The sequence below is a fragment of the Paenibacillus pseudetheri genome, from assembly GCF_924513355.1.
Lineage (GTDB): Bacteria > Bacillota > Bacilli > Paenibacillales > Paenibacillaceae > Paenibacillus_AQ > Paenibacillus_AQ pseudetheri.
The window spans coordinates 1-57,671 of sequence record NZ_CAKMAB010000030.1 but is presented as its reverse complement, the minus strand read 5'-3'; the positions used below and the strand labels follow the sequence as shown (position 1 = coordinate 57,671).

47 protein-coding genes, 1 tRNA gene and 4 pseudogenes (1 of these 52 running past the window's edge) are annotated in these 57,671 nt (G+C 41.6%); 14 read left to right on the top strand and 38 right to left on the bottom strand.

Annotated elements, in window-relative coordinates:
• From L1028_RS21975 to L1028_RS21965, 3 genes are all read right to left on the bottom strand, one after another.
• A protein-coding gene (locus L1028_RS21975) for an MATE family efflux transporter (RefSeq protein ID WP_234539682.1) crosses the window boundary here: on the bottom strand, positions 1-586 show its start. It extends 809 nt beyond the left edge of the window; only the first 586 of its 1,395 coding nucleotides appear in the window; it begins with the start codon at positions 584-586; its stop codon lies off the left edge, out of view.
• Positions 587-714: 128 nt separating this feature from the next.
• Positions 715-798 (bottom strand) — tRNA-Leu (locus L1028_RS21970).
• 138 nt (positions 799-936) lie between these two features.
• The gene (locus L1028_RS21965; RefSeq protein ID WP_234539679.1) at positions 937-5,229 is read right to left on the bottom strand and encodes a bifunctional 2',3'-cyclic-nucleotide 2'-phosphodiesterase/3'-nucleotidase; all 4,293 of its coding nucleotides are present in this window, start codon (positions 5,227-5,229) and stop codon (positions 937-939) included.
• Positions 5,230-5,900: 671 nt separating this feature from the next.
• Between L1028_RS21965 and L1028_RS21960 the strand changes: the two genes are divergently transcribed.
• Entirely contained in the window at positions 5,901-6,314 is a 414-nt protein-coding gene (locus L1028_RS21960; RefSeq protein ID WP_234539676.1) for an LSm family protein, read from the top strand.
• Positions 6,315-6,437: 123 nt separating this feature from the next.
• On the opposite strand, the gene L1028_RS21955 is transcribed toward L1028_RS21960, so the two are convergent.
• From L1028_RS21955 to L1028_RS21850, 24 genes are all read right to left on the bottom strand, one after another.
• Entirely contained in the window at positions 6,438-7,619 is a 1,182-nt protein-coding gene (locus tag L1028_RS21955) for a beta-ketoacyl-[acyl-carrier-protein] synthase family protein (RefSeq protein ID WP_234539674.1), read from the bottom strand.
• 20 nt (positions 7,620-7,639) lie between these two features.
• The gene (gene fabZ / locus L1028_RS21950) at positions 7,640-8,065 is read right to left on the bottom strand and encodes a 3-hydroxyacyl-ACP dehydratase FabZ (RefSeq protein ID WP_234539672.1); all 426 of its coding nucleotides are present in this window, start codon (positions 8,063-8,065) and stop codon (positions 7,640-7,642) included.
• Positions 8,037-8,663 (bottom strand): 4'-phosphopantetheinyl transferase superfamily protein, encoded by a 627-nt coding sequence (locus L1028_RS21945; RefSeq protein WP_234539668.1) that lies wholly within the window; start codon positions 8,661-8,663, stop codon positions 8,037-8,039. The genes fabZ and L1028_RS21945 overlap by 29 nt, the downstream gene beginning before the upstream one ends.
• Before the next feature lie 302 nt (positions 8,664-8,965).
• Positions 8,966-9,088 carry a hypothetical protein gene (locus tag L1028_RS31365; RefSeq protein ID WP_279306902.1) on the bottom strand — a complete coding sequence of 41 codons (123 nt, stop codon included), beginning with the start codon at positions 9,086-9,088 and terminating at the stop codon, positions 8,966-8,968.
• 39 nt (positions 9,089-9,127) lie between these two features.
• Positions 9,128-9,250 (bottom strand): hypothetical protein, encoded by a 123-nt coding sequence (locus L1028_RS31360; protein WP_279306901.1) that lies wholly within the window; start codon positions 9,248-9,250, stop codon positions 9,128-9,130.
• A gap of 31 nt (positions 9,251-9,281) precedes the next feature.
• Complete coding sequence (locus tag L1028_RS21940) at positions 9,282-10,364, bottom strand: hypothetical protein (protein WP_234539665.1); 1,083 nt, start codon at positions 10,362-10,364, stop codon at positions 9,282-9,284.
• A gap of 27 nt (positions 10,365-10,391) precedes the next feature.
• The gene (locus tag L1028_RS21935; protein ID WP_234539662.1) at positions 10,392-11,765 is read right to left on the bottom strand and encodes an aminotransferase family protein; all 1,374 of its coding nucleotides are present in this window, start codon (positions 11,763-11,765) and stop codon (positions 10,392-10,394) included.
• 5 nt (positions 11,766-11,770) lie between these two features.
• Entirely contained in the window at positions 11,771-12,508 is a 738-nt protein-coding gene (locus tag L1028_RS21930) for an SDR family NAD(P)-dependent oxidoreductase (protein ID WP_234539659.1), read from the bottom strand.
• Positions 12,505-13,239 carry a 3-oxoacyl-ACP reductase FabG gene (fabG, locus tag L1028_RS21925; protein ID WP_234539656.1) on the bottom strand — a complete coding sequence of 245 codons (735 nt, stop codon included), beginning with the start codon at positions 13,237-13,239 and terminating at the stop codon, positions 12,505-12,507. Before fabG ends, L1028_RS21930 begins: the two co-directional genes overlap by 4 nt.
• A 9-nt stretch (positions 13,240-13,248) precedes the next feature.
• Entirely contained in the window at positions 13,249-14,289 is a 1,041-nt protein-coding gene (locus L1028_RS21920; RefSeq protein ID WP_234539651.1) for a beta-ketoacyl synthase N-terminal-like domain-containing protein, read from the bottom strand.
• Between the two features lie 11 nt (positions 14,290-14,300).
• Positions 14,301-14,714, bottom strand: coding sequence for an acyl-CoA thioesterase (locus L1028_RS21915; RefSeq protein WP_234539648.1), 414 nt, complete (start codon positions 14,712-14,714; stop codon positions 14,301-14,303).
• Between the two features lie 13 nt (positions 14,715-14,727).
• Positions 14,728-15,003 (bottom strand): phosphopantetheine-binding protein, encoded by a 276-nt coding sequence (locus L1028_RS21910; protein WP_094877748.1) that lies wholly within the window; start codon positions 15,001-15,003, stop codon positions 14,728-14,730.
• A complete protein-coding gene (locus L1028_RS21905) occupies positions 14,975-15,697 on the bottom strand; it encodes an ABC transporter ATP-binding protein (protein ID WP_234539645.1) in 723 nt (240 codons plus the stop codon). Before L1028_RS21905 ends, L1028_RS21910 begins: the two co-directional genes overlap by 29 nt.
• Positions 15,698-15,708: 11 nt before the next feature.
• On the bottom strand, positions 15,709-17,640 hold the full coding sequence (locus L1028_RS21900) for an ABC transporter permease (protein WP_234539642.1): 1,932 nt from the start codon (positions 17,638-17,640) through the stop codon (positions 15,709-15,711).
• Between the two features lie 52 nt (positions 17,641-17,692).
• Positions 17,693-18,886 carry a M50 family metallopeptidase gene (locus L1028_RS21895; RefSeq protein WP_234539638.1) on the bottom strand — a complete coding sequence of 398 codons (1,194 nt, stop codon included), beginning with the start codon at positions 18,884-18,886 and terminating at the stop codon, positions 17,693-17,695.
• On the bottom strand, positions 18,883-20,241 hold the full coding sequence (locus L1028_RS21890) for a radical SAM/SPASM domain-containing protein (protein ID WP_234539634.1): 1,359 nt from the start codon (positions 20,239-20,241) through the stop codon (positions 18,883-18,885). Before L1028_RS21890 ends, L1028_RS21895 begins: the two co-directional genes overlap by 4 nt.
• Before the next feature lie 300 nt (positions 20,242-20,541).
• On the bottom strand, positions 20,542-21,453 hold the full coding sequence (locus tag L1028_RS21885; RefSeq protein WP_234539630.1) for a polysaccharide deacetylase family protein: 912 nt from the start codon (positions 21,451-21,453) through the stop codon (positions 20,542-20,544).
• A complete protein-coding gene (locus tag L1028_RS21880) occupies positions 21,425-22,747 on the bottom strand; it encodes an MFS transporter (RefSeq protein ID WP_234539626.1) in 1,323 nt (440 codons plus the stop codon). The genes L1028_RS21885 and L1028_RS21880 overlap by 29 nt, the downstream gene beginning before the upstream one ends.
• A gap of 189 nt (positions 22,748-22,936) precedes the next feature.
• Complete coding sequence (dcuC, locus tag L1028_RS21875) at positions 22,937-24,352, bottom strand: C4-dicarboxylate transporter DcuC (RefSeq protein WP_234539621.1); 1,416 nt, start codon at positions 24,350-24,352, stop codon at positions 22,937-22,939.
• Between the two features lie 32 nt (positions 24,353-24,384).
• Positions 24,385-25,305 (bottom strand): ribonucleoside hydrolase RihC, encoded by a 921-nt coding sequence (gene rihC, locus L1028_RS21870; RefSeq protein WP_234539616.1) that lies wholly within the window; start codon positions 25,303-25,305, stop codon positions 24,385-24,387.
• Between the two features lies 1 nt (position 25,306).
• The gene (locus L1028_RS21865; protein WP_234539613.1) at positions 25,307-25,753 is read right to left on the bottom strand and encodes a GNAT family N-acetyltransferase; all 447 of its coding nucleotides are present in this window, start codon (positions 25,751-25,753) and stop codon (positions 25,307-25,309) included.
• A 25-nt stretch (positions 25,754-25,778) separates the two neighbouring features.
• Positions 25,779-25,916 (bottom strand): hypothetical protein, encoded by a 138-nt coding sequence (locus L1028_RS21860; RefSeq protein WP_234539610.1) that lies wholly within the window; start codon positions 25,914-25,916, stop codon positions 25,779-25,781.
• A gap of 330 nt (positions 25,917-26,246) precedes the next feature.
• Positions 26,247-28,628 (bottom strand): phosphoketolase family protein, encoded by a 2,382-nt coding sequence (locus tag L1028_RS21855; protein WP_234539608.1) that lies wholly within the window; start codon positions 28,626-28,628, stop codon positions 26,247-26,249.
• A 223-nt stretch (positions 28,629-28,851) separates the two neighbouring features.
• On the bottom strand, positions 28,852-29,040 hold the full coding sequence (locus L1028_RS21850) for a hypothetical protein (RefSeq protein WP_042184077.1): 189 nt from the start codon (positions 29,038-29,040) through the stop codon (positions 28,852-28,854).
• A 302-nt stretch (positions 29,041-29,342) separates the two neighbouring features.
• Between L1028_RS21850 and guaD the strand changes: the two genes are divergently transcribed.
• The 4 genes from guaD (at position 29,343) to L1028_RS21830 (ending at position 33,463) form a co-directional block, all read left to right on the top strand.
• Complete coding sequence (guaD, locus tag L1028_RS21845) at positions 29,343-30,707, top strand: guanine deaminase (protein WP_234539604.1); 1,365 nt, start codon at positions 29,343-29,345, stop codon at positions 30,705-30,707.
• Positions 30,708-30,745: 38 nt separating this feature from the next.
• Complete coding sequence (locus tag L1028_RS21840) at positions 30,746-32,098, top strand: uracil-xanthine permease family protein (RefSeq protein WP_234539601.1); 1,353 nt, start codon at positions 30,746-30,748, stop codon at positions 32,096-32,098.
• A gap of 277 nt (positions 32,099-32,375) precedes the next feature.
• Entirely contained in the window at positions 32,376-32,858 is a 483-nt protein-coding gene (locus L1028_RS21835; RefSeq protein ID WP_234539598.1) for an RNA polymerase sigma factor, read from the top strand.
• A complete protein-coding gene (locus tag L1028_RS21830) occupies positions 32,855-33,463 on the top strand; it encodes a zf-HC2 domain-containing protein (protein WP_234539596.1) in 609 nt (202 codons plus the stop codon). Before L1028_RS21835 ends, L1028_RS21830 begins: the two co-directional genes overlap by 4 nt.
• A gap of 82 nt (positions 33,464-33,545) precedes the next feature.
• Here L1028_RS21830 and L1028_RS21825 read toward each other — a convergent pair whose 3' ends face one another.
• Together L1028_RS21825 and L1028_RS21820 are read right to left on the bottom strand one after the other, a co-directional pair.
• Positions 33,546-34,202 carry a 2OG-Fe(II) oxygenase gene (locus L1028_RS21825; protein WP_423803075.1) on the bottom strand — a complete coding sequence of 219 codons (657 nt, stop codon included), beginning with the start codon at positions 34,200-34,202 and terminating at the stop codon, positions 33,546-33,548.
• Positions 34,203-34,450: 248 nt separating this feature from the next.
• A complete protein-coding gene (locus L1028_RS21820) occupies positions 34,451-35,839 on the bottom strand; it encodes an MFS transporter (protein ID WP_234539592.1) in 1,389 nt (462 codons plus the stop codon).
• Between the two features lie 247 nt (positions 35,840-36,086).
• Here L1028_RS21820 and L1028_RS21815 point away from each other — a divergent pair, with 247 nt between their 5' ends.
• Together L1028_RS21815 and L1028_RS21810 are read left to right on the top strand one after the other, a co-directional pair.
• Positions 36,087-36,557, top strand: coding sequence for a MarR family winged helix-turn-helix transcriptional regulator (locus tag L1028_RS21815; protein ID WP_234539590.1), 471 nt, complete (start codon positions 36,087-36,089; stop codon positions 36,555-36,557).
• A 166-nt stretch (positions 36,558-36,723) separates the two neighbouring features.
• Positions 36,724-36,997 (top strand): annotated as a pseudogene (locus L1028_RS21810) (hypothetical protein); the annotation flags it as partial.
• Here L1028_RS21810 and L1028_RS21805 read toward each other — a convergent pair.
• Together L1028_RS21805 and L1028_RS21800 are read right to left on the bottom strand one after the other, a co-directional pair.
• Positions 36,984-37,304 carry a pectate lyase family protein gene (locus L1028_RS21805; RefSeq protein WP_423803074.1) on the bottom strand — a complete coding sequence of 107 codons (321 nt, stop codon included), beginning with the start codon at positions 37,302-37,304 and terminating at the stop codon, positions 36,984-36,986. The pseudogene L1028_RS21810 and the gene L1028_RS21805 overlap by 14 nt on opposite strands.
• Positions 37,305-37,407: 103 nt before the next feature.
• A complete protein-coding gene (locus L1028_RS21800) occupies positions 37,408-38,769 on the bottom strand; it encodes an erythromycin esterase family protein (protein WP_234539587.1) in 1,362 nt (453 codons plus the stop codon).
• A gap of 474 nt (positions 38,770-39,243) precedes the next feature.
• On the opposite strand from L1028_RS21800, the gene L1028_RS21795 reads away from it, so the two are divergent.
• Positions 39,244-39,822, top strand: a complete 579-nt coding sequence (locus L1028_RS21795; RefSeq protein WP_234539731.1) for a sensor domain-containing protein — start codon at positions 39,244-39,246, stop codon at positions 39,820-39,822.
• 119 nt (positions 39,823-39,941) lie between these two features.
• Positions 39,942-41,735 (top strand): helix-turn-helix transcriptional regulator, encoded by a 1,794-nt coding sequence (locus L1028_RS21790; RefSeq protein WP_234539585.1) that lies wholly within the window; start codon positions 39,942-39,944, stop codon positions 41,733-41,735.
• Between the two features lie 411 nt (positions 41,736-42,146).
• Here L1028_RS21790 and L1028_RS21785 read toward each other — a convergent pair.
• Positions 42,147-42,510 (bottom strand): annotated as a pseudogene (locus L1028_RS21785) (LytR/AlgR family response regulator transcription factor); the annotation flags it as partial.
• 182 nt (positions 42,511-42,692) lie between these two features.
• Between L1028_RS21785 and L1028_RS21780 the strand changes: the two are divergent.
• Entirely contained in the window at positions 42,693-42,869 is a 177-nt protein-coding gene (locus L1028_RS21780) for a hypothetical protein (protein WP_234539580.1), read from the top strand.
• A 149-nt stretch (positions 42,870-43,018) separates the two neighbouring features.
• Here the strand turns inward: L1028_RS21780 and L1028_RS21775 are convergent, their stop codons facing one another.
• Positions 43,019-44,272 carry a mechanosensitive ion channel family protein gene (locus L1028_RS21775; RefSeq protein ID WP_234539728.1) on the bottom strand — a complete coding sequence of 418 codons (1,254 nt, stop codon included), beginning with the start codon at positions 44,270-44,272 and terminating at the stop codon, positions 43,019-43,021.
• A gap of 51 nt (positions 44,273-44,323) precedes the next feature.
• Positions 44,324-45,187: a LysR family transcriptional regulator gene (locus L1028_RS21770; RefSeq protein ID WP_234539577.1), complete on the bottom strand. Its 864-nt coding sequence runs from the start codon at positions 45,185-45,187 to the stop codon at positions 44,324-44,326.
• Between the two features lie 128 nt (positions 45,188-45,315).
• Between L1028_RS21770 and L1028_RS21765 the strand changes: the two genes are divergently transcribed.
• Positions 45,316-46,305, top strand: a complete 990-nt coding sequence (locus L1028_RS21765) for a zinc-binding dehydrogenase (RefSeq protein WP_234539573.1) — start codon at positions 45,316-45,318, stop codon at positions 46,303-46,305.
• Positions 46,306-46,443: 138 nt separating this feature from the next.
• Here L1028_RS21765 and L1028_RS21760 read toward each other — a convergent pair whose 3' ends face one another.
• Positions 46,444-47,760, bottom strand: coding sequence for a BaiN/RdsA family NAD(P)/FAD-dependent oxidoreductase (locus L1028_RS21760; RefSeq protein WP_234539571.1), 1,317 nt, complete (start codon positions 47,758-47,760; stop codon positions 46,444-46,446).
• Positions 47,761-47,790: 30 nt separating this feature from the next.
• The gene (locus L1028_RS21755; RefSeq protein ID WP_234539567.1) at positions 47,791-49,110 is read right to left on the bottom strand and encodes an aminoacetone oxidase family FAD-binding enzyme; all 1,320 of its coding nucleotides are present in this window, start codon (positions 49,108-49,110) and stop codon (positions 47,791-47,793) included.
• Positions 49,111-49,576: 466 nt separating this feature from the next.
• On the opposite strand from L1028_RS21755, the gene L1028_RS21750 reads away from it, so the two are divergent.
• A complete protein-coding gene (locus tag L1028_RS21750; RefSeq protein WP_234539563.1) occupies positions 49,577-51,271 on the top strand; it encodes a methyl-accepting chemotaxis protein in 1,695 nt (564 codons plus the stop codon).
• Between the two features lie 895 nt (positions 51,272-52,166).
• Here the strand turns inward: L1028_RS21750 and L1028_RS21745 are convergent.
• A complete protein-coding gene (locus tag L1028_RS21745; RefSeq protein ID WP_234539562.1) occupies positions 52,167-54,251 on the bottom strand; it encodes a methyl-accepting chemotaxis protein in 2,085 nt (694 codons plus the stop codon).
• Positions 54,252-54,438: 187 nt separating this feature from the next.
• On the opposite strand from L1028_RS21745, the gene L1028_RS21740 reads away from it, so the two are divergent.
• Positions 54,439-56,061, top strand: a complete 1,623-nt coding sequence (locus L1028_RS21740) for an amidase family protein (protein WP_234539559.1) — start codon at positions 54,439-54,441, stop codon at positions 56,059-56,061.
• A gap of 176 nt (positions 56,062-56,237) precedes the next feature.
• Positions 56,238-56,563, top strand: a pseudogene (locus L1028_RS21735) (HTH domain-containing protein); the annotation flags it as partial.
• Positions 56,564-57,392: 829 nt separating this feature from the next.
• Here the strand turns inward: L1028_RS21735 and L1028_RS21730 are convergent.
• Positions 57,393-57,671 (bottom strand): annotated as a pseudogene (locus tag L1028_RS21730) (group II intron maturase-specific domain-containing protein); the annotation flags it as partial.

Below are 57,671 nucleotides of genomic sequence, written 5' to 3'. Positions count from 1 at the left end.
TCAAGAGGACGTAAACTAAATTCATAATGAGCGATAGCGCAAGCGAGGCTCTCGTCCTTCCGATTCCCCGAAGAGCACCACACACTGCCTCTACCACAGCTATTCCAAGATAGGAGATACAGCTCCCAATCAAATAGATTCGGGCGTTGTGCATTACCTCTGGCGAAGCCGCTCCAAATAGTAAGTTCAACAGCGGATTATGAAAAAGAATACCAAACATACCAACAACAAAAGCCATAAGGGAAACCGATGAAGTGGCGCCTGCGGTAGCTTTTGATACCATAAGACTATTGCCGCTTCCTTTATACTGCGCTACTACAACCGTACCACCTGTTGATACCGCGATAAACACACTAATGAGAAAAAGATTAAGGGAATCAATCATGTTCACCGCACTGATAGCCGCCACACCGGACGAACTGATCATAGCCGTATTCACTAGATTTAGCCCCACTATAAAGGCCTGATCTACAAGAATAGGGATAAATAAAGCAATCATATGGCGATAATCTAACGAGTCTCCTGACAAATATTTTTCAAGAAACCGCACACTTCGTTTCGTATTGACATTTACATTAGGTTCCATCTTCGCTTCACTTCTTTTACATTAGAGTTATCCCAATTTGAAAATATCCTTATAAATAGAAAAAGGCTCTTCAGGTTGAAGAGCAATTCAAAAGTACAGCTAATTTATAATTTATATGCACTTAGGTATGCGGTCGAGAGGACTCGAACCTCCACGGGGATTAACCCACACGGACCTGAACCGTGCGCGTCTGCCAATTCCGCCACGACCGCACAAAATATAAAAGAATCATGCAGTGCAGAACTAAACTATCATATATTAGCGCAAAGGGCAATACCTAATGTAAAAAGAAAAAGTGTACCGAGTCCCTATTAGAGATCATCGATACACTTTTTAGAAGAACTATCCTATTATGAAGCTTTCTCAAGCATACGGTAGATAATGACTGCCGCTTGAGCACGGTTAGCTATGCCCTTAGGTGCAAATTTGCCACCCTCAACGCCGTTAACGATTCCCAATTGGGTCAGTTGCGCTATAGCATCCTGTGCATATGGAGCAATACTGGACTTGTCCGCAAACTTGCCCAGCGCTGCATTCTTATCAACAGGCTGTAGCTTGCCCTTCAATGCATTAGCAATCATAATAGCCATCTCTTCACGGGTCACTTCACGACCCGGTTCGAACTTACCATTTCCAGAGCCTTGTACAAGTCCGGCCTTCACCGCAGCAGCGATAGAATCCGTGTACCAGACTCCTTGTTTAACATCGCTGAACGTACTCGATGTACCCGAACCCGTCAGGTTCAGCGCACGAACCAGCATAGTAATAAATTCTGCACGTGTCACTGTTTTGGTTGGTGCAAAATTATTTGCATCCAAACCTTTTATAATACCCTTGGCAGCCAAAGCTTGAATAGCCTCTTGCGCCCAAGCTACCTTACCCAGATCTTTGAAGTTTGCTGCTGGAGCAGTAGTTGGCGCTGGAGTTGCTGTTGGTGCTGGTGTTGCTGTTGGTTTCACGGTTGGAGTAGGTGTTGGAGTTACAACATTAGGACCTCCATCGCCACTGCCCGATCCCGTATCAGCCTTCTCTTTGTTCGTAATACGACCTTCAATGACCGCCTTGATCTCTTTGCGATCAAACGTCTTCACAATGTAATCGTAGAATACATCCAAATCAATCGGACCAGCCAATGAATTCTTACCTTCAGTCAGAACCTTGTAGTTATCCCCACCCGCAGCCATAAAGTTATTCACGACTGCCGTATATTCCTGCTTAGGATTAATTGGTGTTCCGTTAGTCAGCGTAAGATTGGCAACGCGATCCTCTACTGGAAGATACATATTCGCTGTATATTTCAGTCCAGAAATTTGTAGTGTTTTGATATCTGGTGATTTGTCGGCTTTCACGCCCCATTGCTGCTGAAGCAACTTTTTGATCTGATCTCCAGTTAGTGTCAGCTTCACAAGCGTGTTACCGAACGGCTGAACTTTAGCCAAATCGCCAAAGGTTACATCACCCTTCGGAAGATCCGCACGGATACCACCCGGATTCATAAAGGCAAAATCAGCAGCCTTTGCGCCATCGCCGAAATCAGCAGTACGCATAGCGTCAGCAATCAGGTTGCCAAGCGCAGCTTCTTTGGTGTAAGCATCTGTACGAGTAACAGTTCCGTCTGTTGTACCCACTGGTTGGGTCAGTTCTGGATGCTTCTCAAGGTAAGTATTAACCAGTGCCACACTTTCCGGATCCGGTATTACACCGTCATGGAGGGTGGAGGTTACAACAGCAGACTTGTCCTTCACATCACCTGTTTTAGGATCAATGATCAGCTTGATATCTTCAAATGCTGTACCATAAGAGTATGCTTGTACAATCAGCTTACCATTTACCGTTCCGTTTGCCAGTGCATGGTTATCACCAGCAACGATAACGTCAACAGGGGAGTTCGCAGGAAGCGCATTAGCTAGATCAGCTGCTTCACCTGTAGTTTTGCCATCTTTAGTTGTGGCAGGATCATGCGCAAGCACGATGATCGTTTCAACACCCTTAGATTGAAGCTCTTTAGCATATTTTTCAACAGCCGCTACTTCCTCCTCAGGAGTGAGGAAATATACGCCGGCTGTGCCGGAAGGCGAAACTTTGCCTGGTGTAGCCTTCGTTACAAGGCCAATAAAGCCGATCTTCACACCGCCTACTTCTTTAATTACATAAGGCTTAATAATCGGGTCGCCAGTTTTGGCATTCACCGCATTGGCATTAACATAATCAAAATTCGTACCCTTGTGGGTAACATTGCTGTCTTTAGGGTCCACACCGCCATAAAGTTGCGTCATTAGTGCATCGACACCTTGGTCAAATTCATGGTTACCCAGGGAACCCACATCAAATCCCATCATGTTCATCCACTCAATCGTCGGTTCATCGCGTTCAAGCGAGGATACAGGAGCAGATGCACCTACGGAATCTCCGTTGTGGAAGAGTAGAGCATTGTCATATTTAGCCCGTGCTTCCTTCAGATAAGTCGCAAGAATAGCAGCTGTTCCCACATTCTTGTTGCTTACTATAGAAACTGTATCCAGTTGGCCGTGGAAATCATTGATTCCCAGAAGGTGAACTTCTACATCCTTAACTGGGAGAGCCAGTTTATAAATACTAAATCCCTTAATATCTTTTGCACCAGTGTCCTTAATGTTGGATGGCACAACTTTTGCCGCTTCTGGTGATGAAGTAAAGGTGATATTCACATCATCCGAAATAGGAGCCAAAGACCAGTTCCCATCCGCAGAAGGATCAATGGTACCTACTTCTCTGATGTAATCCATGAGGATCTGGCGATTCTCATCCTGTGAATCGACTACCATCTCTGAACCTTTCACACCCGGGAAGTTCCCACCACCACTTGCGCGGTAATTGTTAGTCACAACAATAAAATCTTGGTTTGGATCCAAAGTTTTACCTTTATACGTAATTTGCTTCACACGACTCGATGAAGCATCGTTAATTGTTCCGGTAGGGGTATATTTTGCAGGTTTAGTTACATCAATTGTGTATTTAATGCCATCAATGACATCGAAGTTATAAACCGCAAAATCTCCATTGAGCAAACTTTGTGAAGCTACACTTTTCACATCGATTGTATTAAATGCGCCCGCACTCATTTCAACCCATTCCTTAACAACAGAGCCTTTGACTTTAATAGCTTTCAGCGTGTTGTCATACAGGTACAAGTCACTCGCACTGCGAATAGTCAGCGGACCTTTCTCAATACTCGTATACTCAGAAGGACCGTTACGTCCAGCCTTGAAAGGAGCACCTACGCTAAGAATCGGAAGACTTTTATACTGTGGTAGATTGGTTTCAATATACTTCTCCACATACCACTTCTGGGCATTGGTAACAATTTGCACGGTTGGATCGTCCTGAACCATTGCAAAATAACTGTTCATCGGAGCGGTAGTAACGCCTAGCTCTTGGCCTGTATAGTCAATAGTAGCCTGGTGGTCTGCCGCAACAGCAGCATCAATAGCAGGATCCGGTATAGCATTGGCTATGGAGCGGGTCGAGGCTTTAGAGTTCTTTTTATCTACTTCCCATTTGCCGCCTACTTCTACCAAATTAAGATCAATTAGACCCAGATAACCTCCACCATAACCTGCTTGCACGGCAGGAGTACCATTAATATGCCCATAAACATTATCAACAACGGATTGAGCATTATTATATGGTAGCTTTGTTATTGGATCTTTAAAAGAAGCATCAAGCATTGCATTATCAACTGTTGGGAACACCTTGTGAGTGTGTGAGAAGGTAATCGCGTCAATGCCGTCAACCTTACTTAAAAGATTGATAGCATTTTCTGCACCAGTACCTGCAACTGCAGTTGCATCGAAGCCAGTATGTGCCATTGCTACGATTACATCGACACCCTCACTCTTCATAATAGGAACATATTTGGCTGCTGTTTCAGCAATGTCCTTAGCAATGACTTTGCCTTCCAGATTAACCTTGTCCCATTCCATAATCTGAGGGGTCACAAGACCAAGCACACCAACCTTAATATCACGGAGTTGGTTATCGCTGTCCATTATTTCTCTATCAAGAATGACATAAGGTTTAAAAGCATTTACGTCATTGTCTGGGTTACCATCTTTATCATCAATATATATATTGGCATTTACATAGGGGAAGTCGGCACCACTCAATGGATTATTAGCACTGCCCTTAATAGTACGTTTCAAGAAATCCAGCCCATAGTTGAATTCATGATTACCAAAAGTCGCAACATCATATTCCATAATATTCATAGCCGCAATCATAGGGTGTAGCTTAGTCTCTGATTCTACTAAATTACTTTCATTCGCGATGTAAGTACCCAATGGCGTACCTTGAATCAAGTCCCCATTGTCGAGCAGAAGATTATTATCAGGATATTCGCTCCTAGCATAAGTAACCAACGTAGCTGTCCGATCGAGTCCTACAGTTTTAGAAGCTGCATTCTTAAAATAGTCCCAGCCGTAGACATTGGTGTGTACGTCCGTGGTGCTCATCAACCGGAGTTTGGCTGTGGCATCAGATGCGGCTTCGGCTTTGTCCGGACTCCAAACCGTGCCCAAAACGACTCCACCTAGTACCTGTGCTGAAAGCACTGCAGTTGCTAGTACAGAAGCGAGAGGCTTGTTCCATCGTGTCTTCCATCCCATAAAGATTTATTCCCCCTAATATTTTTTACATAATTTCGGTGATATTATATCACACAAACATGACGAAAAAGTATAGGATTGTAAAATTAATATAATTACATGTCAAATATAATAACGTGTGAAGAAAGACCTAGGTCACATTATATTTTTATTAGATCAAGAGTCTCTAGACATACAAGAAAAACACATCTTACACAGATGCGTCCCATGAAAGCGTATACACAAAGTCAAAACACGTCGAATCTTTATCTGATAATAACTTCCTCAAGACCCACTCATGATGGCAGTAAACCCAAAACAAATCGCAGTGATTAATGACAAAGGCGTCATCACAAGTCTCTCTTTTATACTCTTCGAGAATATATTCATTACGGTATTGAGAATTAAATAGGCTGCAAAAAAATAACATACCCCTCTATCAAAAGGTAATCCAATCAGATAACATCCTTCCACCCCCATACTAATTGATATTCGAATCTTGTAAGCGGAAGAACACCTATTATAAAGGCGATGGACTTTCACGAGAATAAACCCCTGAGATGGATATTTATATATAACACGTTCCCATCCATTTTTTGGACTTTCTTTTCATATTAATGATGAACCCGCACAAGCAACACCAGATTATCTGAGTAATATAGAATTAAATAGACCAATGAGGTGATCCACAAATGTCAAACAGAGCAAAAATTCGCAAGCGAGCTGAACAGCTCAAGGGTAGACCTGTGTGTGTTACGCTTCATGATGGACGTACGTATGTAGGATGGATAACTGGCCTCGATAAGGATGGATTAACCCTTTCCAAACCACGTAAAAATAAAAACAAAAAATCAAAAAAACACTCTTCTTCCCGCTCCCGGAAAGCGAACGTATCAGGACTCATGCCGTTATTCGGCTCACTTTTCGGGATGGGAGGAGGAGCTGCAGGGGCTACCGAGGCTGCAAGTTCAGGCGCTTCAGGATTCGGTAGAATTATGGGCTTCGTAGGGATGATCCAAAGAACAATGCCGGTTGTGAAAATGGGCTACAATATGATTAAATCTATTTCCCCATTCTTGAATGGATTAAAGGGTTTAATGGGATAGTCTTCTAAATGAGTATACTTAGACATAAAAAGACACCCCTCAAGGTGTCTTCTTTATTGTTCGTTTTAAGGACTATTGATTTCATTCGGGTCAACGAAGGTTATAATTCATATTATTTCAAGGCTATACATGATCCATCGCTCGTATCAGAATGCTAGCAGCATTTCCTGCAAAAGCAAATGAATTGGATAATGCATATTCAATAGGACCTGAATCATTTGCAGCTTTAAATGACCAGTCCCCCTCCATATCTAATCTTGAATTCCACGTTTCCGGGAGTAATCCTTCATAAATTGACAACAAACTAAAGTATAACTCTATGCTTCCTGCAGCACCTAAACAGTGTCCTGTTCTTGATTTTGTAGATGATACTACGGGAAAATCACCAAATACTTCTCTAATTGCCTTAAGCTCCATCTGGTCGTTGGCTGAAGTACCTGTACCATGTGCATTAATATAACCTACCTCTTCTTTGTTAGCCTTAGCATCCTGTAGTGCCATTGTCATAGCCTGAATCGCTCCAGCACCTTTCGGATCAGGACTTGTAATATGGTAAGCATCATTCGCTAAGCCGTATCCAATAATTTCACCATAACAACGTGCATTTCTTTTTTTAGCATGTTCGTACTCCTCAAAGATAAAAAAAACGCTCGCCTCACCAATGTTAATTCCATCACGCTCTGCATCAAAAGGTTTGCTAATATCTCTGCTCAGTGATTTAAGGGCGTTAAATCCGAAGATGGAGAATAGAGAAATATGATCTGCCCCTCCGGTTACCACGACATCTGCTGCGCCGTTGCGAATAAGATCAAAGGCTATTCCCGCACCAGCAGTCCCTGCTGCACAAGCTGAGCTTGTTGTGTAAAAACCCCCGCCTATTTTATAGGCTGCTGCTAATCTACTAATAAAAGCTCGTGTCTTCAAAATCCACATTGGATCCTGTTTGCCTAAATCTAAATACTTTAGAAGATGATCTGTTCCGGCTAGTGAAGTAGACATAGAGAATGAAGCCCGTAATCCTTCCTTCTCTAAATCTTGGACAGTCAATCCAGCGTCTCTCAATGCCTCATCCAATACTTGTTTAGTCATCTTTTCAATCTTGTCCAATTCCTCTGGGTGATTTAGTTCCACTTGTTCAAAATTGCTTATGCCTACTTTGACATACTCTAGATCCTTATAAGCGCTGCACATCTCTGCCTTCTTAATTCCAGTAGTTTGATCTGCTAAAGCTTTTAACACCTCTACCTTATTATTTCCCAAAGCACATAGAATACCTATACCAGTGACTACCACTTTTCTTTCCATAGGTTTACCCTCTGCAAGCTTCATATTTTTTTGAGCACGATATATGTAATCGTTGCTTCTGCAACTTTTTTCCCCTGAACAGACGCCTTTACCTTAACCTTAATAAAATCGGCAATTTTCTCAACAAATTTCCCTTCCACTATTACAGTATCACCCGGTATTACTTTGCAGATGAATTTTAAATTATCTACTCTTGATAAATAGGCATTATGTTCACTTTTGTTATGCCCGCCACCAGCGCTAAGCATAATCCCTCCTCCTTGCGCCATGGTTTCCATCATCAGGGCGCCCGGGAAAACTGCACCTTCGGGAAAATGACCTTTAACCCAAAATTCATCCTCTCTAACATGCTTTAGTACTTTGGAGTACTCTCTTGGAATTAACTCTATAATCTCATCTACGAATAGAAATGGTTCTCTATGAGGAAGTAATTCTTGGATCTCCACTTTCAATTCCTCCGATCTCACGAAATGAACTAATGACTACACAATAATAGGGGAGAAAACAGTAGTATATATAAATCGAAGGTGGGAGAGCAGGATAGATGGAGCTAATACGCAAGCCGTCATCATTAGAAAACTGAATAGCCTTATATCCGTCTTTCAACCCAACACTAATCAGCTTCCCAATGCTTTCCTTACTGCACCAAAGGAATGTTCTCAATTGCTTACTACAATCTGTTTGTAAAGCTGACTGTATCGCCTCTATCTCTTCACGACTTGCATATATATCTAATACACAATCTCTAAGTTTCTCGTAAGATTCAATGTCGATTCCAATAGGAGACTTATTTACAATTACAGCAATATTGTATCCACTTAATGAATATGAGTAATTCAATTCTTCTTGGTTATCAAAACTTATTCGTCTCCGAACGAAGTCTAGCTCTACCAGGTCGTCATACTTTTTCTTTAGCATATCCAGAAGAAACTTTCGTCTGAGCTTCTTAAACTGTCTGCTCGTGTATTGATACTTCAAGCCTTCAAAGTTTACAACCTGTGCCCCTAAGGACACAGGCTGCATCTTAATTAAGGTAACCCGCATATCTCACCCTTTAACCAGAACGGCTCATCAGTTATAAACCGTCTGTTGCGATAATTACACAAGTATTAATTTATTATGTATAATTCTATGATGTGCTTTTAATCCAATTATGAATCTTCTGCATCATAATTTAGACACTAATTCGTGCAACAACCTGCAGTCCCCCAACCTGGGGTAATAACTTCTTCAATTTCTGGAATGTCTTCGAATTGAATTTCTTCAAAACGAATATCTATTTTCAATTGTTCTTTCATGTTCTCACCTCCTTCACTAGAGTAGTAGATTCAAAGATCAGAGAGTGATTACACTCCACAACATTTTTGCGATCCCCAGCCAGGAGTCACGATTTCCTCAACTTCACAAACCTCGTCGAAGCTTAAGCTATCAAAATCAAGATTCTCCAATAGTTCATCAACAGTATTCATGTAAATCTCACCTCCTTTAGATATCAGCGCAAGGTTTTGTTAATTGCAGCAATAATAGCTACCCCAACCCGGAGTTACAATTTCATCCATATCCTCGACATCAGAAAACTTTAGATCTTCAAAGTTAATCGTGTTAAGCATGTCCAGTTCATCACTCCTCATTTTTTTCACCTCCTTCTCTGATCAAAGCAGGCTAACTTAGACTGAATAAATACTTTTTCTTTTCTGAAGCTAAGATCTGTTTTAAATCATGAGTAGCAGCTGTCTCTAATGTTTGAACAGTATGAAAATGCTTCACCAGCACCTCCAACGTATTAATCCATTCTTCAATATCCTTGTTACGCTTCAATCGCATATCCAGCTTACGCCCTAATACCCTCCATTTTTTAGATATCAATTCCCATTGTTTGATATTCAATATTTTTGAAGGGTTACTTTCATCATCAAACAACACTTTTAGTACTTCTGCGAACTCATTTCGATAATAGCCATCGGTCCCAGCCAATATAAACTGTCTGAAATATCTTAATTCGACCTTCACATACTTCAAAATCAACGCCTGCTGTTTCTGACTTTCCGTATTTCTGAGTGCATCAGCACATTTTTCAAACTGCTTTATGAAATGCACATATACCTGTTCTCCCTCAATTCGAACTACACCATCATTAAAATCCACATAAGTATTTTTCAAAAAAGCAGTTGCCATTTCTTCTAAAAGTTCTTTACTATCTAACTGATGAATTTTTTGAATACATTGGCACTGTTTAAGTTGCTTGCGAGATAGAATATAAACACTTAAATTATCCTCCAATAGCCAAGAATGAGAGCTTTCTAGCTGCAAGCAAACGTCTATATCCAGCCAGCTAGAATCATCCTGCACATCATCTGTTCTTAAAATGAACCGGTTTCCCTCACTATCCACTGAATGAATGGGCAGATAGGATTGTCCAAATAAAGTTAAATCTACGTAATCCAGCTCTCTTATACGCAAAACCTCTGATGAGAAAGGTAAAATTGCCATATACTCCGTCGTAAAATTCTCTTCTTTTTGATACCTCTGAATGTATTCACTCACTGTAATAGCCTCATAAGGGAATCCGAACTTCTCAAATACGAACGGACAACTAATATCCGTAAAACCACTAGGAATAAAAAGCTTTACACTTTTATGTTGAATATAAAGCAAGCTATTTTTTATTCCACCCAGAATAAGGAAAACTTGCTGTAAGCTGAGGTCTACTCCTGCATGATGAAATAGTTCATACATGGTCGTCATACGACATTCCCTGAATTTAATAATCCCTCATCCTCTCCTGCTTTTTTCTTTCAGTTTTAATGATTGCTCTACCAACTTACATGCCTTTTCTATTTTCTCTACAATCTCCATTAGTTGATTTATTGTAGAATTTAAGGGTGGAGCGATAATTGTCTTACCTTCTCCTTCGTAGTAAGGAATCAGTCCCTTTTTCTTCAAAAGCATCTCTATTACTCCACCCAATTCCCACTCAAATTCGTCATCGGTATATAGATTTGGATTGAAATTAACACCTAACATGTATCCTTTCCCCTGTACTGATTCTACTAACGGAGAAGATTCAAGTACCTTTAGAGATTGAAATAACTGATTCTCATGTTCCTTAACTTGATTCAATATAGATTCCTGGACGATACATTCCAAGGTGGCTAAGCCTGCAGCGCATGCCAGTGGATGACCACTGGAGGTATATCCATGAGAAAATTCTTTTGTACTATTTAATTCTCCGCAGAAATTATCGTATATCTCACCGGTTACTAGCACACCACCCATAGGGATAAGCCCATTTGTCATAGATTTAGCCATCAATACAATATCGGGTTGTACCCCCCACTCCTCATATGCAAATAAAGTGCCTGTTCGGCCAAATCCCGTCGCCACTTCATCAACCATAAAAAGAATATTGTATTTATCACAAATGGATCTAAGCTTTTGAAAATACCGATCAGCAAACACAACTACTCCATTAGATAATTGAACGGGCTCAACTAGTAAAGCGGCTATTGTTTCTGGCTGCTCCGACTTAATTTTGTCTTCCATTTCACGTATGCATTCATCTACCCACGCTTCGTCCGTCATGTTGAGTGGTTTATTGCTATTATTAGGTGCCCTCACCTGTTTAAAAGTACTGAATTCCTCTCCTAAAGCACGCTTGTCATACTCATTCCCCGAAGCAGCAGTTGCAGCTATAGTTGAACCATGATAAGCCCCCTTCAGTGAAATAATTTTATTTTTTTGAGGCTGCCCTTTATTGAAGTAGTATTGCTTGGCCATTTTTATCCCAGTATCTGTAGCCTCCGAACCACTATTTGTAAAAAACAAATGCCGGAAGGAGCCTTGAATTTGAGATAACAGCTTATGGGTATATTCAATTGAAATTTTGCTGGTTGAGTATATTAAAGTGCATGAATCTATTTGATTTAATTGTTTTGCTACTTGCTGGATTATTCGAGGATGATTATGTCCCAAATTGCTTGAGAGTAAATTAGAGGTTGCATCTATGTACTTTTTTCCTTTTTGATCGTAATAATATCCGCCTTCACTTCGTTCAAATATGATAAGCCCTTTTTCTAAGTACACCTGCATTTGTTTCCAACCGTTCCATACCGAGTTAGCTTCAACCTTCGTAAGAATCTTCTTCACCTCATTTAACGAATAGAATATCCACCGTCAATAATCATTGCTTGTCCAGTCATTCCTTTTTGACGAATCATATAATCAATAGCTTGAACAACTTCCTGAATTACTACAACCTTTTGAGGAATCCCTTCTAATAAATGATACCAATTAGTATTCAGACTGCTATTCCTTACAGCCGTTTGATACATTGGCGTATTCATAAACCCCGGACATATACAGTTAACACTAATGCCACGGGGTAAGAGTTCTAAAGCCAAGTTTTGAGCCAAATGTTGCAGCGCTGCCTTAGAAGTGCTATAAGCCATCAGATCATATGCAGCTACAGTACCTAGCACAGAACCTACCATTACAATGGAGCTAGATTCCTTAAGTAAGCTTACGAACTGTTGACACATAATAAACGGGCTAGTCAGATTGACATCCAAGGTATGTCTCCACAGCTCCAAGCTAGTCTGCTCAAAGGATGAAATGGGCATGATTGCCGCAGCTAAAACCATCCCGCTCAGATACAAATCTTCGTGCTCGATAGACTCTCTTAAACGGATAACTGCTCTCTCATCTGTACAATCGATACAGTGATACTCAACTTCTCCGGTTGTTATAAGATCTTTAAGTTTATTTGAGAGGTCCTGATCAGGTACCCGATCGAGTGCCAACAGGTGGTATTCATGTGCAAAATGCATACAAAGAGCTGTACCTAATCCTCCAGCTGCACCTGTAATGATAAGTGTTCGACGTTTACTCAACTAGTAAGTCCCCCATCTACAACAATGGTTTCACCAGTAATATAGCTGGATAGATCTGATAGTAAAAATAAGATTACATTAGCAATTTCTTCCGGATCAGCAGTTCGCCTCAAAGGAATTCGCGCTTTGAAGGAGTCAATAAGCTTAGGCGCCATCGACCGTATCATATTTGTTTCTACATAGCCTGGTGCAACAGCATTCACCCTGACATTTTTAGTGGCCACTTCTTTAGATAACGCTTTCGTTAACCCAATCACACCTGCCTTTGCTGCGCAGTAATTAGCCTGCCCAACTACTCCGGATACTCCTGCTACAGAAGACAGATTTACGATCGAACCTCTTTTGTGTTTCATCATGATAGGTAGTACATTTTTTGTTAACAAAAAGAGCCCTTTTAAATCGGTGTCTACTACTCGATCCCAATTCTCCTCACTCATCAGCATCATATATCCATCAGAAGTAACGCCTGCGTTGTTAACTAGATAGTCTATTGTTCCAAAGTCGTTTTCGACTTCAAGAGCAACTGACTCAATACTTTTTTTATCCGTTAAGTTCATACGATACTGCTTCACATCAGACATTTCACCGTATTGTTGTATATCTGCCTCTTGCTGGTGATATGTAAAGGCAACCTTTACACCCTGACTAGACAGCAGCTTAACAATACTTTCTCCAATTCCTCGGCTGCCTCCGGTAACAAGCGCTGTTCTTCCTTTCATATGTCCAAACATAAGAACCTCCTATGATACCGCTTTAATTACACAGGATGTGAAGCCTCCACTTACATCATAATGATTTACAAGAAGCACACTTATGGATGCAACTCCTAAATCTTCTCCCTGATCCAACAACAGTTCTGGGATCTTCTGCTGCTTTAAAATGGTTGCTCCAATTCCTACATTCATTCCTTCATTGGCTCCAAGGGCATCTCTAACCCTTTTTTTAGGATTAATAATTCGTACTTGATTGTTAAACAAACCACGTATCGCATCGACTTCTGTTGAATATATATCCAGATGTCCTGTAGCTGTAATAACACCGTCAATATCATCGAAATTCAGTTCCGCCTTTTGAATAACACCTCGCATAATAGATTCTATGCGACTTCGCTCACCTTGAAATAATGGAGTTATATAGGGATGCCCACCCAAATTCCCTTCCAGTGAACAGATCCACTCGCAATAGGTATGTTCATTGCTCTCATTTGCCATAACAAGCGTAACTGCATGCTCTCCCACCGGATATCCCAGCTGTATAAACTCATCAAATAAAGCCTGGTAGTACTCATCAAGTCCTCCTGCAATGACAGCCTTAGCTTTTCCCCGCTGGATTAACTCTGCACTATAACCTATATAGTTACTACACAAGAGCATAGTACTTGGCCCTTTAACCCCTAGATGAATACATACATGCCCTAGACAAGCATTGTTAACAGTCCCTGAGAACATGGTTGGACTCGCTAACTCGGGTTGTCCGTTAATAACAAATTGTCCGAAGTTTAGTGTTGTGGAGAGAGGTCCGTAGATCGAATTAAATACCGTACCCACATCAAAAGGGTCATAACCCTCTATTGCCGCGTCCTCTACAGCCTTAAATGCGCCATACAATGCCATCGTTGAGAAACGGTCCATTCTTCTGAGCACTTTACCATACCTAAAGGGAGGAATCTTAACCGCCTGCACGGGTGATTGTACATCCCCTTGATGCAAATGTTCCCATAATTCCTGTAATTCAGCTCCTACAGGTGTAAGCATACTTATTCCATTGATGTATACACTCAACTAAATTCCCCCTATACTTCCTGAAGACTCAACATTCTTCGCAAAATGATATCAGGGAAACTGAGCATCAATTCGTTATTACTGTTTAAAAACACATGCTCTGTGAACCCTTTAGCAATCAGCTGTCCGGAATCATTCTTTATTTCATAATTAAAAGTTAGACTAGCTTTAGGAAGCTTATAAGACACTAGCGTCTCAATGGTATACTCTTGGCCAAAAAGGACCGGTTGTTTGAACTCACATCCTAGCCTGATAACAGGTGAACGAAATTCATGTACAGTGGACAATGGCAAGTCAAGATATTCACCCATAAAATGAAACCTTGCCATTTCAAACCAGCAGAAATATTTACTGTGATGGGCGATAGAATAACTATCAATATCTGCAAAACAGGGCATAAACTTGTAAGTAAACGAATGGTTCACTTTTTTGCCCCCTTTAATTTAGCGCTGCCTGTTTCTCACGAACAAAATTCGATAGTGAATTAATATTTTTGAAGATCGACATATTCGCTTCACCAACAACAATGCCAAAGGTTTCCCGCATGGCTACTACCAGCTCTAATGAATCAACAGAGTCCAGTTCAAGCCCACTACCGTCCTCATCATACGCGGAAAACAATGGAGTCTCGTAATCAATAGCATTTGGATCTACATCTTCCAATTCCAGCTTTGTAACGATCATTTCACAGATTTGCTCTTCTAATGTTTTCATTTCCTTTATCCCCCCGAATTGAATTTGTTGTTATACATCCATCTTTCATATCAATTATTTCATCGGCGAAGCTTGCAATATGTTCGTCATGAGTAACAAGAATGACCGTAATTTGATGTTCGCGTGCCATTGCAGTTAGAAGGTTCATAAACTGATCACCATTAGTACTATCTAGATTTCCCGTGGGTTCATCTGCCAATATGACTTTGGGCTGCATTAATAGACATCTGGCAATAGCTACTCTTTGTTGCTGGCCACCAGATAGCTCATGAATATAAACGTCCTTCTTCCCTTCAATACCAAGCGACTTTAGCAAGGAGGCATACCTCTCGAGATACGGCTTGACATCCTTTTTTACTAATCGAATGGGCAAAAATATATTTTCTTCAACTGTTAAAAAAGGGAGTAGATTAAAGCTCTGAAAAATATACCCCACTTTATTAAGCCTGAGCTGCCCTAATTTCTTCTCGGAGAGCTTAACCAAATTTTCGCCGTCCAGCCACACCTCTCCTGAAACAGGTCTCAATATACCTCCAATAATATTTAGCAATGTAGTCTTTCCTGAGCCCGAAGGTCCCATCACAGCGTATACTTTACCAGCAGCAAATGACTTGGTTATACTTTCTAAAATAACTTCTGGTATAGGCCCCGATTGATATTCCTGATGGACCCCTTTTAATTGAATGATATTCAAGCATATCCCTCCTATTCTTTGTACATATACTCCAATGCATTTTTCCGCAAAGCAGAGTAACCAATGATTACTGTGCTCACAAACAATGCCAAGAAGCATACCGCCAAAGTTGCACTTAAATTAAGAACAGGAACATGTGTCTCCATAGGAACCGAAATAGAGTCATTCATATACATAACTGCCCCTTTGATAAACTCCACTCCCAGCTCCCAGCCAAGAAAAGATCCTAACAGAAAAATAAGCAAGCCCTCTATACACATAGAGCCAACAAGCTTTAACTTGGACACTCCCACTATCCTGAGCATGGCAAATTGTTTCGTTCGATCTTGAAGAGATAGCAAAAACATATTGATAATAAGTGATGTTGTGAATAATAAATTGATATACAAGAATGCCTCGATCATCTCTGTACCCTTGATAGCCTGTGATTTATATTCACGTTTGAGATCTCCCATATTACTAATGGAAGCATTCTTTATTCCCAAAAAAGAAGAGATTTGCTCAGCATCTTTATCTGTACCACCAATCAAATAAACCGTATTGTATATATCATCCTGACCATACAATAGCTGAGATAAGCTTTGTCTTGATACGTAGCCTTGAAGTAGATTTAGAGGACGATAGGTTTCTACAATTTTAACCGTTAGCTTCCTATTACCGACGTTATATTCCAGCTCATCCCCAATGCTAAAGTCCTTGTCGGCAGCCCTATTCGCTGAAAAAATAATGGGCAGAAATTCCTTCTTTTTAAAAATCTCTAATTCGTTGCCCGAATTAATATAAGACAGTTCTTCAATGTTGAAATAATTTGGATTAATTCCGGTAACTAACAAATATTTGTCTTTTTCGTTATTCGCTTCAAGTGTTAGAGCTGTTTCTACACTACGCCCCTTCCACTCCGTCTCAACATACCCTTTTAATTCACCTTCACTTTTGGTTATGGGTTGGTTCGACACAATAACATGGCTGTAGTGAATATGATCCTCTGCGAAGTTGGCAACCGAGCTCTTGGCCGAATGATAGAAACCCAGCATTCCGACAATAAGCAAGGTAGAGAACATAAATGAAACTGTCAGTGTTTTTATTTTTCGAAATGTGTACAAATTCTGTTGAACAGCCAAATGTAAAGAGGTTAGCTTAGAGGATTTTGCCCAAACCCCCAATATTTTTAGAATAATAAGAATCGTTGGACCCAGTGCTATAAATACACCAACCCAAAAAGAAATATCATTGATATTTTGAATTGCTTGGGTTCCCAAGTTTAAATTAAAAACTGTAGAAATCAATTTGCCCAAGCCCATAAAGCTGTATATAATAACGGCTACACCAACAATCAGCCAAATCCACTTTTTGATCATTTCATTTGCTTTTACGTATTGCACCGTGTTGTTTTGCTTTTGAATTTTCTTCGAGGTTGTAGTAAGTTGAAGGATACCTATTGGAAGTTGTTTTAGATTCTTATGTATAATGAAAATAAGCATTGGAATTGTGAGTGCGAGTATATAGACAATAACTTCTGAATAGATTACTTTGGATTTCATATTGTATTGATGCATGTACCAATACGATAATACCGTTCCTAATGTAGCACCGATGATCACCGATACAGTTCCAAGCATCACGATCTCGATATAGAGCATTCTTTTTATTCTTGTTCTGTACATCCCTAGTCTATTAAGTAAGGTGAACTCCTGAATACGGCCATGCAATATTACTGAATAGGTATTATTAATCATCACATAGCTGAACCCGATGAGAATGGCCATAAACATTAGAATCAAATTGGTCACAGATTCTAAGTCTTCCTTCATTGATGGAGAGGTCCAACTGCTGTTAATCATGTTTGAGAAATTCAGCAGCACTTGAAGCGAGAAGCTGACCAGAATTACACTAGCCACAAGCAATATAAATGTAAGCACTAGTCTCAGTTTATGTCTGTACATGTTCTTCACAATATAGGAGAACATTCCATTCCACCTTTCTTTGTCTTCCCTGCTAAGATAGGTTCATATTGCGTAGTGATTTGAAAAACTTTATAACAAAGTACCCAACAGACATCAACATCGCTGCGACTGCCAGTATCGAAATAACGTTAGAATTTAGAATATGCAACCCTAAAAAGTCAACGACTAGCTTGATCCAGTAATATATACCCGCGAATGTCATTCCGTAGGACAGAAGAAAATATCCAACCATAAGCCATCCCTTCCTGCTCATGACGGGCCTTCCCTGCCCCTTTATCTGAATAATCCGACTCATCTGCTTTAGCATATTCCAACGTAAGCCTTCTACTCCAAATAAAATAGCGGCAACATGATAACCATCGCTGACTCCCAGTAAGGATAAATTGCTTATTATCGCACCTAAGTTCATGATCATTAGCACAGCAAATTTCCAATCAGATGTTAAACAAAGTAATAACCAAAATAGGCTAGCTTGGATAAGGTTAAAATACACCCCTGCCATTAAAACTAGTGCCTTCTTCTTGCTAGTGGTTGCATACAGGTTTTTGTACTTAATATAGAAAACAGGACTTATCCCCATATGAATCAAAAAGTTAAATGATTTAAGCTTAATCCCAAAATAATTAGCCGTAAGTATGTGTCCTAATTCATGGATAATTACTGATAAAAAAATTCCAACTCCTACAACAACATATTCCCATAACGCTACCTCACTCCATCGAAAGCTCTTACTTTCCCTGTAGGTTTCAACTACGATTTGAGGATCTCTTATAATCAAAAACATACCGACGATTATACTAATCCATGACAGGATCATTATAAACACTAGTGTTCTTCTGAGAAGTAATCCATACTTTTCTTGGATAGCCACCATTGGAGCTTCAAACAGCTTTTTTCCGGATAGCTCTAATTCAACCTTACTTACCGTTTTCTTCTCCGTACCATAGAAAAGTCCCTTTTGGTACAGAAATTCAATCCCCTTACTAATATCAATGGATTGCCCTAATTGATTTCTTAATTCCTCTTCAATCTGTTCCTTATTCGTTAAGCCATTGAGATAAGGAATTAATACTTTAAAATAAAGGTATTGTTGTTCATCTAGTTTTAGATAGATTTCCCTTTCATCGCTCAATAGAAAATACTTTTTTTTGCTGAATCCTGGATCCTCATACAAGGTTAAATCATCTACAACTCTCATATTCCCCAGTGATAATTCACTCATCATTGGGCCTGTTTATTGGCATTGGCTACATTATTCCAAAATCTAGTATACACATCTGTACCTTTTTTAAGATTTGCCAATGCTTTCAAACATTCTTCTACATTTGCTATTTGAAATACACAACGGCTGTCTAATACCTCATACATGTCACCTGTTGACAAATATTGAATGCCTTTACACCAAAACGAGCATACGCTTTGTGCTATACAGACCTTGCAACGATCTCCATCCATGCGGTCAATATTGGCCTGTACATTTACTTTTTCCCGATCCATCCCACCATCTCTAACATTTCCCAATAAAAACTGATCATCATTACAGAACATATGGCATGGATATATACCCCCATCGGTATCTACAAATACTGAATGGCCTGCTGAACAACTATCCACATATTTGCCCTTGGCCAATTGAATCAGAGCCGCGATCATTCCCTTTGCCCGAATAACAGGATTCTCTTCAAATAATTTGTTTATATAGTATCGTGTTATTTCTCGTACCATCTGATCCAATACCTCAAGATGTGCTTTGTCTTTAATTTGAAGATCAGCATGATCAGTTTCGACTACAACTATCGCCAAATTCTCAGTTTCATACTTTTCCATAATCTCAAGCCACTCGGCAGCTAAACCAGGTTTATATTGTTTTATATGATTCTGATTAATGGTCATTTGAATACTAAAGCTAACTCCATGTGATTTTGTCTTTTCAATAGCTTTAATTACCGTATCGTAGATACTGGCTCCTTCTTTTTGAACAATTCTAGCTATATCATTAATTTCTTTAGGACCGTCCAAGCTCATTACAATTTTAATGTTATGCTGTTTAATGAATTCTAGTTTTTTATTTGTTAATAGAGAGCCATTAGTGCTGATTCCTATATAAGGAACTTCTCTGCCCCTACTAATGAAATATTGTTCAAATCCGGGCACAAAACTCTCAATTTCCTTGAAGTACAAGAGTGGTTCACCACCAAAAAAACTAATACTCTTAATCCCCTCAGGATACATTTCGTCAATGGCTTTTACAGAATCGAGATACAAATCACTACTTATGTATTTAGACTTCACTTCTGAATCCCCATATTCTCCTTCCCCTGCAAAACAATATACACAACTCAAATTACAGGTTCTTGAAGACATGAACGTAATTCCGATACTTCCCTTTCCATATTCTCTATGTTTGGGTGTTATACTTACCTCTTTTAGCTTTTCGAAAGTTTGATAAATGACTTCATCGCTCATTTTTTCCATATCCGCATGCTTTGGAACCCTTGCAATTTTAGAAGAAGGTGCATGATAAAGTAAATTGTAATCCTCACCCTCTACTTCAACAGGAAAAAAGTGTTTGACTGTCATGAATATCCTCCTATTAGCACAATTGTTGACCTAATCATTCATGTGTTATTTTACAATATATTTCATTTATTACATTAAAGTATTGGATACATTAAATAATATGATATTAATCATGAAAATACATTTTATGAGATTAATATGAATATTTTTCCTGATAAAAAAGGTAGGTGTACTTATGTTTGGAAGAGGATAGGTACTTCGAGTGAGGAGGTTGGATAGCAAAAAGAGGAGCGATGCTCCCCTGATCAATACTTTGACACTTAGAATGGTGTGGCTGGAGTATTTAGTTTTGAAGTAAGGTTACCTGATCAAACGCTTTAAAAGTCTCCCCGCAGATTTTACCCGTGGGCGCTTTAAATGCTCCTGTACATAGCGATAATCCGTCAATTCAACACTAGCATCACGAATCGCATAGGTAAAATCATCATCAAAGGGTAGGCGATATTCCCAGACTCGCTTCTCCCAATGTGGTATATTTGCAAGCATCCACGGATCGTCGATTCCGGGATGAATATAGGTTTCACTAACACCATCAGGTAGCGAATACATCTTGGTGATAATGGATTGTTTGAAACGATCGTACGTCTCACCCTCTTCTACACCAAAAGGATGCGACAACAAGTAATCAGGAATCGGGACTCCAAGTGTATCGGCCAGCCCGGATCCAAGTGCAACAGGTCGTTCAATATTTTTCAGCGATCCCAGAAGAGGATCCTCTGGATGGATGTATCGAAAGAACCGTGATGGCAATCCCCAGCGCGAAATTCTCCACAACGTCTGCGGGAGCAAGCTGCGTCCCGTTTCCATGCCATATAAACTTCCCATATGGTTGTCTACATGACTAATCACTATTCCTGATTGTTTCACCCTCTCGTACTGCGCAACAATCTCCTTCAATACAGCTTTTGTGTGCGCCCCCTGCTCAAAATCTTTTACCGTCTTATATTGATGCCCGCCATCGTCATGTAGTGAAGAGTCCCCCGTCAGGCTGCTCCAGCGTAAAGCCTCAAACTCACTAGTCATCGTCAAATGAAGGCCCACATTTCGTTGTTGCCTACGGCTACACCATCTAGCTGCCTCCTCGAATCCAGGGGCCACCGCCATTATCGTCGCTGAAGATACTTTTCCCTCTTCTAATAGATGCATTATCGCCTGATTCATGGCAGGGCTTTGCCCAAAATCATCACAATTGATGATTAATTTTCTGATCATAGTCAGCATCACCTCTCAATTGCCCCGTGAATGTAAATTTAATAGTAAAAGATATGACAACAGATATCGCTAGCAGACATAACGGCACCACGCTTATTAAATACCGGAACGTTGCTTCTGGATCAGACCCTGGGGCATCGCCACCCTTGTAACCAAAGATCATCCCTACAATGAAAAAAGCCAGCGCCGAGATTAATCCGCTCGAGCGAGTGATGAATCCACTTACCGCGGTATAGATGCCTTCTCTTCTCAGACCTGTCTTCTCCGCATCCTCATCAATAATTTTGCCACCTACGATCGCTGGGGTTACTAGAAATCCTGCTAGTCCGAAACCGACAACAATACCAGCGGCTACACCACTTACAAGATCATAACCGAACCATAGCGGAATGACAGATAAAGCATATAGGATAAGCGATAGCCGCCATGCCTTGACCCCATCCATCTTACGAATAATCCAATACCACACGAACACTAATGGAATGACCGAGACAAAGACAGCCGCGAGCATAATAGACACCTGTGCTTCTGAAATATGTAGAACATATTTTGCATAAAAGGGAATCATCGAGCTTACAAGTCCATTAACCGTTTGGGCAAAAGAGTTCGAAATATTAAACACCCAGAACTTCTTATTCCGAATCGTCTCCCGAAAAGCCGGGATGAGTTTCAACGGTTCGGTCTTAGTGGTCTCTTTCTTCTCTTGGACATTCATCATACATAAAAACATAAACACGCCGAAGAGACAGGCATACACAATAGCCATATTAGAGAAGTTAATTGCTGCGAAAAGTTTTGGCGTTAGAGCCGTACCGATTAACAGAGCAACCACTTGATACCCTTGCTGAATCGCTGAGGCTTTTGCCCGAATACGATCTCCACGGAAGAGCTCCGGAAGCAGTGCGCCATAGTTCACCCACAAGACCGTAGCGACAGCCTCATAGAAAATAAGTGTCACTAGAAACCAAGTGAAGAGTCCATTTTCAGATAATCCGCCGGGTGGAGAGAACACCAGCACAAACGCCAGCATAAATAGTGGAATCGAGCCGAACACCCAGGGTCTTCGCCGACCATAGCGGGTATTTGTGCGGTCTGACCAGTATCCAAACAGCGGATTATTCACCGCATCCCAGATCAGAAAGATTGTTCTGGCCAGTGTAGCAAGTCCAATGCCCAAGCCCAATTTCTCCACATAAAAATAACTGTAAAAAGAACTAAAAGCCTGACTGGGAACCATCATCGCAAACATCCCTAAAGCAAAGGTGTACGGCGAGTTCATCCATTTATGCTTCACTCACATACCTCCCATATAGTAATCATCTAGTTGTAATATATTACCACAACCTCTGGGAGTATAGGGATAAAAAGTCTAAGAAATAGCGAAAGGGGATGTCCTAATAGCCATGAACATTGGCTATGGGACATCCCCTTCTGAATACTTAATGGAGCCAGAACAGGAACTATGCTACGCCGGATATCCTAGTTATAAAAATACGATCATGGACAGGATGAACATAAAGACTACACCCACAATCATTGGCACAGATGTGCGTTTTACAATCTCAATCGGATTCTTCTTAACGGAGCCAGCAACAATAAGAACAACGGCCGCGACTGGAGAAACTGCTCTAAACAGGTTACCTGCAAGACCCATTGGCACTGTAACTGCAATCGGGTTAATACCCGCAGCGTTAGCAAGAGGAACCAATAAAGGAATCATCGAATAGAAGAGCGCCGTACCGCTACCGCTCAAAATAACAATTAGAGCAGTCAAGCCAACGAGAATGAGTGGAAGAATAAATCCAAGACTGGAGCCGTGAATACCGGTCATCGCTGTTTCCAAGGATTCAATAAGTCCAATCGATTTCAATCCAGTAACGAATACAGAAGCCGCAACCAACAGAACAACAATTGGAACTGCGCTGCCCATGCCTTTAAAGAAATGCTCTGTACCATCCAACACTTGCTTTGCATTCCTTTTACGGATTAATTCACAAACAATTGCAATAGCGAAAGATAATAAGGCAACTACCTCAACGCTTATATTAATAGTCACACTAGATGCAGATTGAAGTATAAATACCACGATCAAAAACAGGATAGGAAGCACTGGCAACAAAGCGTAAACCGTTGTAAACAGTTTTCCACCTTCCACTAACTTAACATCCTTTAGTTCAACTTCTGCATGTTCTGTGTCGACTCCCATCTTTTTATCCATACGTTTTTGCCAAAAATAATGTACAACAGCCATTACTAATAATGTAGGGATGGAGACTAACGCGTGGTAACGGAATACATAGTCTGTTACGGTCAAACCCGCATAATCAGCATATTGTGCTAATTCAGTTGCAATTGCCACGTTATCCCCACCCATTGGCGTTGGTACGATGGTCGCAGATGTAGCAATAATCGCAGCTGCGGATAACGTTGTCATTCCAGCTTTTTTCAATACAGGGAATAATGTTGCAAGTAAGATTATAGCCAGGTTTGAGGCACTTGGTATAACAAGAGACAGCAAATTACCTAGCAAAAAGACCACTGGCACAAGAATATACACCGATTTAATTTTACCCAGTGGTTTCGTTAATACATTGACGGTCACATCATTCGCATTAATATAGGACATGTATGCTGTATATCCACCAAGAATAAGAATGATAAAACCAGCAGAAGTGAGTGAAGATTTAAACTGGTCTGCTATGGCTACCAATGGATCTAACCATACAGCACCCGAAGATTCAAACCCTTTAGCACTAATTCCATTACCCATTAATATTCCAATGAACATTAGAACAATACCAATGAAGAATAGTGTAATCTTAATATCCATCTGCTTTATTAACATATATACAATAATAACAATCGCCAGAATCGCTGAGCCGTACATGATTATGTCCATCGCGCTGTCCCCCATTTAGTTGGTTTAGTTCGTTAGTTGCACTTTCTCAAGCTATCTAATAACCATTGTCGAAATAATTGCTGATCAATATCAAGACACACTTTAGCATTATTAGGTTTACCTAAATATCCTTTCAAATCAACGATTGTTGTTCCTGCTGTCATACTGCCGTTCAGTTCAATATCCACGTGAGTATCAGTCGTTTCAAACATTTCTGGTTTTAACAAATAGGCAATAGCACAGCTATCATACATTTTCAATCCTGTCTTCATACTGCCGCCCCGGTACCGCTTAAAGAGGCTATGAATCATTTTTCCGACATCGTTCATGTTTTCTAATTGAGCAGAGTCTTCTGGTAATACAAGCGCTTTCCATCCAACGTCTAACCCTGCCATAACAATTGGAAGTCCACTATCAAAGACAATTTTTGCAGCTTCGGGATCCACATGAATATTAAATTCAGACATTACACCCATATTTCCTCTAGAGGCTGATCCCCCCATTAGAACGATATCCTGAATATTATTTTTTACTTCGGGATAAATTTTCAACAATAATGCAATATTCGTAAGCGGCCCAATCGGAACAAGCGTAATCGGGGTTGCACTATCTTTAATCACCTTATACATGGCATTAACTGCATTCTCATCAAGCAGGAGATCATTTGTAGGTTCTTCAAAATCAAAACCTTCCATTCCGCTAACACCATGCACATTACTCGCATCTTGAGGTGTTCTAATCAGCGGGGCAGCCGCACCCATGGCAACGGGAACTTCCTTTTTAAAATATTTCAGCAGTTTTAATGCATTGTTTGTTACTTTGTCTACGCCTACATTCCCTGCTACAGTTGTGATTAGCTTGACATCAAGTTCTTCACTATACAAAGCAATAGCTATAGCTACTGCGTCATCAATCCCAGGATCTGTATCAATAATAATCGGTCTTTTTAACATATTATTTATCCTCCATCGGGTTATCAATTTTATATGATTTATCTACAAATTTAACCATTCCGTGGCCAAAATCCTGATTAGGACGTTGAATAAATCCGAATTTCTCGTAGAATTTCTCTGTATTCGGCGTAGCCATTAAACCTATATATGCATTCTCGCACGCTTTTTCCTGAATGTAATTCATTAAGGAATGCATAATAGTATATCCAATTGATTGCTTCTGGTATTCAGGATCAACTACTACATCCTTAATGAAGAACACAATTCTATCGTCACCGACAATTCGACCAATACCAATTGGTTTATGATCATCGAATATAACAACTGAAAATAGCGTCTTTTCTAAGGCCTTTGCGACATCTTCTAATGAATATTCTTGAAAATCTACTTTTTGGCGAAGCTCAGCATACATCTGTGGTGTTAATGCGTTTGCTTCTTTTCTTAGCATTCAAGAATCGCCCCCTTGTATACCCTCAGCCCATGAATTGTTTCAGCTCTTTTAAAAAAGGCATCCCTCCTTGAGCACCGACCCTGCACCCATGGTATCTACTGCTTAAACCTCTGGCGCTTTGATGAAAATATTTTCTCCATTTTTCAATAAATAATTCCATCTTTTCCGTTTGTGACAATTAGCTTTTCTTTGTACTCTTCGCGAAAACCAGGGGACTTCATAAGCATTTCTGCTTCATGCTCGTTTGGAGAAATAATGACGGATGAGACTCCTCTTGCGGTGCGTGGAACCGGTTACATATTCTAAAAAAAATAAAATTCTTCTTAAAGATGCAACAAGTATATATGATTTTATGATTGTCGACACCTAGGTAACCGGTTACATTTATCATATGAAATCGCATTCATTCTGTCAAAGGTAAAAATTAGTATGAAAAGTAAAAGACACCCTAAGATGTCTTTTACTTCACCACACCCGTTACACCATGCTTTTATTTCAGTGGCTTCCACACCCAGTTCTCTATTTCTGGTAAATCATTCCCCTCTTCACGAATGTATTGATGATGTTTCTTAAGGATCGCATCCATTTCATCCAAGATGGTCTTATGCTCATCCGCATCAGGCAAGCTGAGAATAGTCTCCTTCGTCAGGTTAAAGCGATCCATCTGATTCAATACACGCATATCGAATGGAGTTGTAATGTCCCCATTCTCACGGTATCCATGTACATGCAGGTTATGGTTATGACGCTCAAAGAAAAAGTCTCTAATCAGACCTTCATAACCGTGGAAAGCGAAAATAACAGGTTTATCTTTTGTAAAAAACTGATCAAACTCTTCGTCAGATAAGCCACGCGGATCCTGCTTTCGACTTCTCAGTTTTAATAAGTCCACCACGTTGATATATCTAATCTTAAGCTCAGGCAGTTTCTCATGCAGGATGGAGATTGCTGCCAAGCTTTCAATTGTTGGTTCTGTACCGGCAGAAGCAATGATAACATCCGGTTCTCCAACTTGATCGGTGCTTGCCCAATCAATAATCTCCAGACCTTTTCCAACCAATTCTTGTGCTTCGTCAGCACTAAACCACTGTAGTCGCGGTTGTTTTGACGTAACGATTAGGTTTATTTTTTGACGGTCGTTTAAGACAGTATCAAAGACAGCCAGCAAGGAGTTCGCATCCGCAGGTAAATATTCACGGACAAATTCAGACTTCTTGTCAGCTAAGTGACCTAATATACCTGGATCTTGGTGAGAGTAACCATTGTGGTCTTGTTGGAAAACCGTTGAAGTTGCCACCACATTTAAGGATGGGATATCTGCACGCCAGCTTTGATCCGTCGCCTTACGCAGCCATTTAAAGTGTTGAGTAATCATAGAATCGACTACACGCAAGAAAGCTTCATAACTTGCAAAGAAACCATGACGGCCAGTCAACACATACCCTTCAAGAAAACCTTCTGCCTGATGCTCGGACAATTGAGAATCGATAACACGTCCATAAGATGAGAGAAATTCATCATTTGGTTCCATAATTTGATCCAGCCATTGCCGTTTGGTTACTTCAAAGATAGACCCCAGACGATTAGACATCGTTTCATCCGGTCCGAAAATTCTAAAATTGCGATTTCCTTCGTTAAGAGAAATAACTTCCTTCAGGAATTTACCCAGAACGGACATATCTTGTGCAAAAACTTGACCTGGTACGGAATTATCAAGCGCAAAGTTGCGGTAATCTGGCAAATGTAGATCTTTTATCAGGTTGCCGGCGTTAGTTACAGGATTCATTGCCATACGGCTGTCACCTGAAGGCAGGATCTCGGCAATTTCAGCTTTCAAGCGGCCATTGTCGTCGAATAATTCTTCAGGTCTATAGCTGTTCAGCCACTCCAGCAACGCTGGCGCGTATTTCATATTTTTTTGGTCAACCGGAATTGGCACCTGATGGGCACGGAACGAATTTTTAATGGGTATACCTTCCCATTGCTCTGGACCTGTCCAGCCCTTAGGAGAGCGGAAGACCAGCATTGGCCAGACCGGGCGAGTAAGATCATTGTTCTCACGGGCATTTTTTTGAATCTCTTCAATTCTTTCGACGATAGTATCGAGCACCTTGGCCATTTCTGGATGCATTAGGTCAGGATTTTCACCTTCAATAAAGAATGGTTGCCACCCCATACCTTTAAAGTAGGCGGTAATTTCTTCTTTCGATTGACGAGATAAGATCGTTGGGTTACTGATTTTGAATCCGTTCATATGCAAGATCGGCAGGACCGCACCATCGGTAACTGGGTTGATGAATCTGTTGGAGAACCATGAAGTAGCTAGTGGTCCAGTTTCAGCCTCGCCATCGCCAATCACAACAGCCGATATCAAATCGGGATTATCCAGTATGGCACCGACACCATGAGAAAGAGAATAACCTAATTCGCCGCCCTCATGAATAGAACCAGGTGTTTCAGGAGCGGCATGTGAAGCAATTCCACCGGGGAATGAGAATTGTTTGAACAATTTCTTCATACCTGTGATATCTTGCGTAATTTCAGGATAAATTTCAGTGTAACTACCATCCAGATAGGAATTTGAAACCATAACCTGACCACCGTGGCCAGGACCTTCAATATAGAACATGTTCAAATCATATTTAGTAATTACACGGTTCAAATGGGCATAAATAAAGTTTTGGCCAGGAATAGTGCCCCAGTGTCCGATGGGCTTAATCTTTAAATCTGCATCCTTGATCGGCTCCTTTAACAACGGGTTATCTTTCAAATACAGTTGACCTACGGAAATATAGTTCGTCGCACGCCAATAGGCATTGAGTTTTTCTAAATATACTTTTGATGAGTAATCACATTCCCTCGATAATACCATTTTCCCACTCCCAAAATTTTATTTTTTTGCATTTACTTTGCCGTATTTTAAATATTAATAGGAGACACTTTTTTCGATAAGGTGATCGCTTAACTCTATTTTGTACAAAACAAAAAAAATAAGACCGAGAAAAATTCCCCAGTCTTACTCTTAGTCACCGATATCTATAATGGAATTAGGGCATAACTTCAACCGGATGGATCGGATTCTAGAAATTTATTCGTTATTTTCGACGGCGAATGTTCATGCGATTATACATCACTAAACCGGCGATGACCATGCCCAGCGTACCTATACTACTCGCAACTTCAGTCTGCATACCAAACAAAATACATACGTTAGTCACCAGGCTTCTCGTAAGCAACGCGACAATAATTAGCATGATCGGACGCCAAAAGTTGTATCTTCTCATTTCAGTAACACTCCTAACCCATTTTTCTTAAGCGCTAGACCTAATTTATCTATATGTATTATAGCATAAGTAAGTAACCGCATACATTTTACGTAATGATAACAAGCGAAATAGTACATTATCCTCGAAGTCTCTCCGAATGGGATTGCCGAAGAACGTATGTAAATTCATACATTTTGATCTAATTAGAGCATAAGCCAGCCCCAATATTCATTTTCGTTCGACTTTAGGTATAGACTTATCATTTTTTACGGATTATAATAACAAACGAACACCAAAAGACGAACATTAAGGCGGAAAAAATGACTGAATATATGCAAATATTCCTAGGTACTTCATTTTCAAGCAAATCACCAAAGGAAATTCAAATTTTAGAAAACCACCTCTATTGCATTAATACAGATGGAATGATAGAAAAGATCGTCTCACCAGAAGAACCCGACTATCAAACTTTACTAGCTACTTATCAAGGCCAAGACAACTTCCATCGATTAGCTGAAGGTCAGTATTTTTTGCCTGGCTTTATCGACTTGCATGTTCACGCCCCGCAGTGGGCTCAATCTGGAACTGCATTAGATATTCCACTCTATGATTGGTTAAATACGTACACCTTCCCACTGGAGTCTAAGTTCTCGGACCTGGATTTTGCTAAAAAGGTCTACGATGATGTGGTTGATACTTTACTTGCGAACGGAACTACTACAGCCCTTTATTTTGCAACGGTGCATAAAGAAGCCAGTTTACTATTAGCCCAAATATGTGCGGATAAAGGGCAACGCGGACTCGTTGGAAAAGTGGTAATGGACGACCCTCAAGGAAACCCAGAATACTATCGCGACACTGACACCGACACCGCACTTAAAGATACAGAAGAATTTATACTAGCGGTAAAAGAACTAGCCAAATCTACTAAGCAAGGCGTTTATCCAGTAGTGACACCTAGGTTCATTCCTAGCTGTACAAATGAGGCTTTGCAAGGTTTAGGAGACTTATCCGCCAAATATGATACTCATATTCAATCGCACTGTAGTGAAAGTGATTGGGCACATGGTTATGTACAAGAACGATTCCAGAAGAACGATGCTTTTGCCTTGCATGATTTCGGTCTGCTCCGTGATAAATCTGTCATGGCACATTGTAATTTTTTAGAAGAAGACGATGTAGAGTTATTTGCAGAGACAGGAACGGCTATTGCGCATTGTCCGATATCGAACGCTTATTTTGCCAATAGTGTCATCCCAATCGCTCATTTCCACTCCAAAGGAGTAGAGATTGGTTTAGGGTCTGATATTTCCGGAGGTTTTTCACCTAGTCTCTTCGATAACATAAGACAGGCTGTAATGTCTTCAAGAATGCTAGAGGATGGCGTTAATCCTTCCCTTCCTGCACAAGAGCGTGGATTACTAGGATCACGGATTAAGATTGATGAAGCTTTCTATCTTGCTACTGCTGGCGGTGGTAAAAGTTTAAGCTTACCTATCGGTCGGATACTAGAAGGCTATACATGGGATGTACAAATTATTGATACGCAAATACCATCGGCTAGATTGCCTATTTTTGATGGGAATGAAGATTTACACGACATATTTCAAAAAATGATGTATTTAGCTCGACCTGAGAATATCCGTGAAGTCTGGGTACAGGGTGAAAAGGTTCATTCACGTTAAGGATCGATAAAACTAGAAAATATAAGGTGGGCATCTGAGTGGAAACACAAGCAAACGTACAAGATCAAGCGCCATTGAAGTCACAACTATTAACCGTTCTACCTGATGAAAAAGTTTCCTTCGGTAAATCCATCATTCTAGGCTTTCAACATGTATTGGCAATGGACGTTTATGTGGTTCCTTTCCTGATTGCAATGTTAATCGGCTTACAGCCGAATCAGTCAAGCGCGTTAATTCAATCCACCTTTATTGCTGCTGGACTTGCAACGATTGTGCAGACTTATTTCTGTATGAAGCTTCCTATCGCGCAAGGCCCTTCTTATGTTCCGCTTGGTGCAATCGTCAGTATTTATGCCGCTAGTGGCGGCGGGGAGCTGGGTTGGAGCTCCGTGTTAGGAGCCAGTTTAATCGGTGCGATTCTAGTTATTATTTTGGGCTATGTCGGGATCTTTAATAAAATCGTTAAGAACTTTATCCCACCCATTGTAGGTGGTACGATCATATTCATAGTTGGTCTTTCTTTATTACCTGTTGCTATAAGAGACAATATCTATGGAGCTTCAGGCGCTTCAATCAATCAGAACGTTTTGTTAGCCCTTATTTCAGCAGGTACACTCCTTTTATTCGTGATTCTCGGTTCTATGTTCCGTAATAAAGGATCTATCTTCCGAATTATTTCCGTCATGATGGCGTTAGTAGTTGGATGTATTACTGCTAATGTAATGGGTGTGTTAGATTTCTCAGCGATCAGCAAAGCGAACTGGTTTAGCATGCCGCGCATCGCTTTTGTAGATTTCGGATTCTCGTTCAACTTTTCGGCTATTATCACCATGGTCATTATTTATCTCGTACTGCTAGCTGAAACAACAGGTACCTGGTTTGCTGTCAGCAACGTAATCAATAAGCCTTTAACAGACGAACATATTAACAAAGGGGTTATTGGTGAGGGGATTGGTTGTCTTATTGCTTCTGCACTCGGCTCAACGCCTGTTACAGGCTATTCTACCAATGCGGGTATTATCTCCATCACAGGTGTTGCCAGCCGTCGAGTTTTCCTCGCTGTAGGAGGATGGTTTGTCCTCTTCGGTTGTTCTGGTAAATTAGCTGCTCTGATCTCTTCCATTCCATCTGCTGTAATTGGCGGGGTCTTCGCTATCGTCTGCGGGATCATCGCAATTAATGGTGTGCAGGTGATGAAGAATGTAACGATTGGCGAAAAAGAAATGTATATTATCGCAATACCGATGATTATCACGTTAGCTTTGGTACTCATTCCTGGCGACTACTTGCATTCCTTGCCTTCATTCGTGCAATATTTATTGGGCTCACCTATCCTAGCGGCTTCATTGGCTGCGATCTTATTGAATAAATTATTGCCTAGTGGAAAATAGAGAAAAATAAGTAAAGAACGGACATCCAATGATGTCCGTTTTTTCGATTTATAGAGCAATGGAATATGCCTAATCGGCTCAATGGGCTAACCTCTTCAGAACATACTCATTTAAATCCTGACATTCCCCGCAAAGTCCTTTATGATGATGTTTATTCCTCTTGAATTTCAGGTCCCTCATATACTTAAATTCATAAAGATTTTAATTTCAAAAAGGTTTATAAAAGGCTGTAACGTTTATAGCTTTTTACGGATATATAACATGAGGAGGTGAACGGATGCAGGACAACGAGGAATTATACAGGGAATATTCAACCCAAGTATATAAATTCGTATTTAGTTTTTGTCATAATCACTTACTGGCAGAAGAAATTACCCAAGAAACCTTTTATAGAGCTATAAAGTCCATACACAAATACGATGGAACCTGCAAAGTATATGTATGGCTTTGTCAGATTGCTAAGCATGTGTGGTATCAGGAGCTGGACAAGCATAACAAAAGGAAGACTTGTGAATTAGAAGACCCTCCTTTTTCTAACGCAAATTCAACAGAAACTGAATTCATTTTAGCTCAAGACAAAATGGAGTTATTTAAACAGCTTCATTTACTTGATCCAAATACCAAGGAAGTATTGTATCTGCGTTTGACCGGAGAATTCAGCTTTCGGGAAATTGGTGAAATTCTCGGAAGGGATGAAACCTGGGCAAGAGTTACCTTTTACCGTGGAAAACAAAAATTGATGAAAGGAAGATCTTCATGAAATGCGAGATCATTCAGGATTTATTGCCCTCCTATATCGAAAAGCTAACCTCTTTACATAGCAACGAAGAGATTGAAAAACATCTGCAAACCTGCGAAAGCTGCCTTCAGTCATATCACGAAATGACCGCAACAGCAAATCTAAACGTGCCTATTGTTGACAAAGAAGAGGTTAACAAACTTAACTATTTTAAAAAGGTGAAAACAAAAAATATAAAGACCCTCGTCTTTTCCATTTTAACGGTGGTCATACTAGCTGCAGCTCTTATTGGACTTTTTGTGATTGGCTTCCCTGTGTCCTCTAAAGATGTGACCATCGATTATCAGAAGACAAAGACTCGTCTGGAAGTTCATCTGACTTTGGAAAACGGCAAGGACTTGGTGTTCTCAGGAAAAAACAAATTTATCCGCGATGAAAATAATAATGTGATCGGTTCCGAAACTAGGTATACCCCTAGAGGCTTGATTCACAATCCCTTTGATGATGTAGGAAAAAAAGTTATGCTAGGGACGGAGATTCAAACCGATCTGGATTATCCAAATAGGTTTATCCTCGAATTCAAAGATAAAACTATGACGTTCATTAATGGTGTTTTGGTGGAGTAGCATTGCCGTTAAAATGAAAAAAGACACCTTTCAAGGTGTCTTTGCTAATACTCCATGTGGAACTTAGTACATGTTCATACCTCTATGATGAGCGAAGGACCTGTCTTCTCATCCACATCGTTGCAACCCACTTTTCGCCTTTGATCACTGGTGTACCTGCATGCAAGGTGGACTCGTTTAATTCATGATTATCGTAAAAATATTCGAAATATACCGCCATACCTTTGTTAGGACTTACTGTTAAATTAAGCATAGGGAAAGCTGTTTCTCCACCTTCCTCTACATCATTCAAATACATCACGAGCGTACTAATTCGATTATTGCTACTTGCTCGACTCGTTTGTGTGAAGAAATCATGATGGGGTAAATACTCTTGGCCAGGGATATACAGCAGAACTTGCAAGCCATCACCATGCTCAATAGGAATATTCATAATTTGAGAGAATCGTTTCTCGATTCTTGTTACCGTCTCATTCTCCTCACAGAACACACCACTGCTCGTTCTAATTGGATTGACCGCATGGTCTTCACCAATTCTTGAACGTTGCAATCGTTCCCTAGAATATTCAATTAACTCATTACACTCCTCATCGCTAAGCACATTTCCTAGCAAGACAACCAGCGGTTCCTCATACTTGGCAAGAATTCGAATCTCTCGATCTTCTGTCTTAATCGTATTTCCAGCATGATCAAATATCGTCCGTTCTTTGTCTGTCGCATTCCCTGTCGTATTCCCTATCATCTTTATGCAGCTCCCAAGTTATAACATCCATCGCAAAAAATATACCATAAAATGGTTTTATTTGCTTGATTAACTTCAGAACATCAAAAGGCTTGGAAAGTCACCCCAGTGTTTGCTAACAACCAGCATATACCCCGTTGTGAGCCATTGCATCGTCGATGCCGAGACACCAAGTTCAATCATTAATTGAGGAAAAGCGACGCTTAACAGCGTTTCGTTCAATAAGGAAAAGAATGCCCCAATATTTAAACCCCTATTTTTTTCCTACTCTTCATCGACCCGGGAGCACCCGTACCAAACTGATAACGGTAAATCACAAATACCGCAATAATCACTAGGGACATGACGAGAAAAATATTACTATACACATGGGCTGTAGTATTAGTATTCAAAGGATTAAAATGCACAGCAGCAGTACCTCTGTCGAGCATTTTCCCGACTACACTCATGGCCATCGCGCCAGAGATAAAATTGATCATAGATAGTAATCCCATGCCCACTCCTGTTTCCTCTTTGGGCAGCGTCCGTGAAATCGTATTGGACATCGAGATTTGCATGAAAGTCTGGCCTACGTTCCCTAATATTAAAATGATGGCAATAAAGTAAGCTGACACCCCAATAAAAGTAGAGAGTAGGGAGAAGGCAAGAAATAATAATACCGAAGCCACGAATACAAGTGCGAAATTACCGCGATCATCAGCCAACCTGCCACCCTTGCGTCCCATGATAGCTGAAGCAATTGCAGCTGGCACTAACACAAATCCAATGGTCGAAGGCGGTAGGCCATTCACTGTTGCTAGAAATTGTGGTGTCATGAACGTCATGCTAAAGCTCATAGCTGTCGTCGCAAAGGCAAGCAGCAACCCGATCGAATAGGTTTTGTTACGGAACAAAACGGGTTTAATAAAGGGCTCGACTGCTTGCCGAATCCGAATGATGAATAAAGCTAACAAAACAAGTCCTACAAGGAACAGCCACACTTGCGTCTGTGTGATGGCAAGCAAGAAGATTGCAACTGCTGCAGCTAGTAACCCGCCACCAAGGACATCAATACTTCCTGCCTTCCCTCTCACATTATCTAAATACTTTCTAAAGAAAGGAAGCGTCAGTAGCGGAAGCAAGGAAAGGACGAACATGAGTCTCCAGCTTCCAAAGCTGGTGATAAGGCCTGCAGCGACCGGTCCCAAAGCATTACCAAGTGCTAACCCAACCGCAGAAGTCCCAAGTGCTCTTCCCCTCTTCTCGGGAGCAAAATATCGGATCGGAATGATCATGGCGGTTGCAGGAAGAACAGAGGCACCGGCAGCTTGAATTACACGGCCCAGAATAATAATCCAAAACTCACCAGCAAGCAGACCTATTAATGAACCGAGAGCGAATATAAGCAGTCCATACGTTAACAAATCCTTCAACCGATATTTATCCGCCAATTTCCCCATGACGATGGAACCCACCGCATATACCACCATATAACTGGTCATAATCCAACTTACCTGCGAGGGAACGAGATTGAATTCTTTGCCTATTTCAGGAAGAGCTACATTGAACATCGTACCGTTCATAACCGAGAATATTAAGGTAACTACAAGTATTTTCAGCAGCTTATCTGCATTTTGTGATGATGTATACGTCATGATCTAAACCTCTTCCCCGATTAAATTCATAATGAACTATAAGTAAAAAATAAATAATGAGTATCCTCAGTATTATATATTACTGAGGATACTCATTATTTTCTTACATGTCAAGTTATATCATTTACATGGAAGTATAGCTGGATACACCTTATGAGAGTATACTCATTAAGAGTACACACATAATCACCGTTGCATGAATTAAAGAATAAAAAATTGACAATAAAGTCAAGGAGGTACTACATCCATGAACACAGATCACCCCAAGGCGATAGACGTCATCCACATATTAATGAGATCAACTAACTACATTAAAACAGAATTTCAATCCCAGTTATTAGCGCTTAATACACCTTATCATCTCTCCGGTCCCAGGTTACGTCTGCTTTCAGTCGTTGCCGAAACAGGCAATATCCGTATGAATGAGTTAGCTGTTAAGTTAGGGATCAAAGCACGCACCGTTACTGATTTTGTTGATGCACTTGAGCAGGATAAGCTCCTCGTTAGAATTCCCGATCCAACCGACCGGCGGGCTACGCTGCTCCAGCTTACGGAGCTTGCACAATCCACGATTGAGCAGGTCCTTGCTTTCCAAGATACAGTTGCTGACAACATGCTGGAGAACCTTTCGTTAGAGCAAAGAAAACAATTCTATGACCTTTTATTACAACTAACCAAAAACAAAGCAGTCTCCGATCTATGTGAAGAAGCTAAGTGAGTCCCAGCCACATCGAGGAACAGGAAAAATCACAACCGCGCATGGTTGTGATTTTTCCTGACGATACGCCCATTCACTTATCTCCGCTCCTACATACAATGTTTTAGCCTATTCATTAAGAAGTGACAAGATCATGTCATTTTTATCACCTCCAAGCCCCGCAGGGCAACCCGGGCAACCGGGGCTTACGGCACCCAGCTCACCTCCCCCGGAATTCATCCCTCAGCAATCTGCGGTCTCGCCCCTTGCTGTCGGACCCGGGAGCAATTGCTGGCTGTTTGTTTCGGAATACGTACGTTTGGCTCGTAAATAGAAATCAATTCTGGTTTTACCCGGTTTTCGTAGGACGCACCTCGGTTGCGGGGTTTCAGTGGAACGGAAGATTTTGGGTCTACACTGGTTTGAGCTTGCAATCTATCCAATCTTTTACCTGCTTCTAAATGAACACGAAAAAAGGGCCACTCTGATCCGCGGATGACGGGAGTCCGAATGATCGAACCAGTTATGGTGGAAGGTAACAAAGAATTCAGCAGACTCACTTAGTCCGATTAGAGCAGCCTTTCCGGAATCAAAGTAGTGGTTGTACGAGATGGTAAAGTACGTTGATCCTTTTTTGAGGTCCGTAGATCCGTGACCTTTGGCTTGGTCCGCATCGCCCCCTGCTGATCCATAAAAAATATCATTATTATGCACCCATACATTCGCATTTCCTGTGTCCATTGAAATGCCATCGTCAAGAAATAACATCACACCCACATTTCTTACTTCCAAATTACCAACATATCTAAGAAGCAATCCTCAACCGTATACATAAGCATCATTTCCGATACCTTCGCTTTTTTATTTCATATTAATTGATATGCGAAGGGGTCGTTTTTTGGATATGAACCATAATGTCGAATTGCTCTTGAAGGGAAACATCATCATCATATTGCGGTACGTTAGGAATGATCTGTGCACCGCCATCAAAGAATGGCTGCTTTTCTTTTACCCATTGCTGCGCGGCTCCATTCAATTTGCGGAGATCTAACAGGAACTGATCGTAATGAACTTGTCCAAACATATGATTGGAGCTGTTCTCGTTCTTCTGAATGGTATCCGCTCCAATCTTATTTTCACTGAATGATGTAAATCCTGTAAATTTGCCTTCCGTGGTGGTGGAGCCAATTGCTACATATTGATTACCTACACGTTCTTTCAGAAACTCCCCGGCGACTTTAGGATACATCTTCTCAGTGATAACACCTTTAGCTATGTGAATATTGTGCCCCCAAACTATCGTTTTGCCGCCAAATTTTTCTTGAGCCCAAACAGCATGCTCGGCTAGATACTGATCATGCAGCTTCACCATGCTCGAATAGTCAGCCGGAATCACCATCTTCGAGAAATTCTCTATCACCTTAGCCGTCCCTTTTACCCAAGCTAGCTCGTGTGAATCAGTCTTATTATTCGACTTCGTTTTGTCTTCAAGTAGTTTGACTACTTTTTGCGCATTAGCCATATGCTTTTCTTTCACTTCAGTAGTCAGCTTCATATATTCCTGTAGATTACCTGCCACCGATGACAACTCTTTGTAGCTTTGCTCGACTTCGGGCAGCAAATCAGGATGATGCTCCTTTACATAGTTGATCACTTTATCGAAGACACTTTGATCCAGCATTTTTAAGTCGAGTCCGATGAATTGAATTTTCTTTTTATTTACTGGATCAGAGTTGTATTCCCGCATCCATTCTACCATAGCGACGATCTCATCAGTTGGGTACAACAGCTTCAAAAACTCCCTAGGGTCGCCTTTTCCCGTTTGAATATACTCGTTCAGCTTTAAACCGTTGCCCCAATCCTCTTCAATCCCAAAATTGGTAAATCCTAGCTCAGTGACCAAATACTTTACGAGGCGATGCTTCATCATAAAAATCTCCGAGCTTCCGTGAGTAGCCTCTCCTAAACCAACATAATTTGCATTCCCTATCATGTCTTTTAGCGGTTTTAAATCATCCAATGGTTGTTTTGGATCTACCGTCTTCAGTTGCTTCGCCTGCAATTCAAGTGATTTTGCAATATTATTTTGAGATATTTGAGCTGTCTCAACTGGTTGGGTTGTTCCTATTTGATCCGACTTTTCAGCTGGTCTCGTACTGCAACCTGCAGTTAGAATTGCTGCACTTAACATTACGGCAACTCCACCGTAAATCATTTTTCTTCTTTTGTTCATTGTATTCACCTCATGGATTTTTTTGAAGTACGACTCTGTCTGCATACAAGCATATTGGGTCGTCTTCAGTAGTCCAATTGTCACTCACTCACTATCATTTAAGCTAGTTACAACTCTTCACGATTTCATGTGATGCAATGCTCGCTAACGAATCGATCAGCGCCAACATATCACAAAGCAAATGATGACATGTTGTCACTTTGTGGAGTGACAGCTGTGCGGTTATTATTGAGCAGTAGGCAACCACACCAACCTATTTTTTAAAGAGGAGCTGATTCACCTATAGAAACCCGTAGTCAGATCGCATTAACAACTTCAGAAAAGTGTTTCCGCCTATGGCGTTTACTTTTTTTGCTGAGGTTAAGCAGGTTGGATATATTCTGAATGTCACATAACATTTTTACACTGGTGCGGTTGACGGAAGAAGCCAAACCATACAATACCGCTATTACACGGAGAGGAGCGATGAACCTTATGAAATCAGGTTTCATCCAAAATGGTTGTTTTTTATTATTAACTTTCATTACAGGTTTGTTTTACTTTTGCTTTTATATGGTAGCTCTGTCGTTCAGTTTAAGTCTTTCATTTATAGTAATCGGCATTCCACTATTTACACGAGTATTGCGAACTACGACAACCTTCATCCAATTCGAACGCACGCAGACGAAAATTTATACAGATATTACGACAGCACCTTACGACAAAAAAATACCAACGGATGCATCGATTTGGGTTCATGCCAAATTAGAACTTACGGATCGTCGCAATTGGCTCGCCGTCTTTTGGTTAATGCAGAAGTTGGGGATCGGACTCGTCAGTCTCGTCAGCGTAGCCGTTCTCTATTTAACACCGCTTGCATTCCTATTGGCACCAATTTTGTATCGATACATCGATATGAATATCATTTTCATGCAAGTAGATACTTTTGCGAAATCACTCCTTACCATGGTTCTGGGAGCGGTGCTTGCCGCAATAAGCGTCAAGTTGGGTGACCGGTTGGCGAAAACATTCGGAGGTTATACGCGAACCATGATTCAACAGCTAGACCGATAGCTATTTTTTCCGACCTTTATGCAGGTGACGGAGCGTAAACAGCCAATTATACACTGCACAAAGGTTTGGTTAATAATACTATAGGAAACAAACAGATAGCTGCTTAGGGGTTGAAAGAATTGTTGGAAATGGTCAAAAAATGGTTTTGGTACGATTGGATTATGCTTGGGCTCCGCCTTATTACTAGCGTTTCGCTCATTCTCACGACGATCAGGTTTCAGGAAGGTATAGCGCTGCCTTTATGGATCGTTATTTTTTGGGAGATTGCCGCTTTCTCCATTCCCTGGGTTTGCTTGCTGCTCAACTACAAATATTATTTATTCACAGAGATACTGCTCTTTGGCGGGCTATGCGTGCATTTAACCTCGTTGTTTCCAGAAGCTTTCCCTTCATTTCTTGTATCAGTCTTTCTGATCGCAGCGAATAGCGCTCGTCTGTCCTATCATTGGACGGCACCAGCAACGGTCTTGGTAATACCCGGAATTTTTTATGTTGTTTCGCCAAATTACAGCTATTGGCTCATGGTAATCTACTACGGACTTGCTTATGTGATGGGATTCGCTTTTCATTTATTGACCGTCAATCATCGGCAAAATGAAACGATCCGCAAGCAAAACGCGGTGCTTGAGCAATATATGTCCCAAATCGAGCGTATTACGCTGGCAGAAGAGCGAAACAGGCTGTCGAGAGAGCTTCACGATACTGTCGGTCATGCATATACTTCCATCATCATGGGAATGGAAGCGTTCCGCTCCGAGCTTGCTACTGGAAAGGGTATACAGAGGCTGGATTCCTTGCTTGAGTTGGGTCGCAAAAGTATAGAGGAAGTGAGGGGCTACTTACATCAAATGGAGTCTCCACAACAGTCGCTTTCCTTGGTCCAAGCTCTGCAAAAGCTTGGAGTTGAATTTCAGGAGCATGCCCGGGTCGAGGTAAGCTTTCGTGCGTTCGGAGAGGAGTCCCGACTGTCCCGACAAGCGAAAATGGCGTTCATTCGCTGCTTGCAGGAGTCGCTTACGAATGCGGTTCGTCACGGTCAGGCGACGGATATCACCGTTTCTTTGCAATTTGGGCACCAAGATACAAGATTGGAGGTGCATGACAACGGAAGAGGGATGGAAGAATGGCAGGAGGGCTTCGGCATGAACGCGATGAAGGAGCGGGCCATGAATTTGCAAGGTCAAGTGTTCGTCTATACAAAACCAGGGGAAGGTACGCTTGTCACCTGTACGTTGCCGCGACAAGCGGAAATGGAGAACGACCTTATTCAGCTGTTGATCGTCGACGACCAACCTTTTATTCGGGAAAGTCTGCAGATGCTGCTCGACAAGTACCAAGACTTGAACGTAGTCGGCTCGGCAGAGGATGGCGAACAAGCCGTCAATCTGTGCGGACGCCTCCAGCCCCACGTAGTGCTAATGGATTTGGATATGCCACGCATGAATGGAGCCGAGACAACCAAAATGATCAAGCAACAATGGCCGCATATCCGCGTATTGATTTTCACGACTTTCCAGGATGCGGAGCAAGCATTGGACTTACTGCGCAGCGGTGCGGACGGCTTCCTGCTAAAATCAACTGAACCGTTAGAGCTGGCCGATACCATCCGGCTTATTCACAGAGGAGGCACATTAATCGATCAGGGAATGTCACATAAAATATTCGAGAAGCTCGATAAGAGCGTCGAATCAACGCAACTGAAAGCCGTCAACGACTATGACCTGACTTACAGGGAAATAGAACTATTGCAGCTTGTTGCCAAAGGGCTCGGGTACAAGACGATAGCGTCCAAGGTGTATTTGTCGGTCGGCACGGTCAGAAACTACGCCTCCTCAGCCTATATTAAGCTAGGAGTACGCAACAAGGAAGAAGCCATCCAGAAAGCGTTGGAAATCGGGATCATCGTTAGCTAGAATTCGAACGACAGCTATGCTCGGCTACAAATTGTACGGTGCTGCAAATTCAATTACCTTCCTCCATTGAAGAAAGGACAAAACTGAAAGAACAGGCAACTAATTCTGTGAAAGACATCGTTACACTGTTGCGAATGTTCAACGGTTGAGTTTAACGATATGAAAATACCTACTAAAGAACCTTGTTAATTCAAGGTTTTTTGCTGTACATATTTAAGGGATTTTGATATCGCTAATGGGTATCTTTAGCGGAAACAAGACCAGCTCGGTGAGTAGCGGTAAAGGTGTTGAAACACCAATGAAACGCAATAGGGGTGCAAAACCCCCTTGTATTGCGCGGGTTTTCCGTTTTTCCTTTTTGCCTACTTGCTAAATTCAGCAAGTAAAATATTTTTAAAAGGATTAGGTGAAGTCATCATATTTTAAAACGATTTCTTCATAGGTTGACTTGATAACCATAAACTTTTTATCAAGTGCTTGAAAGTATTGGCATAATCTTGATCATTCTCTCCTCCAAGATCGAAGGAGCAATGGGTTTTACCAAATACTGGAATGTCATGACATCAAAACTTTCCACCATATATTCAGGATAGCTTGTCAGAAAAATAATTTGTTCATCCAAGTTATTTAACCCTCTTATTTTTCAGGCTGTTTGAATCCCATTCATCCCCCCCATTTCAATATCCAAAATTAAAATATGGAATGGAGTTTCATGGCGCTCATAATCAGATACCAATTGCTCTCCCGAGCCGAATAATTCAATTTCAAAATCTAACTCTATATAAGCATGATACAACCTTTTGACTTTGTATAGATGATTATAGGACAGTTCATTGATACACACGTAGTCTCAGCAATGTATCTAGACTCTTGTGAAAATACAACACGAATAGCCAGACAGTACCCAGCACATAATAAAATTCACAACCATTAGATAATCAAGGGAGGAGCTTTCAATTGAGCAAAAATCAACCAGACAAGAATCTAATCAACACAGTAAAAGAACTGGAAGCCACACCTGTAAACAGCCTGGAGGCCCAACAGCAGCAGCAAGCCCGTAATGATCGCCGCAAACAAGCTCTGCATGACAGCGATGGAAAATTCTCAGAAAATGAATCCGGGAACTTTCATTAGAGTCGTCAGCTATGTCCGAACCCCAATAAACCGCACGTTTTATGATCCTTTCCAAAATGCAAAAAACGTAAAAAAGCGACCACGATGGTCGCTTTTTTTCTGATATTAAGAAATGCCTTCCCCTGCATAAACGACCTCTTACCTTATCTTCAGTATCCTGACGAATACTCTTTGCTTTCTTTTAAGCGAGCGATATCATGGCCCGTTGGGTTTTGGAAGACACGAAGCCCAAATATCGGTACAACGGCAAAAATGTGATCAAAGATATCAGCTTGAACAGATTCATACACCACCCAGTTAGTGTCATTGCTAAACGCGTAGATTTCTAAGGGCAGCCCATTATCCTCTGGCGCTAGCTGTCTGACGATCAGCGTCATATCCTTATGAATTTTAGGATGATTCCTAAGATATTCATGGATATATTCTCTGAATACACCAACATTCGTAAGATGTCTTCCGTTTACTTTACTCTCCGTATTGATTTGATGTTCGATATTATAAATATTAATTTCATTTAATCTTGCCTTTATAAAATCGGTAAGGTAGTGAATTTTCTGAAATTCCTCCATCATTTCTTTTGTACAAAAGCATATGCTGCTGGTATCGATATGAACGCTTCGTTTAATCCTTCTGCCGCCAGATACTTGCATGCCCCTCCAATTTTTAAACGAGTCTGAAATGAGGGCGTAGCTAGGAATCATGGTGATTGTTTTATCAAAATTCATAACCTTTACCGTATTCAATGTAATGTCAATTACATCACCATCCGCATTATATTTAGGCATTTCGATCCAGTCACCTACACGCACCATATCATTAGATGATAATTGAACACCTGCAACCAGGCCTAATATGGAATCCTTAAAGATTAGCATTAGAACAGCCGATAAGGCTCCAAGACCACTGAGAATAATCAAAGGATTCTGACCAATGAGGTTAGAGATCACCACAATAGCACCAATGATAAATAGAATAATCTTTGCAACCTGAATGTACCCCTTGATCGGTCTAATTTTGGAGACCTCAAACGAGCGATAAATAGCATCGATGGCATTAAGTAGTGCATCAAACACCGTGATAGTTACGATAATCATATAAGTTAAGGCGGATTTTTCAATAAAAACCCGATATAGCGGAAAGATAGACGCAGAATAATAAATGATGAAGGCTGGCGCGAGATGCGACAGCTTGTGAAACACTTTTTTCTCCAAAACGATATTATCCCATGCATACCGATCCTTACTAATGACATGAATAATTATCTTCAGCACGATTTTTTTAGCTATTAAATTGGCCAGTACAGAGAGTAGTGCTATAAATAAGACCATGATTATATTCGAAAGATAACCTGTCATTTGTTCGCTTACACCGTAATCTGCTAGTTGATCTTTTATAAAATTCATCATTTCCTCCTGCTGCGTGTTACTTAGATTGTTTGATGAAATGGTCTAGCACTAACATTCGACGCTTCGTTCAACTAATTGTATTAACCTTGTCAATGCGCTTGAGTAAATCGAGTCATGTCTATACACAAACCATACCTGCAAATCTCGGTACTCTTCAGGCAAGCGGTGGGAAGTGACTATGCCCTGCTCTTCCGCCTTGGCAATCGATGACTGTGGCAGCATAGACACACCAAGTCCAGAGGAAACGCCATCTAGAATAACCGCTAATGTGCCAAATTCCATAATCTGATAAGTGGTCAGGCCAGTGCCTCTCAGAAAACTCTCTGCTTTTGCCCGATGCGTACATCCAACGTCAAAGAACAACATCGGTTTCATGAGTAGCTCATACATTTCGTTTTGTCCCGGCTCAGAGATCAACACCAACTCCTCTTCAAAGGCCGCGATATGTTCTATATCTGGCTCATCAACAGGACCATAGACGAACGCTCCATCAAGCTCGTAATCCAACACCTTTTGTAAGAGTGCATGTGTCACACCCGTAGTGAGCGATAAATTAACATCCGGATATCGTGATTGATACTCGGCCAATAGAGGAGTTAGGTGAATGACTGCAGTCGCTTCAATGGAGCCTATCCGAAGAGGCCCTGCAGGATGGTCCGAGTATTGTGTAGTTTTCACAGCCTCGTCCATCAGAGTCAGTATTTTATCCGCATATCCCAGTAAATTCTCGCCAGCCAAAGTTAGCGTCATTCCTCGATTGGATCTCCGAAAAAGGGGTGTTTTCAACTGAGCCTCAAGATACTGAATTCGAGTCGTCACATTAGACTGTACATAGTTCAACATTTGCGCAGCCTTGGTTATGCTCCCCTCTCGAGCCACAGCCTGAAATATTCTTAAATCTCCGCTTTCCATTTCTATGTCACCTGCTTGGTATGATCATTTATGATACTCACATTCGGTTTTGTTCATTTTACTGTATGATTCCCACTCTGTACAATTCAATATAGATTCATTGAAATACGAATTACTGGAGGATTAGGATGAAAGCAATCGTACATGCTGGGATGAACGGCTTGAAGAGCCTGACATATGAAGACGTTGTTGACAAACAGCCGGGCTTCGGCGAAGTAAAAGTAAGGCTGAAAACCGCAGGGTTAAATCATCGAGACTTATTTCTCATGGCGGATCGAACAAATGAGGATGCTCCCCTGATTATGGGCTCTGATGGGGCGGGTATAATTGAAGCGGTAGGTGAAGGCGTAACATCACTTACAGTAGGTACCGATGTAATCATTAATCCGTGTATCGGATGGGAAATCACCCACGATGTCCCGAACGTTCCGGCCATAGTGGGCGGCCCTTCAGATGGTACATTTGCCGAGTCTATCATCATCCCTGCGCAAAATGCCATCAGCAAGCCAGCTTATTTGTCTTGGGAAGAAGCGGGCGTGTTGCCCTTGTCTGCCTTGACAGCCTATCGGGCTTTGTTTACGAGAGGCCGATTACAGCAAGGTGAACATATCCTTATTCCAGGTATTGGTGGCGGTGTGGCTACTTATGCCATGCTTATGGCTTCAGCAGCGGGTGCACGAGTCAGTGTCACATCACGAAGTGAAACAAAAAGACAAGTTGCTCTTGCACATGGGGCAGATCATGCCTTTGACAGTCATAGTGATTGGAGGGAAAGTATGAAAGGAGAAACAGTGGATCTCATCCTGGATAGTATCGGGCCAGCGACGTTCCAACAGTACTTTGATATCATTAAGCCAAATGGCCGGATCGTTACATTTGGGGCAAGCTCAGGAGATCGAATGGAATTAGCAGTACGATCCATATTTTACCCCCAAATTAGTATCATCGGCACCTCAATGGGAAGCAGTGAGGAGTTTGTTGCGATGCTTCAATTTATGGAACTCCACTCGATATACCCTATCATTGATAGAGTGTATCCTTTACAAGACACCCTTCAAGCCTTTCAGCGAATGCAACAGGGGGAGCAGTCTGGGAATATTGGAATACGAATTGATTGAAAGAAGACACCTCACAAGGTGTCTTTACTTACTCCAAACGGAGCAGAGCCGTGGCGTGGCAAATTCATTAGCCGCCGTGCGTTCAAGTGCATGCAAGTATTCACCGCAACGTATCAAGGTCAGCAACCTTCTATCCTCTTATGTGGTGCCGGCACGTCGTTTAGCAAGCGCCATTGCAGCGACATGGCCTGAGCTCCAGGCCCATTGCAGGTTATAGCCGCCGCAATCACCATCGACATCCATCACCTCACCTGCCAAATAAAGCCCAGGTACAATCTTAGATTCCAACGTTCCTTCAACTAGGTCAATCGTATCGATCCCACCAGCTGTTGTTTGTGCATTCGTGAAGCTATTGGTATCGGCCACTTTAAATTCCCAACGCTTCATGAGTCGATAAAATATTTTCTTAGTTTTCCACGATAAATCCTCACAGAGCAGGTGAACCTGTTGATCAATTCCCGCTTCCTTCAGCAGAACCGGAATCAACTTCTTGCTGATGATGCCGATAAAGGCGTCCGCAACTGTCCGGTGCCCGAAGATCGCCCAGTGTGTTTCCAGAAAATCAATTACCTCTTCTTCCGTACGTTCCGGCATCATATCAACCGACAATGTCACGGACTCTCCTCTTCCGAGATTATACGCAGCCTTCCTGCTTAGCTGAAGTATTGGCGGGCCCGAGATGCCATAGTCCGTGAAAAGAATTTCACCATATTCACTGCGGATGACTTCATTGTTTACGATAATATGACCTAATCCCTCGAATTTGATGCCAGATAGTTCCTTCAAATACGGATAATCTAACTTCAATTGCACAATGCCTGCCACAGGATGAATCATAGTATGTCCCAGCCGTTCGACAAGCGTATAACCGGATCCATCTGTTCCCGTTTTCGGAGCAGTAAGACCCCCCGTACATAGAAAGAGGTATTCGCTGGTATACTCGACTAGCTCCTCTGTCTCCGTTTGGCATTTAATCGTAAAGCGCGGATGTTCCTCCGAAACGATAATATCCAACACTTTATGTTTATAATATACGGGAACATTCCGATCCTCCAGCGCCAGCTTAAATACACCCGGCACCGAAGCCGCCTGCAGCGACATCGGATACATCCGGCCATTCTCCAAGCTTACAAAAGGAAGCCCGAGCGAGGAGAAAAATTCGATCGTTTGGCGGACACCAAATTGCCGCAGTACATGTATTGGAAATCCTGATTGATTGCTGTGATACTTGTGTGATAAAGCGACCGCTTCATCCGTACCGGTGGCGGTGGATTGGTTCGTAATGTTGCAACGCCCGTTACCCGTCGTTATTATTTTCTTCCCAAGCCGGTCATTGCTCTCAATAATTGCAGTATCAATACCTTGGTCCCTTGCCGTAACTGCAGCCATTAGACCTGCAGCACCTCCACCAATAATGAACAGTTCGTGGTGCTTAGAAGTCTGATCCTCATACATGTTAATTGATGCATCCCTTTTCCTATAAATTTATTGAATTTGCTTAGCTAGCGCCATCGCGGCCACATATCCGGAACTCCATGCCCATTGCAGATTATAGCCGCCGAAATCTCCGTCCACATCCATCACTTCGCCAGCCAAATAAAGACCAGGCACTAACTTGGATTCCAGCGTTCCCTCGATTAGTTCAGTCGTATCGATGCCACCAGCTGTCACTTGCGCATTCGTAAAGCCATTGGTATCCGTCACTTTAAATTCCCAACGCTTCAAGATTCGATAAAATGTCCTCTTGGTTTTCATCGATAGATCCTGGCAAAGTAGCTGTGGCTGCTGGTCGATGCCTGCCTCCTTCAGCAGGACAGAAACCAACTTCTTGTTGAAGATACCCACAAGAGAATCTGCAACAGTCCGGTGTCCAAAGGTCTCCCAGAGCATTTCCAAAAAATTAACTAGCTCTTCCTCCGTGCGGTCCGGCATCAGATCAACCGATACTGTCACATTCTCTCCTCTTGCGAGATGATAAGAAGCTACCCTGCTTAGCTGGAGAGCTGCCGGACCAGAAATGCCATAATCCGTGAAAGCAATCTCACCAGATGCACTGAGAATGTTTTTACCATTTACAAAGATATGGGCTTGTCCCTGAAATTTGATACTGGTCAGCGCCCTCATATTCGGATACTTTAGCTTCAATTGCACAATGGCTGGCAAAGGCTCGACCAGGGAGTGCCCCAGACGTTCGGCAAGCGTATAACCAGGAGGTTCTTTTCCCGCATTTGGACCGGTAAGGCCACCCGCACAGAGAAATAGATATTCACTGGTATAAACAACCTCTTGTACCTCCCCCTCCTCTGTTTCCGTTTGGCATTTTATCGTGAAGCGCGGATGATTCGTCGAAACAGTAACATCCAACACTTTGTTCTTGAGGTATACCGGAACATTCCGATCCTCCAGCGCAAGCTGAAAAATATCCTGCACCGCTGCAGCTTGCAGCGACATCGGATACATCAAGCCCTCCTTCAATCTTGTAAGCGGAAGCCCGAGCAAGGAGAAGAAATCAATGGTTTGACGAATGCCAAATTGCTGTAATACCGCCAATGGAAATCCAGCCTGATTACTGTGGTACTTACGCGACAAAGCGACCGCTTCATCCGTACCCGTCGCAGTGGAATCATTCGTAATGTTGCAGCGGCCATCACCTGTCATTAATATCTTCTTTCCAATCCGGTCGTTGCTCTCCAGAATGGCAGTATCGATACCCATATCACGCGCAGTAACAGCGGCCATTAGTCCGGCAGCACCTGCGCCGATAATAAACAGCTTGTGGTGCATAGAAGTCTGATTCTCATACATGGTTGGTCAATGCATCCTTTATCCAATTTTTCTAAAAGCACAGAAACACTTTATTAAATTATAGCATAAGTGTACTGGTTTTCATTTATATCTCCTTATTAACTCATCCCATCCTATGTTTGCCTTTTTTATCCCTATATAGAACCTTATATGGAGCCGAGGGGAGTCGAGCCCTTGTCCGAAGATAAGGCTCCTCATCATTTCCAAAAGAACGATACTTATCCTTAGTAGAGATAGTAATTAATGATCATTTTATATTTATCCTTTTTTTGTAACTTTTCATAATTTTGTGTGGATTTTACTTATCCGGTACCTACAGCATTAAAATAAAATTAACAAGCTCGTTTTGAGACATTTACTATTTATTACATCATTTTAAACAGGTATAAAGACCTATCTTTTGTCGAATAAAGTCAACCGATAAAATGAAATAAGGTCTTTTTTCATAATAAAGGAGTGGGCTAATATGAAAATTTCTACCTGGCTTAAAACGATGAGTGGATTTTTTATTTTTCTGACGGTCCTGAACGGAATTAGTATGTATAACCTTCAAAAGAGCGTAACGCAGGAACGCGTCGCTGTAAAAAGGCAAGTAGAATTCAAGCAATTAGGTATCGATTTAGCCAACTCTTCGGACTATTTGACTAACGAAGCAAGAGCTTTCGTGCAGTTCGGAAATAAAGTCCACTATGACAACTATTGGAAGGAAGTAAACGAGACCAAAACGAGAGATCATGTAGTGGAGAAATTAACTGAATTGGGTGCGCCCAAAGAAGAGCTGGATCTTATATCACAGTCAAAACAAAATTCGGATACTCTTGTCAAAACAGAAAGTGCGGCAATGAAAGCTGTGGAAGGCAAAGATTTTACCAAAGCCCGGGAACTCATGTTTGACAGCAATTACGATGCAAACAAAAAGATCATCTTGAAGCCGCTGCAGCAGTTTCAACAAAAGATGAATACTAGAGCGGAAAATGAAGCAAACGCTGCCAAGCAAAAAGCAAGCTTGATGCTTACCACAACTGTTCTTTTACTTATAGTTACATTTGCGGCATTACTTGCAATACTTGTTATTATTTTCGTTAAGTTAAAACCGCTTAAGTTAGTCAATGAAAAAATCGCCGAAATTGCGAAAAACGGGGGTGATCTTACCGGAAGACTGGATTACTCCGGCAGGGATGAAATCGGAGAAATCTCAAAATCCTTAAATGCTATGTTAGAGACTCTGCAATCCATTATTAAAGATGTCCGCGATACCTCCCGTAGTGTATTGAGTTCGTCGAGTAAACTGGTTGAAAATACGAAAGAAACTGCAAGTGCGACAGAGGAAATTACGAGACAGGGAAACAGTATTGAGCGAGGAGCGGCAACATCAGTGCAAAGCACACTTGATGCTTCACAAGCAATCAATGAAATGTCTACAGGTGTGCAGCGTGTCGCCGAATCCGCAGAGGATCTTGCCGATGCCGCAACGGAGACGGAGAAAGAGGCAGCAAGCGGTGTGAATTTTATACAGCAAGTTAGCAAGCAGATGACCCAAATTAGCGATTCTGTAAGTTCTACTGTAGAAATCGTATCTAATTTGAAAGAACGCTCTTCTCATATTGAAAAAATTGTTAGCACCATCACAGAAATATCGAGTCAAACGAATTTGCTTGCGTTAAATGCTTCAATTGAAGCGGCAAGAGCAGGCGAACATGGAAGAGGTTTTTCGGTAGTGGCCAGCGAAATCCGAAAGCTGGCAGAGCATTCCTCTACTTCAACAGGACAAATATTCGGATTGCTTCAAGATCTTGTGAAAGACTCTCAAGAAACTGAACGTGCGATGCAGCAAGTGACGGGAGAAGTATTGACAGGCCAAAAGAAGATGGAAGAAGCAATCGAATCATTTGAAAACATTTTGAAATCCACTCAGAGAGTAGCTTTGCAAGTTCATGAGGTTTCTGCTATCAGCGAACAAATGGCGGCAGGCTCAGAAGAAATTGCAGCATCTGTTTCCGAAATGGCAACTGTAGCTGAAGAATCGCTTACAGGAGTTAAAGCTGTGAACACTATGACTGCCAAGCAAAACTCCTTAGTTCAGGAGGTTGCTTCACTTACTGACTTGCTTAGCAAAGATTCTCAAAGCTTGGAAGCTCTCGTTACGAAGTTTAAAGTATAAAATGAATTGCTCGTATGTGATTTATTCTTTTTATATTACTCGTTCTGATTAATTTATTTATAGGATCACTGACTTAATGGGTCGAAAAAAGTACTTTTTATGTCGTTTAGTTAAAGCCGCCCGATGCGATGAACTTTAGAACATGCCGTTACAAACAGCACGGTGAACCACACGATGCCTAAGTCACCTCCTGAAATAATCTCAACATCATGCGGTGGAGGATAGTGGTTTTGGTCTAATTTTATCACGAACAGTGGCAAGCTGATTACAGAAGAAAAAAGAGCAGTGGACACAGAAGATCATCTGTGTCCACCGCTCTTTTCCTTATAAAGATTCCATACCCATGAGAAATTCCCAGAACTTAAACGATTCGTCCAGGCCTACGTTCAGCGAACCTGTAATCCCTAAAGTTGCCACAAAATATGGAGCCTAGGGCAGTCGAATCCCTGTCCGAAGATAACGGAACATAAGTTTCTACGAGTGTAGAAAATAAAAAACAAGAATCCAAGTCTAAAAATCCATCCAGAAAAATTGGGAGACAGCGAGAATGAGCCCAATAACATTCACAACGATAAAAAACCACTTTTTGGCCCTTCGGCTTATAGGCTCTAGCCCTAAAAACAAAGTCCAAGCCAAAATTCCGTTTAACCCAACCATAATAATGAGAGCCAACCACCAATTAGCTACCATTTTGATTTCGTCCTCTCCTCACCTGAATACCTATTCCATGGAATCCTCTTTAAAATTACTTTAATCCCCTCTTTTTTGTCAACTTCTAGAATTACACATGTATGGAGCAGAGGGGAGTCGAACCCCAAAAACCAGCCAGAGGAAATTTCCTCCTCTGGCTGGTTTGTTTTGTTCTAAAGAGCCTCTCTCCCATGCAGGGAGTACATCACTGGTTATGGATGTTGAATTTCTTAATATTGTCCTCCAGATCCTTAGAAAGTCCCTGCAGCTGAGTCAGATAACCTGCTATATCATCAATCGTAGCCAGCTGTTCCTCTGCTGCCGCGGACACCTCTTGGGTAATGGCAGCATTCTCTTCCGTAATCGCTGAGATACTGGTGAAGATGTCTGTGAGTTCATGGCGTTTTTCAACCATCAACTGCACCTGGTCGTCAACCTGGTTCGTCATTTCCATTTGGCTGTTCACAGAAACCATAATATCGTTAAAGATGGATTCGGTTTCTCGAACCGCCGTTTCCTGGTCTATAAATAGTTCACGGGATGTACCCATGGCCTGAACAGCCGCTCCCACCTGGTTTTTTACAGTTGAAATAATGTGACTGATATTATTCGCAGCAGAAGCTGATTGCTCCGCGAGCTTGCGGATCTCGGCAGCTACCACAGAGAATCCCCGCCCATGTTCACCTGCTCTTGAAGCCTCAATGGACGCATTTAGAGCCAGCAAATTCGTCTGACCGGAGATTTCAAGAATCGTACCGAGTATGCCGCTGATTTCACTAGTACTACCGCTCACATGATTAATAGCTTGTGCTGTTTCCTCGGAAGCTCGTTGTGTGCTGTTAAATTTCCCTACTAACTCCTGTACAATTACGATGCCGCGTTGGTTCAATTCGGCTGTACGACGAGCAAGATCCAGTATTTCCTGAGCGGATGCAGTAACTTGATCGATCGCTCCGCCGAGCTGTTCAACTTTTTCAGAGCCTTCCATAACATTGGTAGCTTCATCACTAGAAGCAGAAGCAAGTTGAATGATGGACTCGGTAATGAGTGAGGAAGCATTTTGTGTCTGATCCATGCTGTCTGTAAGTTTATCCGCCGATTGAGAGACAATTTGCCCCGAAGTAGAAATGCCGCCGATCATGTTCTGAATATCCTGCTTCATCGCATCAATAGCCCGTACCATGGTGCCTACTTCACTTCGCTTGTTCAGCATAGATTGCGGAATATCGACCGCCAAGTCACCACTGCCGATTTGCTGCAAATACTGAACAGCCGCATTTAACGGCTTCGTAATCGCGCCAGCTAAATACAAAGCTACTCCGATAGCGACAACAGCGATAACAGCCATGATGAGGAAAATAATGTTTTGGATCGCATTAACTGATTCCGCTACTTCACTCTCGTCCATGATTGCAATATATTTCCAACCATTCTCCGGTGATACGTAGACACTAGCATTGTAGTTCTGCTTATTCAAGGTGATGTCCAAATTTTTACCTGCCAGTTTGTCAATGTCAGCAAATTCGGCTATACCCAGAGCCTTTAGATTTGTAAAGTTGATTTCCGGGTTCTTAGGATTTGCGAGGATCGTACCGGTTTGATCTGCCAAGATGACATAGCCTGCTTTACCGATCTTCATGTTATTGATGGTATCGGTCAGAAAGTCCAAACTTACGTCTACACCTTGGACACCAACGATGTTACCTGTGTCATCCTTAATGGTAACCGAAGAGCTGACGATCGGTGTACCTGTGGTAAAGGCAGCGTAAGCACCCGAGCGTACGATTTTGTCGGGATTCTCAACCGCCTGGGTGTACCAGGCTCTTGATCTCGGTTCAAATTTATCGGTGGAAGTACCATCCGGCCATTGTATGTATCCGCCATCCTTTGTTCCCAAATAGATATAAGGCACATTTGGATGTGTCTTAGAATATTCCAAGAAAAAGTTATAAATCTTAGCTTCTATACCTCCATTTTTAGCTGGAGTCATCTGAAGAGTTCCATCTGCTCCTACTACATCCACATAAGAGGTGATGGAACTGTCGATCTTCTTGGCGAGTGAGCTCTTTGCAAAATATTCAACCGATTCATTCACGGTAGTAAAGTACAAGTCTATAGCACCGCTAACTTGTTCGATTTCCTTTCGAGTTGCATCGTAGAAATCCTCCGTCATATCCTTCTTAACTTGCCGGTTGATCCCGAGTCCCATCGATAATGTCGACAGCAATACCAGGACCACCATCGTAACCAATAGTTGAAGCTTTAGATTCCACTGTAGTTTCTTTCTCAAGTTGTTTCTCCTCCATCTTGTTATGTAAACATGAATTTTGTCTATACATAACTATCGGTAAAAGAATGGCTTTTGTTATATATTGTCGAATTCCATTCATTTATTCAGAGGAAATGACGATAACTGTTACAGGGAGAGAAAATGAGCATTAAGAACTAATTAAAAAAGACATCAGGAGGCAAGACACTTGAGAAAAAAATATATAAACTTCAAAGCTTTACTAGCTATTTTGCTAGTTTTCTCGATTTTGCCATGGAATCATGCAAATGCCGAAATAGCAAAAAGTACATTTGATCCGTTTGAGAAAAGCATCGATGAAGTCACAAAAGCTCTGGACACAAAGCAAATTACATCGGAAGAGCTTGTGAAATACTATCTGAAACGTATTGAAGCCTTTGATAAACAAGGCCCTGTTATAAATTCTATTATTGCGGTTAACAACCAAGCTCTTGAAACAGCAAAGGCACTCGATACCGAGCGAAAATCGAAAGGACCAAGAAGCAAGCTTCACGGCATTCCTTTTGTCGTAAAGGATAACTTTGATGTGGTTGGCATGCCGACCACAGCTGGGGCTGTAGCTCTAAAGAATGAAAATCCTACTAAGAATTCATTCACCGTACAGAAGCTTATCGATGCCGGAGCCATTGTAATTGCCAAAACAAACATGTCCGAGCTCGCCGCTTCCTATGGCAGACTGGGCTATAGCTCCATGGGCGGTTTGACAATTAATCCTTACAATCTGAGCCGTGACGCTTCCGGTTCCAGCAGTGGTAGTGCAGCAGCGGTAGCTGCTAACTTTGCCGTATTCGGACTTGGAACGGATACTTCCGGTTCCGTCAGAGGTCCAGCCAATGTTACCGGACTAGTAGGTATTAGACCAACTATGGGATTGACTAGTCGCAGCGGCGTTGTCCCTTCTTCCCTTTCTTTGGACGTAACTGGTCCTTTGGCACGTAGTGTCGAAGACGCTAGCTTAGTGCTTACTGCGATGGCTGGAACAGACAAAGCAGATTATGCGACAAAATCCGCGAACCGTTATGTTCAAGACTACGCCAAAGCACTTAACGCTTCTTCGCTGAAGCATGCACGTATCGGTGTGGCAACTGACTTCTTCGGCGGCAATGATGAAGTAGATGCTATTACGAACCAAGCGATTGCTAAAATGAAAAGCATGGGAACGGAAGTAGTGCCTGTCACATTCTCCAAACAAACCAAGTACCTCTGGACTCCAGTTCTTGGACCGGTCGGGGATGCGGAATTCAAAATACAGTTTGAAAAATATTTACGCTCGCTTCCTGCCGGTGGACCTAAAACGCTGCAAGAAGTAATCGATATTAGTGAATCTCCTGAAGTATTGAACTCGGCAACACCTGTTAACCCTGCTCGTTTAGAAGGCTTGAAGACAGCATTGGCTAAAGCAGATACTCTATATTCTAACGAGTACAAGAAGATCGTTAAGAAAGAAATGCCGCAGACCCGTAAAGAAATTGAAAAGATTATGAAGAAGAACAACCTGGACGCAATCGTTTTCCCTACGATGGCCTGCCCTGCTTCCAACCGATTTGACAAAGAAGACCCTACTTATGTCTGCAATGCGTATGATACTTATGCAGCGAGCTACGTGGCATCTGCTACAGGTTTCCCTGAAGTAACCGTACCTGCGGGAATGGTAGAAGCAGGCGTACCGGTGGGCATCTCATTCTTGGGAACAGCATACAGCGAGCAAACGCTGCTTAACCTAGCTTATTCCTTTGAGCAAGCTACGAAAGCAAGAACAGTTCCTGTACATACACCGAATTTAAGACCATAACTGGATTACAGCATCTGCAAATGCCCTTTCTCTCCCTTTCATCATGCAGGCTGCAGCTGCAATTGAATAGAGCTTGCTCCGCTGCATTAAACTGTACCCTATCAAGTAGACACTTTTAAAAAGTCTCTCGGTAGGGTATTTTTGTTTATAATAAGAAGATAGGAAAGTGGAATGGTATGAGCAAGAAAATGTTCACAGATAAAGAAATCAAGCAGTTAACTAACAATCCTTATGTGTGAAACATGTCTTCAAAGGCAATTACGTATACGGATGCGTTTACGCAATTGTTTATCTCAGCGAATAGCAAAGGCAAGCTGCCGAGAGAATTATTTGAAGAATGTGGTTTTGACATAACCATCATTGGAATCCAAAGAGTTGAATCCTCAGGAAAGAGATAGCGTGCGAGCTACTAGAAAAACGGAATCTTAGGTTTGCAGGATACTAGAAGCAGGCATCAGGAAGACCTCTTAAACGGGAGCTTACGCTCGAAGAGAAGCAGGCCAATTCATAGAGCATCATCTTTATAGTCTGTGCCAATAAATTGCGCTGCTGGTTATATTCGCATTGATTTAGCAGTTTCTGTGTTTCAGCTTCCGAGGACAATGGACTACTGCCCCCCTAGCAATAGGGTAGCCAAAATAGTCCGGACTACTTTGGACTACATTTTCTATCTATAGACGTGAAAAACCCGCTCTGGGAGCGGGTTTTTCGATGGAGCCGAGGGGAGTCGAACCCCTGTCCGAAGATAACGGCACATAAGCTTCTACGAGTGTAGTCACAGTGTATAGAATCTATGCTTTCTTAAACAACTAATCTATAACTTTCATGCGTGATCATAAGTCTTACAAAGCTAGAGAGATGATTTGCTTGATAAGTGTGAATCATGGATTCGTCTTCAAAGAGCAAATGATCGATCTTTTAAGCCTCCACCTGCTTCTTGAGCTGTCAAGGTTTGCTTTTTAAAAATGCTTGAGCCTCTTCGTCGGTATTGGTAAGCGTATGTCGGCGACGAAAGAGTCTAGGTGTACCGGGCTTCAAATTTGCGGGCTGTTGCTGTTCGAGCATTGAGGCTCACTGACGACGTTGTTCCTCCGTAAGTTTTTTGGTTGTCCAGGAGAACGATTCAGGTTCAGACCAGCCATACCTTGCGTTTGATAGGTTTGCCTTTAAATTCTTATGGTTTCCCTGCTCATTCTTCAAGAACTAATAGTTAAAAAATATTAGTAATGACACATTTATCCAACTTCGGAAACTAAGCTCAATCGAGTAGGAGGGGGCGGCTAGCCCCCGACCTCTCACACCACCGTACATACCGTTCGGTATACGGCGGTTCATGAAATATTCCGTAAGAAGTTGTATCTGTCCAATACGCTTTTTTAGTCCATTGGACTCCCAATATTGGTTACTTAATGCACGTTGTAGAATTGGACTTCCTGCAATTCGCCAGTACCCTTTCCGGGTATTTCCCCACTCATAGGCTTTATCCTTGGGCACGCCTAAGGAGATAAGCCTTTTGACTTTGGTTCTCGGGTTCTTCCATTGCTTCCAGAGACACATTCGCAATCTCCTTCGAATCCACATATCTATCGCTTTAAAGGCACTTGGCGTAT

Excerpts from the sequence above, each read along its gene's own strand:
- L1028_RS21890 (WP_234539634.1), bottom strand. The coding sequence starts at position 20,241 with ATGACAGTCAAACACTTTTTTCCTGTTGAAGTAGAGGGTGAGGATTAC.
- L1028_RS21760 (WP_234539571.1), bottom strand. The coding sequence starts at position 47,760 with ATGTATGAGGATCAGACTTCTAAGCACCACGAACTGTTCATTATTGGT.
- dcuC (WP_234539621.1), bottom strand. The coding sequence starts at position 24,352 with ATGGACATAATCATGTACGGCTCAGCGATTCTGGCGATTGTTATTATT.
- L1028_RS21765 (WP_234539573.1), top strand. The coding sequence starts at position 45,316 with ATGAAAGCAATCGTACATGCTGGGATGAACGGCTTGAAGAGCCTGACA.
- L1028_RS21900 (WP_234539642.1), bottom strand. The coding sequence starts at position 17,640 with ATGTACAGACATAAACTGAGACTAGTGCTTACATTTATATTGCTTGTG.
- L1028_RS21955 (WP_234539674.1), bottom strand. The coding sequence starts at position 7,619 with ATGGAAAGAAAAGTGGTAGTCACTGGTATAGGTATTCTATGTGCTTTG.
- rihC (WP_234539616.1), bottom strand. The coding sequence starts at position 25,305 with ATGTTAAAAAGACCGATTATTATTGATACAGATCCTGGGATTGATGAC.
- L1028_RS21755 (WP_234539567.1), bottom strand. The coding sequence starts at position 49,110 with ATGTATGAGAATCAGACTTCTATGCACCACAAGCTGTTTATTATCGGC.
- fabG (WP_234539656.1), bottom strand. The coding sequence starts at position 13,239 with ATGTTTGGACATATGAAAGGAAGAACAGCGCTTGTTACCGGAGGCAGC.
- L1028_RS21965 (WP_234539679.1), bottom strand. The coding sequence starts at position 5,229 with ATGGGATGGAAGACACGATGGAACAAGCCTCTCGCTTCTGTACTAGCA.
- L1028_RS21855 (WP_234539608.1), bottom strand. The coding sequence starts at position 28,628 with ATGGTATTATCGAGGGAATGTGATTACTCATCAAAAGTATATTTAGAA.
- L1028_RS21815 (WP_234539590.1), top strand. The coding sequence starts at position 36,087 with ATGAACACAGATCACCCCAAGGCGATAGACGTCATCCACATATTAATG.
- L1028_RS21775 (WP_234539728.1), bottom strand. The coding sequence starts at position 44,272 with ATGAATTTTATAAAAGATCAACTAGCAGATTACGGTGTAAGCGAACAA.
- L1028_RS21865 (WP_234539613.1), bottom strand. The coding sequence starts at position 25,753 with ATGCTAAGAAAAGAAGCAAACGCATTAACACCACAGATGTATGCTGAG.
- L1028_RS21770 (WP_234539577.1), bottom strand. The coding sequence starts at position 45,187 with ATGGAAAGCGGAGATTTAAGAATATTTCAGGCTGTGGCTCGAGAGGGG.
- L1028_RS21750 (WP_234539563.1), top strand. The coding sequence starts at position 49,577 with ATGAAAATTTCTACCTGGCTTAAAACGATGAGTGGATTTTTTATTTTT.
- L1028_RS21800 (WP_234539587.1), bottom strand. The coding sequence starts at position 38,769 with ATGAACAAAAGAAGAAAAATGATTTACGGTGGAGTTGCCGTAATGTTA.
- L1028_RS21795 (WP_234539731.1), top strand. The coding sequence starts at position 39,244 with ATGAAATCAGGTTTCATCCAAAATGGTTGTTTTTTATTATTAACTTTC.
- L1028_RS31365 (WP_279306902.1), bottom strand. The coding sequence starts at position 9,088 with ATGAATACTGTTGATGAACTATTGGAGAATCTTGATTTTGATAGCTTA.
- L1028_RS21860 (WP_234539610.1), bottom strand. The coding sequence starts at position 25,916 with ATGGAATTATTTATTGAAAAATGGAGAAAATATTTTCATCAAAGCGCC.
- guaD (WP_234539604.1), top strand. The coding sequence starts at position 29,343 with ATGACTGAATATATGCAAATATTCCTAGGTACTTCATTTTCAAGCAAA.
- L1028_RS21960 (WP_234539676.1), top strand. The coding sequence starts at position 5,901 with ATGTCAAACAGAGCAAAAATTCGCAAGCGAGCTGAACAGCTCAAGGGT.
- L1028_RS21940 (WP_234539665.1), bottom strand. The coding sequence starts at position 10,364 with ATGACGACCATGTATGAACTATTTCATCATGCAGGAGTAGACCTCAGC.
- L1028_RS21805 (WP_423803074.1), bottom strand. The coding sequence starts at position 37,304 with ATGTTATTTCTTGACGATGGCATTTCAATGGACACAGGAAATGCGAAT.
- L1028_RS21830 (WP_234539596.1), top strand. The coding sequence starts at position 32,855 with ATGAAATGCGAGATCATTCAGGATTTATTGCCCTCCTATATCGAAAAG.
- L1028_RS21835 (WP_234539598.1), top strand. The coding sequence starts at position 32,376 with ATGCAGGACAACGAGGAATTATACAGGGAATATTCAACCCAAGTATAT.
- L1028_RS31360 (WP_279306901.1), bottom strand. The coding sequence starts at position 9,250 with ATGAGGAGTGATGAACTGGACATGCTTAACACGATTAACTTTGAAGAT.
- L1028_RS21850 (WP_042184077.1), bottom strand. The coding sequence starts at position 29,040 with ATGAGAAGATACAACTTTTGGCGTCCGATCATGCTAATTATTGTCGCG.
- L1028_RS21895 (WP_234539638.1), bottom strand. The coding sequence starts at position 18,886 with ATGATGAGTGAATTATCACTGGGGAATATGAGAGTTGTAGATGATTTA.
- L1028_RS21945 (WP_234539668.1), bottom strand. The coding sequence starts at position 8,663 with ATGCGGGTTACCTTAATTAAGATGCAGCCTGTGTCCTTAGGGGCACAG.
- L1028_RS21910 (WP_094877748.1), bottom strand. The coding sequence starts at position 15,003 with ATGAAAACATTAGAAGAGCAAATCTGTGAAATGATCGTTACAAAGCTG.
- L1028_RS21820 (WP_234539592.1), bottom strand. The coding sequence starts at position 35,839 with ATGACGTATACATCATCACAAAATGCAGATAAGCTGCTGAAAATACTT.
- L1028_RS21885 (WP_234539630.1), bottom strand. The coding sequence starts at position 21,453 with ATGATCAGAAAATTAATCATCAATTGTGATGATTTTGGGCAAAGCCCT.